Origin of the sequence: Bradyrhizobium sp. AUGA SZCCT0431 (assembly GCF_018131065.1) — a bacterium.
Taxonomy (GTDB): Bacteria; Pseudomonadota; Alphaproteobacteria; order Rhizobiales; family Xanthobacteraceae; genus Bradyrhizobium.
Genome location: NZ_JAFCLR010000005.1, coordinates 1 through 55,853, shown reverse-complemented (window position 1 = coordinate 55,853; position 55,853 = coordinate 1). Strand labels below are relative to the sequence as shown.

The window sequence follows — 55,853 nt, the reverse complement described above, 5'->3', positions numbered from 1 at the left end:
CCGTCGGCTTCGTGATTCCCGATCGCTTTCAGCTGGTCTATCTCGAGTTCGCCCGCGCCGCGAATGCGCTCGGCCTGCACGAGACCACCGGTAGCCGTATTGCGATGGCTAGCACGGCGGCGGGGCACGCCTACACCGCGGCGCTCGACGACGATGTCGGCGATGCGCTGATCGTGGAAATGGAGCGCGAGATGCCGGATAGCGCGCGGATGCTGAAGTCGCGCATCGAGGACAATCGCCGTCATCTGCGCGAACACGGCTATGTCGTGGCCTGCGGCACCTGGAGCCCGCACATCAACGGTTGCGCCGTGCCGCTGTGGTCGCCGCAATACCAAACCTACGTCGTCGCGACGATCGGTCTGCTGTCCGCGATGTTCGATGAAAAGCGGGTGCACCGCGACGTGGCGCCGGTGATGGTCGAACTGGGGGCTGCGCTCGGCGGTCTGCTCGAAGGCGCCGACGGCGACATCTTCACCAACCGGCTGGAAAGAAAAGCGCTTCCGGTGTCATTGCATAACAATAATAAAATCATCAAGGCGGAGGATACGAATGAACTGGAAGCCGGAACTCGACGACCTCGCCCGGCGCGAAGCGTTCGCGCGCGAGATGGGAGGCGTTGACAAGGTCAAGCGTCAGCACGACCAGGGCCGGCTCACCGTTCGGGAGCGCATCGACAGGATCGTTGACCAGAAGTCCTTCCACGAAATCGGCGCCATCTCCGGCATCGCCGAATATGACGAGAACAGCGAACTCAAGCACCTGACGCCCGCGAACTGCGTGTTCGGCCGGGCCAAGGTCGAAGGCCGTTCGGTGGTCGTCGTTGGCGACGATTTCACCGTGCGCGGAGGCTCGGCCGACGCCTCGATCTCCGCCAAGCCGTTGATGGCCGAAGAGATGGCGCATGATTTCCGGCTGCCGATCATCCGCGTGATCGAAGGCTCGGGCGGCGGCGGCTCGGTGAAGACGATCGAGACGCGAGGGGCCGCCAATCTGCCGGGCGGCGTCGGCGGCACGCGCTGGTACTGGTTCACGACGGCGAACATGGCGCGCGTGCCGGTGGTGGCGCTCGGCCTCGGCTCGGTTGCAGGCCTCGGCGCGGCGCGGCTGGCGGCGAGCCATTATTCTGTCATGACCAGGAATTCGGCGATGTTCGTCGCGGGTCCGCCGGTCGTGAAGCGTCTCGGTCAGGACCTGACCAAACAGGAACTGGGCGGCGCCGACATCCAGACCCGCGCGGGCGGTGTGGACGATGCCGTCGATACCGAGGAAGAGGCGTTCGAGCGCGCCCGGCGCTTCCTGTCCTATTTGCCGTCATCGGTCTACGAACTGCCGCCGGCCACGCCCTGCACCGACGATCCGGAGCGCGCCGAGGAAGCACTGATGAAGGCGGTGCCGCGCAATCGTCGTCAGGTCTACAAGATGCGCCCGATCATCGACGCTGTCGTCGACAAGGGCTCGTTTTTCGAGGTCAACGCCAATTTCGGCCGCCCGATCATCACCGGCCTCGCGCGCCTCGAAGGCCGCGCGGTGCTGCTGCTCGCAAGCGATCCCTTCCACTACGGTGGATCGTGGACCGCGGAAGCCTGCCAGAAGGTGGTGCGCTGGGTCGACTTCGCCGAAACCTTCCATCTGCCGGTGGTCTATCTGATGGATTGCCCGGGCTTCATGATCGGGCTCGAGGCCGAGAAGTCGGCGACCATCCGTCACGGCGTGCGCGCGATGGCCGCCGTCAACCAGAGCACCGTGCCCTGGTGCACCATCATCGTGCGCAACGCATTTGGTGTCGCCGGCGTCGTGCACCAGCCGGCCAACCGCTATTCGATGCGTTACGCCTGGCCGTCGGCCTATTGGGGCTCGCTGCCGCTCGAGGGAGGCATCGAAGCCGCCTATCGCGCCGACATCGATGCCGCGGAAGACCCGGCCGCGAAACTGAAAGAGATCGAGGACCGCCTCAACAAGCTTCGCTCGCCGTTCCGCTCGGCCGAAAAATTCTGGGTCGAGGAAGTGATCGATCCCCGCAAGACGCGCTCGCTACTGTGCGAATTCGCGCGGCTGGCTGAACGGGTCCTCACGACGGGGCCGGCGACGAACATGGCGATCAGGCCGTAGTTTCTCGTCATTGCGAGGAGCAAAGCGGACGAAGCAATCCATGGTTCCTCCGCGGCGCGATGGATTGCTTCGCTTCGCTCGCAATGACGGCTGAGTGAGACGCCGCCTACGTCTCGTTCTCCCGATGCACATCATGGATCACGATGCCCATGCCTTCGTCGGGCATCCGGATCCAGTCGCGGCGCTTGAGCGTGCGCTTGGTGTCCTCGTGGCCGCTCATCCAGTGCTCGCGCATCGAGGTGCCCGAGAATTCGTGGTCCTTGGCGTCGCCCTCATAGGCCTTCTGCTGGTAGATCAGTTGCAGGATGGCGATCTCGGGCAGATTGCCGATGCTCGACTTGATCTGACGCTCTTCGTCGGACAGCTGATCGTCGGGAATTCGTGACAGCGCCTTGTGCAGACGCGCTTTCAGGTTGTGCGTCTTGCGGTAGACGTCGGTGTTGTGGCGCGTGCGCGAGGAATACATGATGTCCTTGTGCCGGGCCATCACGTCCTGGATGTCGCGCGGCAAGGCTCCGCGCGCGCTGAACAGGTCGACCTGGAACACCAGCGAATTGAGGCTGTCTTCCTGGTCCAGGAGATGCTGCAGCGGCGTGTTCGAGACAATGCCGCCATCCCAGAAATGGTCGGTGCCGACCTTGACCATCGGCAGGGCAGGCGGCAGCGCGCCGCTCGCCATGATGTGCTCGGGAATGATCTCGTCGTCGGCGTTGTCGAAATAGATGAAATTGCCTGACAGCACGTTGACCGCGCCGACCGCAAACCGGATTCGCTTGTCGTTGATCATGTCGAAATCGACGAGCTCGAGCAGCGTCTGGCGCAGCGGCTCGGTGTCGTAATAGCTCGTCGCCGTCCGAGCGCCGGTGGCGCTGAGCCACGGATTGGTCATATGCGGCGTGAAGAAGCCGGGCTGGCCCAGCGTCGTCGTCATGAACGAGCTCGCGAAATTCCGCGCCTTGCGATAGATGTCGCCGTCCGGCGTGTAGTGCCAGATCTTGCGGCTGGTGATGCGGTCCCAGAAAATCTGCAGGCGTTCGAGCCGGCGCTCGGGCGGGTTGCCGGCGATGATCGCCGAATTGATCGCGCCGATCGACACGCCGCAGACCCAGTCCGGCTCGATATGGGCCTCGTGCAGGGCCTGATAGACGCCAGCCTGATAGGCGCCGAGCGCACCGCCGCCCTGCAGCACCAGCGCAACGCGGTCGCAGCGCTTCGGCCGCCAGCCGCGCGCATGAATGGTCTGTTCGAGATGTGGGGTTCGCGCGTCCATATTCATTACTCCAAAACTGCCCCGACAATTCCGCGCACTGGTGACGCGATGATGACAAATGCAACGATCGGCTTTTGCCGCCTCGCGCTTTTGCCCGCGCCTGAAACATTGGCGTGTTCGAAAAATGGAGATCGAAATTTGCGGTCATGACGCTGAAGGAAATCCCTCACATCCCTGTCAATTTCGGCCGCTAGCAATCGGCAGGACGATTTTCAGCAGGGGATTGCAATGCGCAGGGAAGACTTGCTCAAGTTTCCGTCGATGCCGGCCGCAGGGCCAAGCTATCCCGCCGGTCCGTATCGTTTCGTCAACCGCGAATTTCTCGTCATCACCTATGAGACCGATCCCGAACTGATCCGCGCCGGCCTGCCCGAGCCGCTGGAGCCGGTCGATCAGCCGATCGTGCACTATGAATGGATCAAGATGCCGGACAGTTCCGGGTTCGGCAGCTACACCGAATCCGGGCTTGTGATCCCGGCGTGCCTGCATGGCGAGGAAGTCAATTTCGTCTCGCAGATGTATCTCGACGACGATCCGCCAATCGCAGCGGGGCGCGAAATCTGGGGCTTTCCGAAGAAGTACGCCCACCCCAAGCTCGAAATCGTCAAGGACACCTTCACCGGCACGCTGGAATATGCCGGTCAGCTCGTGGCGATGGGCACCATGGGCTACAAGCACGAAAGCATGGCCGGCAACGGCGAAATCACGCGCGCCACGCTGTCGAAGACGCAGATCAATCTCAAGATGATCCCGGGCGTCGATGGCCGGCTCGAAATCTGCCAGCTTGTTGCGATCAACCTCACCGACATCGTCGTCAAGGGCTCATGGATCGGGCCGGGGCGGTTGCATCTGGTGCCGCACGTCAACGCGCCGGTGGCGGATTTTCCGGTGCGCCGGGTGGTCGGCGCCCATCATTTCCTCGCCGATCTGACGTTGCCGTTCGGCCGCGTGGTTCACGACTACAACAAGGAAGCCGACCAGGCGGCGGTAACCGGTCTCGCCGCGGAGTAGGCGGCGAGAGCGCTCTCTTCGGTGACATCAAACTGTAACAAAAACGCACTTGAATCGCCTGGCATGCATGAGGGCCGCTGCGGCTGAGTTCTCCTATGGCCGCTGCGCAGGGTTTGGCGGGGGCTGCTGATGTCTTCGATGGATACTTTGGCCGAGCCTGCAATAGGTGTGGGCATGCCGATAGCCGATGCCGCTTCGGCGATCCCGGGACTGGTGTGGGCGTTTCGTCTGCACAGCGATGGCAGCGCCGAGCCGCTGCCGATCAACGTGCCGATCGAATTCAGCCATGATGGCCGGCTGTGGCTGCACTTCAATCTGACTGACGCGCGGGCGCGGTCATGGCTGGCGGGTGCGGACGTGCCCCTACCGGCACGCGAGCTGTTGCTGTCGAAAGACAATTATCAGCAACTCCACATCTCGGACCATTGCGTCTACGGGGTGTTCTCCGATCTCGTTCGCGCCATCGACACCGCGACCGAAGAAACCGGATTTCTTCGCTTCGCGATGACCGAACGGCTCCTGATCAGTGGCCGGCATCAGGCGCTTTGCGCCGTCGATGCCACCCGCCGCGTGCTGGAGAGTGGTCATCGCGTCGATACCGTCGCCGCATTGCTGGAGAAGATCGTCGACGAGGTCGCCGATACCATGGACCGCATGGCCGACAAGATCGGCACCGCAATCGACAATATCGAGGAACGGATTCTCGCAGGCGAGACAAGATCGGAAATGCGCGCAGCGCTCGGCCGGTCGCGGCGAACCTGCGTGCGGTTGCACCGGCAGCTGGCGGGCTTGCGCGTGCTGTTCCACCGGCTCGAGCAGAAGAGCGTTGAACACCTCAGCCCGGCGCTGCGGCTTCAGGCCGGAAAACTGGCGCAGCGGCTCGATGGTCTCGACCACGACATCGTCGAACTGCGCGAGCGCAGCCGCCTCCTGGAGGAAGAAATTCATTTCAAGATGGAGGAGGAAAGCAACCGGCACCTCCATACGCTGTCCATCGTCACGACGATGCTGCTGCCGCCGACACTGGTGACAGGTATCTTCGGCATGAACACCAAGGGCCTGCCGCTCACCGACACCGAAACCGGATTTTTGTGGGCGGCGGCGATCATGGTTGGCGTCGCCGGTGCGGCCTATCTCGCCATGCGCCGCTCAGGCTTCTTCAAATAAAGCAGTCGGCGACGGTATCGATACCATGTACAGCGTTCTTTCCCGCGCCGTTACCTTGCTTGCGACGGCGGCCTGTCTTGTGCTCGCACCGCTCGCGTATGCCGACACGACTCCAGCAGCGAAAAAAGACACACGGGAATTATTGGCCGATGCCGGCTATCAGTTCAGCCTGGTCTATATCGGGGAAGGGCTCGCCAATATTTCCGGCGGCATGCGGACGGGGGCGATCTACACCGGCCGTCTCGATTTGGGCACCACGATCGATTTGGAAAAGGTGGCGGGTTGGACCGGTGCCAGCTTCCACGCCAACATGTTCCAGATCCACGGCGACGGGCTGTCGCGCAGCTATATCGGCAATCTGATGCTAGTGAGCGGCATCGAGGCGTTGCCGGCCACGCGGCTTTACGAATTCTGGGTCGAGCAGAAGCTGCTCGGCGGCAAGCTCGCCGTCCGTGTCGGACAGCAGGCGTCCGACATCGAATTCATCGACAGTTCCTATGACGACATCTTCGTCAATTCGGCGCTGGGCTGGCCGGGCCATGCCGGCATCAATTTGCCGAGCGGCGGGCCGTCGCCACCACTCTCGGTGATGGGCATCAGGGTGAAAGCCGAACTCTCGGACCGGCTCACGGCGTACTTCGCGCTGTTTAACGGCGACTCGGCTCCACCAGGGCCGGAAGACCCGCAGATCAAGAATCCGCACGGGCTGTTGTTTCGCGTCAGCGATCCGCCGTGGTGGATCGCGCAGCTCAAATACAGGGTTCAGCTTGGTGAAAGCCGGCTGCCCGGGACGATCACCGGCGGCGGCTGGTATCACATGAAGTCGTTCCCCGATCAGCGGTTCTCCGCCGACGGCCTGTCGCTGGCCGATCCCAACAGCAACGGCGAGACCGCATGGCGGCGGCGAAATCCCGGCGTGTTCATGGTCTACGAGCAGTTGTTGATGCGCGCAGCGCCGGGCTCCGACAAGGGCATCGCCTTCTTCATGCGCGCCTCGATGAGCCCGTCGGACCGCAACCTCGTCAGTGCCTATATCGATGGCGGCTTTCTGTTCACAGGCTTCAGCGCGCAGCGCCCGAACGACAGGTTCGGGATCGCAGGGACCTTTGCGCGGATTTCCGATCGCGCCCGCGCGCTCGACCGTGACATGCAGATATTTACCGGCACGCCATATCCGGTCCGCAATTATGAGGCGATCCTGGAGATCACCTACCAGCACGAAGTGCGGCCAGGCTTTTTGTTGCAGCCGGTGGTGCAGTACATCGCCCATCCCGGCGGCGGCGCGCCCGATCCGAACGATGCGACGCAGACAAAGCGCATCAGGGACGGGGTGATGGTGGGTGTTCGCACCACCATCACTTACTAAGTTGAGCTAGGCCGCGGCCACCGCCACCGCCGGCTTCGGTGCCGGCCTCGCGATAGCCAGCGTGATCAGCGCCGCGACGATGCAGAGCGCGCCGGCGACGAAGAAGGCGGGCACATAGGTCGCATAGATCGTCCGCGACAGACCCGCGCCGAAGGCGGCAATGCCGGCGCCCAATTGGTGGCCGGCGAAAATCCAGCCGAACACCAGGTTGGCGCGTTCCGGGCCGAACCGTTGCGCGGTTAGCCGCACCGTCGGCGGCACGGTGGCGATCCAGTCCAGCCCGTAGAACATCGCAAACACCGACAGGCCGTAGAACGAGAAATCCGTAAACGGCAAGAACAGCAGCGACAGTCCGCGCAGGCCGTAATACCAGAACAGCAGCCAGCGATTGTCGTAGCGGTCCGACAGCCAGCCGGACACGATGGTGCCGACGAAGTCGAAGATGCCCATCGCGGCAAGCAGGCTCGCGGCCTGGACCTGCGGGATGCCGTAATCGAAGCACATCGGAATCAGATGCACCTGGATCAGGCCGTTGGTGCTGGCGCCGCAGACGAAGAAGGTACCGAACAGGATCCAGAACACTTTCGTCTTCGAGGCGTCGCGCAAGGTGCCGAGTGCCGCGGCCATGATCGGTGCATTGCTCGGCGGCGGCGCTACGATCGGCTCGGTGCCCCCATCGCCGTAGGGCCGGAGGCCAAGGTCGCTCGGACGGTCGCGCATGATCATCGCCACGGCAAAGGCCGCGACCCCCAGCATCACGCAGATCAGCGCCAGCGCGTTCCGCCAGCCATAATGCTCCGTCAGCGTTGCCAATAGAGGCAGGAAGACGAGCTGGCCTGTCGCCACGCTCGCGGTGAGGATACCGACGACGAGGCCGCGCCGCGCCACGAACCAGCGTGCCGAAATCGTGGCGCCCAGCACCAGCGCGGTCATGCCGGTGCCGAGGCCGATCACGACGCCCCACAGCACCATCAGGTGCCAGACCTGCGTCATGAACAACGATGCAATGAGCGCGGAGCCCACGATCAGCAGCGACAACAGCGACATGTTGCGCAGCCCGTACCGGTTCAGCAGTGCCGCCGCGAACGGCGCCATCAGCCCGAACAGGATGAAGCGGATCGACAGCGCCGAGGAGATCTCGGCGGCGCTCCAGCCGAATTCCTTCTGCAGCGGCACGATGAAGACGCCGGGCGCGCCGACGGTGCCGGCCGAGATCAGCGCGGTTAAGAAGGTCACGCCGACCATCGCCCAGGCATAATGGATGTTGCGGCGGGCGAGGGCGGCGGACAGCCAGTTCGAAATCATTGAGCCTCTGAAAAATTCAATTGGAGGATTTGCAGGATGTGTCGGTGCGGCACCTCCTGCCACAATCGCCTCGTGACATAAATGCTAAACTTCCCTCGTTTTCGGACATCGCGCTAATGCACGATGCGCTCGACCGCGATCGCAGTGGCTTCACCGCCGCCGATGCAAAGCGCTGCGACGCCGCGCTTCAGGTTCTGCGCTTCCAGCGCGTGCAGCAGCGTGACGATCAGGCGCGCGCCGGTGGCGCCGATCGGATGACCGAGCGCGCAGGCGCCGCCGTTGACGTTCAGCTTCTCGCGGGGAATCCCGAGGTCGCGCTGCGCCGCCATCGCCACCACCGCAAATGCCTCGTTGATCTCGAACAGATCGACATCGCCGACGCTCCACCCGACCTTGTCGAGCAGTTTCCGGATCGCCGGGATCGGCGCCGTGGTGAAGCATTGCGGCTCCTGGCTGTGGGTGGCGTGGCCCTTGATCTCGGCGAACGCCCGCAGGCCTTCGCGATCGGCGAGCGAGCGCCGCGCCAGGATCAGGGCTGCGGCGCCGTCGGCATTGGCGGAGGAGGCGGCGGGCGTAATCGTGCCGTTGGCGCGGAATGCCGCTTTCAGCCCGGGGATCTTGGCGGGATCGACCTTGAGCGGATGCTCGTCATTGGCGATCACGCGCGGACCGGTCTTCTCGCTGACGGTAATCGGCACAATCTCGGCTTTGAACGCGCCGCCTTCCACCGCCTTGCGGGCGCGCGTCAGCGTCTCGATCGCGTAAGCGTCCTGATCGGCGCGGGTGAACTGATAGGCTTCCGCGGTGGCCTCGCCGAAATCGCCCATCGAGCGGCCGGACTCATAGGCGTCCTCAAGCCCGTCCATCATCATGTGGTCGATGATCCGGTCATGGCCGCCGCGATAGCCCGCGCGCGCCTTGCTCAGCAGATAGGGCGCGTTCGACATGCTCTCCATGCCGCCCGACAGCACGATCTCGGCCGAGCCGGCCTTGATGATGTCATGGGCCAGCATGGTGGCCTTCATGCCGGAGCCGCACACCTTGTTGATGGTGGTGGCGCCGGTGGCATCCGGCAGCTTGGCGCCGCGTGCGGCCTGACGCGCCGGGGCCTGGCCCTGGCCGGCCGGCAGCACGTTGCCCATGAACACTTCGTCGATCCGCTCCGGCGCCAGTTTTGCGCGTTCCAGCGCCGCGCCGATCACATGCGAGCCGAGCTTGTGGGCGCTGAAGGGCGACAACTCGCCCATGAAGCGGCCCAGCGGGGTGCGGGCGGCGGACAGGATGACGACGGGATCGGAGGCGGCCATGGCGGAACTCCCAGGGATGTTCAGATAATAAGATTATGAATATCATATGATGCGCTGCAAGAATTGCAACGGATGATCTCACGGAAATGAGTGGATCATTCCATGAGAAAATCTTGGCCTTCGGATGAGATGAATTGATCCGTTGATCGGGGCAGGACGTGTGGAGCGGCGTCGCGCTATTCCAGCCCGTCGAGCGCTGTCTTGATGGCATTCTGGAACACGGCGATGTCACCGAGTTCATGGCCGAGCACCAGCGCCAGCCGGGTCAGGAACAGCGCCTCGCGCTCGGGCCCGGCCGAATCGATGGCCGTTGCGAGCGTCTCATAGGCGGTTTCGAAATCCGCTGATGGCATCGTGCTCATGCTCTGGCCCTCCCGAGGCACAAGGCGGCGGTCCGCAGCACCTCATTTGCGGCGATCGTTTTCCATCGCCCGGCGACATGCAGGTCGGGACGCAGCAGATAAAGCGTGCCGGGAGCCGCCGCGTACAGGCGAGCAATCTCGCCGTCGGCGTCGCTGACGTGACTGGTTCCGATCAAGAGTGCGGCAAGGCGCTTGTCCGTGTTGCGAAGCCGGTCGAGGAGCATGATGTCGTCGGTGGACGGCGCGCCCCGGCAGAACAGGATGGCAGTCAGGCCAATGCCGGCCTGATCCAGCAAATGACTACCGTCGGGAAGCTTCGCGTTCGGCGCAACGCTGCCGCAGACGGGGCCGCCGGCAAAATCGGCATCACGGGCAGCATAGGGCGTCAGCGGGCTCTCGGAATAGGTGTAGGGCTGCATCTGCCTGGGATTGGCGAGGCCGCGCGGAAATTCGTGTTTCAGGCTCAGCGAGAGCGCCGCCTCACGCGCGAGCCGCCAGCCACGGGTCGGCGGCGTCATGAAACGCGTGCTCTTGGTGGCATTGGCGAACACATCGAGCGTGGCGCCGCGGCGCTCCGGCGAATAGCTGTCGAGCAGGGCTTCATCCGCCTCGCCGTTGAGGACGAGCGCCAGCTTCCAGCCGAGATTTTCGGAATCCGCGAGGCCGTTGTTGAGGCCGCGCACGCCAAAAATCGGCACGATATGCGCGGCGTCGCCGATGAAGAACACCCGGCCGTGCCGGTAGTCGTCGAGGCAGAGCGTGTTGGCGGAATAGACGCTCCACCATTCCAGCTCCCACGGTCGGTCGTGGCCGATGTCACCAAGGATGGCGCCGACGCGCGCGCGGATGTTGTCCTCGCGCATCGCTTCCTGTTCGCTTTCGCCTTCGCGAAGCTGGTAGTCGACGCGCCAGATCCTTTCCGGCTGCTTGTGGATCAGCACCGTGCCGCCGGGATTGCCGCTCGGTTCGAAGAAGGCGCGGCGTTCGGTCGGAAAATCGTGATCCATGCGGATATCAGCAATCACGTAGCGGCCTTCGTAATTGTCGCCCTTCATCCGCAGCCCAAGCTGGGAGCGGATCGGCGAACGCGCGCCGTCGGCGGCCAGCACATACCCGGCATCGAGGCGGTAGTTGCCGACGGGCGAGGTGATACCGATCGAAATGCCATCCGCGTCCGGCTTGATCTCGGAAAGCTCGCTCTGCCAGCGCATGTCGATGAGGTCGCAGGCCGCGACCGCGTCATGCAGATATTGCTCGATGTACTGCTGCTGCAGATTGTACATCGGCAGATATTTTTCATTCGGCGGATGCGGCATCTCGAGCCGGAAGATTTGTTCGCCGCGGTAGTAGCTGCGGCCGTAGCGCCATCCCAGTGATTTCTGGAGGAAGGGCGCCACCGCGCCGATCCGCTCCAGGATATGCATGCTCGGCCGCGCGATGCAGAGCGCCCGGCTGCCGTCATTAAAAGTGTCCTTGCGATCGATCAGCACGCTGCGGATGCCGTATCGCGCCAGCACCAAAGCGGCCGTCATGCCGATCGGGCCGGCGCCGACGATCGCAACGGGATGGCGAACGGCCACGCCATCCAGTTCGGGCACGCGCCGCGCCGGAAAAATCGGATAGTTGAAATAGAGCGAATCCAGCGGCCCCTTGCCGGCAGGTCTCATGCGTTTCCCGCTTTGTTCATCCGGTTCCTTGTTCACGTCGACTACAGCTTGAAAGACGCGGGATGGCAAGGCAGCATGTGTCGAACGCGAACAACCTTCACGATTGAAAGAAGGCCGTACGATGAATCAACCCGTCCGCAGCGAGCAGTCCGAATCCAACGAAGTTCTCTACGAGGTCGACGAGGGCATTGCGGTCATCACGCTCAATGCGCCTGAGCGCATGAACACCATCTCCGGGCCGATGCTGAACGACCTGACGCGCCTCCTGATCAGGGCCAATGAAGACAAGGCCGTGCGCTGCGTGATCCTGACCGGCAATGGACGCGCCTTTTGCGCGGGGTTGGATTTGCGCAAGGAGCGCAGCGGGGATGGGCTCAGCTCGGCTTCCTCGAGCACCTCGCTCGACCTGCGCAACACGCCGCCGACGGTGATGCAGGCGATGGACAAGCCGACGATCTGCGCGGTCAACGGCGGCGCGGCGGGCTACGGCATGGATACCGCGCTCGGTTGCGATATCCGCATCATGGCGGAATCGGCGAAATTGGCCGCCGCGTTCGTCAAGCGCGGGGTGGTACCGGAGTCCGGCGGCACCTGGTTCCTGCCGCGCATGATTGGTTGGGCCAAGGCCTCCGAATTGATCTTTACCGGGCGCACGCTCAGCGCGCGCGAATGCCTCGAATGGGGGCTCGCCAACGAGGTGGTTCCGGATGCGGATTTGATGGGACGGGCGCGTGCGGTGGCGCGGGAGATTGCGGCCAATGCGCCTTTGGCGGTGCAGGCCGCCAAGCGGATGATGCGGATGGGACTGAACGAGACGTTCCCGGACCACGTGCACCACGTCTACCTGCAGCTCCTGCCGCTGTTCAAGACGCAGGACATGCAGGAAGGCATCAAGGCCTTCATGGAGAAGCGCGAGCCGAAGTTCGAAGGCCGCTGAAGCGTCGGCGGCCGCCTTTTTGCGGCGGCGCGCCGGGATCTCAGATAACGCCTGAAAACGAGAACTTGCTTACGTCCAGATGTGATTGGCCAAGCGCCATCTGCGCAAGGGTTTCTCCGACAGCGGCGGAATGTTTGAACCCGTGCCCCGAGCACGGCGACGCTATGATGACGTTCTTCATATCGGGGTGACGATCGATGATAAACCGGGCGTTCTTCACGCAGGTGTAAAGGCACACCTTCGTCTTCACGCACGTCTCGTCGAGGCCAGGGAAGAACGGCCCGACATAGGTTCTGAACATCCTGGTGATCTCGTCTGGAAAAACGCTCCGGCGAACCGTGTCGGGCGTCGTCGCATCGACATACTGCTCGGTGGCGATCTTTACCCCCTGTTCGGGGTGGCCAATCAATGGAAAGCCGTAGATGCTCTGGGGTGCCGGAAGTTGCCAGATGTATACCGGAAGTCGCTCTGGAAGAAATTCCGGGTATTGGTGCTGGTTTTTCAGGCCAAACCAATAAAGCACCTGCCGTGTTATGCTGAATTGTCGATCCAGGCCTAACACCTGGTTGATCCATGGGCCGGCGGTGATGATGAGTTTCTTGGCGCGATAGGTGCTGACGCCTGTCGTCACCTGCACGCCGTCGCCATCGGGTTCGAATTTCAGCACCTTCTCGTAAAAGCGCAGCATGGCGCCCGAGGTTGCCGCGAGCTGAAGCTGTGCCTCCACGCATGATTCAGGTCGCACAAAGCCGCTGACCTTGTCGAAATAGGCTTCGTCGTCGTCGTTGACATTGAAGACGGGAAAACGCTCCCTGATCGTTTTGCCATCCAGAATTTCGTAGCGGATCTTGGCCTGGTCGGCCGCTGCCACCGTGGTCCTAAGGAATTCCGGATTTTCGTGTCCGGCGGCACGCTGACCCTTGCCGGAGATCACCAGCAGTCCATTTTGCGTCAAAAGATCCCGACCGGTCCGGCTCTCGATGTCGCGCCATATCTCGTGCGACCGCTTGGCAAATGGCGAGTACTCGGGACCCTCGCCGCAGGCGATGCGCGTAATTCGGGTATCGCCGTGCGTCGAACCCAACTCATGAGGCGGCTTGAGCTGATCAATCCCGAGAACCGAGGCGCCTCGACTGGCCAGCTGGTAAGTCGCGGCGGAACCCATTGCTCCCAAACCGAGTACGATTGCGTCGAACGACCTTTCCATTTCTTCTTTCTTCTCCTGCGGCATGCGATTGCCAACCATGCAATCCAGGATGGCGAATGTCCATAATCGGCAGGCCGCGTTCCGGAAGACAGTGACGTCGCCGGGGTTGTGGCCGGGCGCCAGCGCCAGCCGATAGAAACAGCGCTTCGCGTCGCTGCTTCTATCGCTTGCGGTCGAGAAAGCCCTGCATCATCCGCTGCGGCTCTCCGGTCAGGAAGGATTGCCCGAACACGCCGACGCTAAGATTGACGGACTCCTTGAGCGGCAGTTCTTCCCATTGCCGCAGCAGCGCCTTCTGCGAGCGCAGCGCCTCGGGGCCGCATTCGAGCAGCGCCTTGACCGTGTGCTCGACCGCGTCATCGAGGCCGCCGGCCGGCGCGACTTTGTCGACCAGCCCCCACGCCAGCGCCGTCGGCGCGTCGATGTTTTCGGCCGTCATGACAAGCCAGCGGGCGCGGCCCCAGCCGATCAGGCGCGGCAACAGCGCGGCGTGGATCACCGAGGGAATGCCGACCTTGACCTCGGGCATGCCGAAATGGGCGTCGTGCGCGGCAATCCGGAAATCGCAGGCAGCCGCGACTTCCAGTCCGCCGCCAAGGCACCAGCCGGGCAGCCGCGCGATCACGGGCGCCGGGAATTGGCGCACGGCTTCGCAGAGGTCGCGGAGCCGCGTGATGAAGGCTTCGGCGGATTTCTGGTCGAGTTTTGCCATTTCCTTGATGTCGGCGCCGCCGATCATGCTCTTCTCGCTCTGGCCGGCCAGGATCACCACGCGAATGGTCCGATCGGTGGCGAGTTTCTCAAAGCCCTCGCGCACGCCGTTGGTGACGGCCGAACTCAGGATGTTGAGCGAGCCGGCATTGCAGATCGACAGCCGCACCACGCCGCGGGAATCGCGGTCGATACCGCAATGGGGATTGAGCATTTCCATCTGATTTTCTCTGATTGGTTTTGGTTTTGGGTTCAGCGGCACGGTTCGCGCCACTTCCCGGACAATGCGCTGAATTGTCAAGGGCAGGCGAGGGACCGTTGCGCGGCGAGGCCTATTTAGGTAATATGACGAGCGTCATTCAAATGGAGCCGCCATGAGCGCGATTGATACCGCCGACCTGTTTTCTTCAGCCATGCGCCGGGAGCGCGTGGTCGACTGGCAGGCGCCGGGGCCAGCCGCGAAGGCCGCCGCCGGACTGACGGGCATGGAGGCGATGTGCGCGATCCGCGACGGCATCCTGCCGGAACCGCCGATGGCCCGCCTGATCGATTTCCGACTTCGTACTGCCGAACCGGGGCGGATCGTGATGGAACTCGAACCGCACGAAAGCCTGGAAAATACCATCGGTCTGTTGCACGGCGCGACCGCGGCGGCCCTGCTCGACACCGCCATGGGCTGCGCGATCTCGACCATGTTGCCGGCCGGGCAGGGCGCGGTGACGCTCGATCTCAAGCTGACCTATTTGCGGCCGCTCTCGGTCAAATCGGGCAAGATCTCGGCCGAAGGCAAGATCATAAAACTCGGCCGCCAGACCAGCTATACCGAAGGCTTTGTCCGCGACGGCGCCGGCAATCTTGCAGTGCACGCGACCGCCACCTTCTCGATGATCGGCGGCGAGGCTAAAACGAAATAGTTGCAGCTATTTTTACGCGCAACTGCTATTATATGACCGGAAACATCTAATGGTTACGGGATTACGATGCGTTATTCCAAGGAGCACAAGCAGGAAACCCACGCGCGGATCGTGAAGAAGGCGTCCGTGCGGCTTCGCGAAAAGGGCGCCCATGGCATCGGCGTCGCCGACCTGATGAAGGAGGCCGGCCTGACCCATGGCGGCTTCTACGCCCATTTCGATTCCCGCGAGGCGCTGGTGATCGAAGCCTTTGCCTATGCGATGGACCGCTCGACCGAGCGCTGGCGCAAGGTCGCCGACGAGACCCCGCCGGACAAGCGCCTCGCAACCATCGTCGAGAATTATCTGACGCCTGTTCATCGCGACGATCCCGGCCATGGCTGCGCGATTCCGACGCTGGGCGCCGAGATCGCGCGTGAGAGCGCGAAGACGCGGAAGGCTTTTGCGGCCAAGCTTGAAGCGATGATCGACATGATGGCCGATCAGATTCTCGACGTCCCGCGCAAGGTCGCGCGCAAGCAGGCCGTCGCGGCGCTCGCGACCATGATGGGCACGCTGGTGCTGTCGCGGATCGCCGGCAATGGCGAGTTTTCGGATGAAATCCTGGCTGCGGGCCGCGAGGCCGTGGTCGGCCGCGCCGCGGCGGCGAAACCGGCCGCGAAGAAGGCCGCGGCGAAGTCGAAGCCGAATTAGAGCCACCACCGTCGTCCCGGCGAAGGCCGGGACCCATATTCCGTGACGGCCGTGTTGGAAAAGAAAGCAATTAACAACGATCTCGGCAGGCGATGGCGGCCGGTGGTTATGGGTCCCGGCCTTCGCCGGGACGACACGTGGCTTCACCGCCCGCTGAACAGCGCGCGTTCGCCTTCCACCGTCTCATAGATGTAATCCGCGACCGCCCGGATGCGCGCCAAGTCCTTGCTGTCGGCGTGCATCAGCAGCCAGAACGTCCGCGAGATCGTGACTTCGCCTGGCAGCACCGGACGCAGTTCCGGATGCGCCGTCGCCATGAAATGCGGCAGCACGGCGATGCCGAAGCCGGCGATGGTGGCGTTGAGCTGGGCGATCAGATTGGCGCTGCGGAATTTTGCGGAGATCCTTGGGCTAACCTGCGGCAGATAATCCAGTTCCGGCGTGAACAGCAGTTCCTCGATGTAACCGACGAAGCGATGCGCGGCGAGGTCGCTGCGCCCGGTAATCCCGGGCGCGCGGTCGAGATAGGCGGGGGCGGCATAAAGTCCGAGGCTGTAGTCGAGCAGCTTGCGCCCGACGATCCGGCCTTCCTTCGGCATCGTCAGGCTGATCGCAATGTCGGCCTCGCGCTTGGACAGGCTGAACAGCCGCGCGGTGGCGACCAGCTGCAGGTCGAGATCCGGGTAGCGCTCGACGAATTTTACGAGGCGCGAGGCCAGGAAGTGGCTGCCAAAGCCGTCGGGCGCCCCGATCCGCACCGTACCGGTCAGATGCGCGCGCGAGCCGCCGACCGCCTCCTGGTTGGCGACGATGGTCGATTCCATCGCCTCCGCGCTGTCGGCGACGCGCTGGCCGGCCTCGGTCAGCAAATAGCCGGTTTTGCGCCGATCAAACAGTTTTGCGGACAGATGCCGTTCCAGCCGGTCGACACGCCGGATCACTGTGGCATGATCGACCCCAAGCTGTTTTGCGGCAGCGGATACCGTTCCGCCGCGCGCAATCGCCAGCAGAAAACGGAAGTCATCCCAATCGATCGTACCGCCGCCTTGATCCAGCATTTCCGCACATCTATGGTGCAATTTATCAGACTTGTATCCTAGGAAATGCGGGTCAAAAAGGTCTCAAAGCGATCCAACCGGGTCTAGGGAGAAGATTCATGCGTTCAATCGGACATTTCATCGGCGGCAAAGAGGTCAAGGGCAATTCGGGCCGGACGGCCGACGTTTTCGAGCCGATGACCGGCGACGTCCAGGCCAAGGTGGCGCTGGCTTCCAAGGCCGAGGTTCGCGCCGCCGTCGAGAACGCCAAGGCGGCCCAGGTCGAGTGGGCCAACACCAACCCGCAGCGCCGCGCGCGCGTGATGATGAAATTCGTCGAACTGGTACAGCGTGATTACGACAAACTCGCTGATTGCCTTGCGCGTGAGCATGGCAAAACCGTTCCCGACGCCAAGGGCGATATCCAGCGCGGACTCGAAGTCGCCGAATTTGCTTGCGGCATTCCGCATCTGATGAAGGGCGAATACACCGAGGGCGCCGGCCCCGGCATCGACATCTATTCGATGCGGCAACCATTGGGAGTGGTCGCCGGCATCACGCCGTTCAATTTCCCGGCGATGATCCCGATGTGGAAATTCGCGCCCGCGATCGCCTGCGGCAACGCGTTCATCCTGAAGCCTTCCGAGCGTGATCCCGGCGTGCCGATGATGCTGGCGGCGCTGATGATCGAGGCGGGACTTCCGCCCGGCGTGCTCAACGTCGTCAACGGCGACAAGGAAGCGGTCGACGCCATCCTGGACGATCCCGATATCAAGGCGATCGGCTTTGTCGGCTCGACGCCGATTGCGCAATACATCTACGAGCGCGCCGCGCAGACCGGCAAGCGGTGCCAGTGTTTCGGCGGCGCCAAGAACCACGCCATCGTCATGCCCGATGCCGACATGGACCAGGCCGTCGATGCCCTGATCGGCGCCGGCTACGGCTCGGCGGGCGAGCGCTGCATGGCGATCTCGGTCGTGGTGCCGGTCGGCAAGACCGCCGCCGACCGTCTGATGGAAAAGCTGATCCCGCGCGTGGAGTCGCTCAAGATCGGCACCTCGGTCGATCCGTCCGCCGATTACGGCCCGCTGGTGACGCGCGAAGCGGTCGAGAAGGTGAAGAGCTACATCGATATCGGCGTCAAGGAAGGCGCGACGCTCGCCGTCGATGGCCGTGGTTTCAAGATGCAGGGCTACGAGAACGGATTCTATCTCGGCGGTTCGCTGTTCGACAACGTCACCAAGGACATGCGGATCTACAAGGAAGAGATCTTTGGCCCCGTGCTGTCGGTGGTGCGCGCGCATGATTACAAGGAAGCGCTGGCGCTGCCGTCGGACCATGATTACGGCAATGGCGTCGCGATCTTCACCCGCGACGGCGACGCCGCGCGCGATTTCGCCGCCAAGGTCGAAGTCGGCATGGTCGGCATCAACGTGCCGATCCCGGTGCCGATCGCCTATTACACGTTTGGTGGCTGGAAGAAGTCCGGCTTCGGCGATCTCAACCAGCACGGCCCGGATTCGATCCGCTTCTACACCAAGACCAAGACCGTCACCTCGCGCTGGCCGTCGGGTGTGAAGGAAGGCGCGGAGTTCTCGATCCCGACGATGAATTGACGGTATAGCCCAGGCCGTCATTGCGAGCGCTGCGAAGCAATCCATATTGCCGCGAAAAGGAAGAATGGATTGCGTCGTCGCTTCGCTCCTCGCAATGACGACAGAAGTGAGCAGCCCAGAATGCATTTCGCACTCAACGAGGACCAGATTGCGGTTCGCGATATGGCGCGGGAATTCGCCGCGGAGAAAATCGCGCCGCATGCGATCCGCTGGGACGAGGAAAAGCATTTCCCGGTCGACGTGATGCGCGAGGCGGCAACGCTCGGCATCGGCGGGGTCTATATCCGCGACGACGTCGGCGGCTCGGCATTGACGCGGTTCGACGCCGCGCTGATCTTCGAGGCCCTGGCGCAGGGCTGCCCGACGGTGTCGGCGTTCATCTCGATCCACAACATGGCGTCCTGGATGATCGATGCCTATGGCAACGACACCCAGCGCCAGAAGTGGTTGCCGAAACTCTGCACCATGGAGCTGCTGGCGAGCTATTGCCTGACCGAGCCGGGCTCCGGATCGGACGCGGCTGCCTTGCGCACCCGCGCGGTGCGCGACGGCGATCATTATGTGCTCAACGGCCAGAAGCAGTTCATTTCCGGCGCCGGCAAGGGCGATCTGTATGTGGTGATGGTGCGCACCAGAGCCGACGGTCCCGGCGGCATCTCGACGCTGGTGATCGAGGGCGATACGCCCGGCCTCTCGTTCGGCGCCAATGAACGCAAGATGGGCTGGAACGCGCAGCCGACGCGTGCGGTGATTTTCGAGAATGCGCGCGTGCCCGTTGAAAATCGTCTCGGCGACGAGGGCATCGGCTTCAAGATCGCGATGGCCGGGCTCGACGGCGGCCGCATCAACATCGCGGCGTGCTCGCTCGGCGGCGCGCAAAATGCGCTCGACAAATCGCTTAGCTACATGAAGGAGCGCAAAGCCTTCGGCAAGCGCCTCGACGAATTCCAGGCGCTGCAGTTCCGCCTTGCCGACATGGCGACCGAGCTGGAGGCGGCGCGGACGTTTGTGTGGCGGGCCGCCGCCGCACTCGACCGCAAGGATGCTGATGCGACCATGCTGTGCGCGATGGCCAAGCGTTTTGGCACCGACGTCGGTTTCGAGGTCGCCAACCAGGCGCTGCAACTGCACGGCGGCTACGGTTACCTCAGCGAATACGGCATCGAGAAGATCGTGCGCGATTTGCGCGTACACCAGATCCTGGAAGGGACCAACGAGATCATGCGGCTGATCGTGTCGCGGAAACTGATCGAGGGCGCGCGATGACATCGGCTACCGAGGCGCCGGAGGGCGACCTGATCGCCCGGCGCGAGGGTTCTTGCGGCGTGATCCGGCTCAATCGGCCGAAGGCGATCAATGCCGTGACGCTGGAGATGTTTCGCGACGTCGACAAGGCGCTCGATCAGTTCGAGGCCGATCCCGCGGTCGCGGTGATCCTGCTGGAAGGGGCAGGCGAGCGCGGCCTGTGCGCCGGCGGCGATATCCGCGCGCTCTGGGAGAGTTCAAAAGTCGCCGGCGATCTCGGCAAGATCCTGTGGCGCGAGGAATACATCCTCAACGCCCGCATCAAGAAGTTCCCAAAACCCTATGTCGCCTTCATGGACGGCATCGTAATGGGCGGCGGCGTCGGGCTATCCGCCCATAGCAGCCATCGCGTGGTGACGGAGCGGACGAAACTGGCGATGCCCGAAGTCGGCCTCGGCTTTTTCCCAGATGTCGGCGGCACCTGGCTACTCTCGCATTCACCGGGCGAGATCGGAACCTATTTTGGCCTGACCGGCCAAACGATGAATGGTCCAGACGCGGTTAATGCGCGCTTTGCCGACGCGGTGGTGCCGTCGGCCAAATTGGCTGCGTTGCGCGAGGCGCTCACCAAAGTCCGGCCCGGAGCAACATCAGCCGAAATCAAGACCCTTATTGATGGTTTTGCGACCGGCGAGACCGCCGGTCCGGTGGCCGCGATGCAGGCAAAAATCGACAACTGGTTCGCCCATGACCGGATGGAAGATATCGTCGCCGCCCTGCAGCGCGACGGGTCGGAATTGGCGCTTTCAACGCTGAAGACGCTCGGCGAAAAATCGCCGCGCGGCATGGTGGTCACGCTGAAACTGCTTCGGCTGGCGCGGGCGTCGTCCTCGCTGGAAGAATGCCTGGTGCGGGAGTATCGCGCCGCGCTGGAAGTCTTTGCCAGCGACGATTTCCGCGAGGGCGTGCGCGCCGCCGTGATCGACAAGGACCGCAGTCCAAAGTGGTCGCCGCCGCGGATCGAGGACGTGACGCCAGCGATGCAGGCGCCTTATTTCGCCGAGATCGGCGCCGACGAACTCAGGTTCAACTGAAACAACAAGAACAGCTCACGCGGAGGATTCGAGATGGCAAATATCGCATTCATTGGCCTCGGCAATATGGGTGGGCCGATGGCGGCCAATCTGGTCAAGGCCGGCCACAAGGTCATCGCCTTCGATCTGGTCGAAGCGTCGAAGAACCAGGCCAAGAGCGACGGCGCCACCATCGCGGACAGCGCCGCGGCCGCGGTGAAGGGTGCGGATACCGTCATCACCATGCTGCCCGCGGGCAAGCACGTGGTCTCGGTCTGGACCGACGTGGTTCCGGCGATGGCCAAGGGTGCGCTGATCATCGATTGCTCGACCATCGACGTCGAGAGTGCCAAACAGGCGCATGCGCTGGCCGCCAAGCACGGCATGGCTTCGGTCGATGCGCCGGTGTCGGGCGGCACCGGCGGCGCCAAGGGCGCGACGCTCACGTTCATGTGCGGCGGCGAGGACAAGGCGTTCGGCGCCGCCAAGCCGGTGCTGGAAAACATGGGCAAGAAGATCGTGCATTGCGGCGGCGCCGGCGCGGGGCAGGCGGCCAAGATCTGCAACAACATGATTCTGGGCATTTCCATGATCGCGGTCGGCGAGGCCTTCGCGCTCGCCGAGAAACTGGGCCTGTCGCATCAGGCGTTGTTCGACGTCGCCTCGACCTCATCGGGGCAATGCTGGTCGTTGACGACCTATTGCCCGGTGCCGGGCCCGGTTCCGACCTCGCCGGCCAACAACGGCTACAAACCCGGTTTCGCCTCCAATCTGATGGTGAAGGATTTGACGCTGGCGCAGGACGCCGCCAACGCCGCGGGCGCCGCGACCCCTCTGGGCAAGCACGCGCAGGAGATCTACAAGGCGTTCGACGCCGCCGGCCATGGCGGGGTGGATTTTTCCGGGATTATCCAGCACGTTCGGAGTCTCGCCGGGAAGTGATGGTTGCCCCCGTAGCCCGGATGGAGCGCAGCGCAATCCGGGACAGCTTCATCAACTTGCGACCGGCCCCGGATTACGCTTTGCTCCATCCGGGCTACGAGACTCATCCGTTGATGACGGCGGGGAGCGTGGTGAAATCAGCCGGGACCTAACATGACGAGTTTCCAGGAAGCGCGCGCCTTTCTGCTCAAGCACCGCACCGACTACGACACCGCGGTAAAGGGGTTCCGCTGGCCGGACCCGGTTCCGTTCAACTGGGCGCTGGACTGGTTCGACGCCGAGCTGGCCTGCAATGCCGACAGCAAAGACCGTGCGGCGCTGTGGATCGTCGATGCCGGCAGCGACAAGGAGACAAAACTTTCCTTTGCCGCGCTGTCGCGTCGCTCCAACCAGGTCGCCAATTTCCTGCGCGCGCAAGGCCTGAAGCGCGGCGACCATTTGCTGCTGCTGCTCGGCAATGTGGTGCCGCTGTGGGAGACCATGCTGGCGGCGATGAAGCTCGGCGTCGTCGTGATTCCCGCGACCACGCTTCTGACCCCCGATGAATTGCGCGACCGCCTCGACCGCGGCCGGGCCAAGGTGGTGGTGGCCTCGCAGGATCAGGTCGCGAAATTCGCATCCCTCGGCAGCGAGGACCTGGTGCGCATCGTGGTCGGCGCGACATCGAAGCACGAAGGTTGGTTGCCGTTCGAAGAGGCCGCCAACGCCTCAGAAACTTTCGCCGCCGATGGCCCGACCAACGCCGACGACCCGATGCTGCTCTATTTCACCTCGGGCACCACGGCAAAGCCAAAGCTGGTGCGGCACAGCCAGCGCAGCTATCCCGTCGGCGCGTTGTCGACGATGTTCTGGCTCGGGCTGCAGCCGGGCGATGTGCATCTCAACATTTCCTCGCCGGGCTGGGCCAAGCATGCCTGGAGCTGCTTGTTCGCGCCCTGGAATGCCGGGGCCACTGTGTTCGTGGTCAATCAGCCGCGCTTCGATGCCAAGGCATTGCTTGCCACCATCGGCCGCTGCGGCGTCACAACGCTGTGCGCGCCGCCGACGGTGTGGCGGCTGTTCATCCAGGAGAAGCTTGCGGCCTTCAAAGTCTCCTTGCGCGAAGTCTGCGGCGCGGGCGAGCCGCTCAATCCTGAAGTGATCGATCAGGTCCGCACCGCCTGGGGCCTGACCATACGCGACGGCTATGGCCAGACCGAAACCACGGCGCTCGCCGGCAATTCGCCGGGCCAGACCGTCAAGGTCGGATCGATGGGCCGGCCGTTGCCAGGCTATCGCGTGCAGATCACCGACAATGATGGCCACGCCACCAAGGAGGGCGAGGTCACGCTGGTGCTCGGCGCGGATCGTCCGGCCGGCCTGATGCAGGGCTATCAGGGCGAGGACGGCAAGCTGAGCGGCGCCGATGGCGACCTCTATCGCAGCGGCGACGTGGTGTTCGCCGATGACGAGGGCTATCTGACCTTCGTCGGCCGTTCCGACGACGTGTTCAAATCCTCCGACTACCGCATCAGCCCGTTCGAACTGGAGAGCGTGCTGCTGGAGCATGAATCGGTCGCGGAGGCCGCCGTCGTGCCCAGCCCCGATCCGATCAGGCTGGCGATCCCGAAGGCCTATGTGCTGCTGGTCGCGGGCGTCGAGCGCACGCCGGAGACCGCGCTGTCGATCTTCAACCACCTGCACACGCGGCTCGCGCCGTTCAAGCGCATCCGCCGCATTGAGCTGGTGACCGAGCTGCCGAAGACGATTTCGGGAAAAATCCGCCGCGTGCAGTTGCGCCGGCTGGAGCATGACAACAACCGCAGCGATGCGCTGCGCGGAACGGAATTCCGCGAAGAACAGTTCCCGGAACTGCAGAAGGTGCGGACCGCCGGATCGGAGAGTTAGCGAATGAACGAAGTGTGGAAGAAGCCGCCAGTGTCTTTCGAAGCCTACCAGGCCATGGTCGGCAAGGAGATCGGCGTGTCGTCATGGCACCTGGTCGATCAGGCCAGGATCAATGTTTATGCCGATGTGATCGAGGACCACCAGTTCATCCATGTCGATCCCGAGCGCGCCAAAAAGGAAACCGCATTCGGCACCACCGTGGCGCACGGCTTTCTGACGATGTCGCTGCTGTCGATCATGTCCTATGAGGTGATGCCGGTCATCGAAGGCACCACGATGGGGGTCAACTACGGGTTCGATCGGCTGCGCTTCATGTCGCCGGTGCGTGCGGGTTCCCGCGTCCGCGGCCGTTTCACGCTGCTGGAGGCAATTTTGCGCAAGCCGAAGGAGCTGCAGTCGCGCACCAATGTCACCGTCGAGATCGAGGGTGAAGCAAAGCCCGCCTTGGTCGCCAACTGGCTTGGCTTGATCTATTTCGCTTAGTGCCTCCATCGTCATGGCCGGGCTTGTCCCGGCCATGACGAGAAAACCCACATCCAGGAATCTTACTCATGACAATCAGGTTTGACGGACGCGTCGCAATCGTCACCGGCGCGGGCAATGGTCTGGGACGGGCGCATGCGCTGGGGCTGGCCAGCCGCGGCGCCAAGGTGGTGGTCAACGACTTCGGCGGCGCGCGCGACGGCACCGGCGGCTCGCTGAGCGCGGCCGAGACCGTGGTCGAGGAAATCCGCAAGGCCGGCGGCACCGCGATGGCCGACGGTGCCGACGTCTCCAAGTTCGGACAAGTCACGGCGATGGTCGAGCGGGCCACGAAGGAGTGGGGCAGCGTTGATCTGTTGTGCGCCAACGCCGGCATCCTGCGCGACAAGTCGTTCGCAAAAATGGACATAGCCGACTTTGCCAAGGTACTCGATGTTCATCTCGTCGGTACGTTTTACTGCTGCAAGGCGGTGTGGGATGGCATGCGCGATCGCAATTACGGCCGCATCGTGCTGACGACCTCGTCATCGGGCCTGTTCGGTAATTTCGGCCAGGCCAATTACGGCGCCGCCAAAGCCGGCATGATCGGCCTGATGAACGTGCTGGCCGAGGAAGGCCGCAAGAACAACATCCGCGTCAACACCATCTCGCCGACCGCGGCGACGCGGATGACCGAGGAACTGTTGCCGCCGCAGGCACTGGCGCTGATGCGTCCCGAGGCGATTACGCCGGCGGTGGAATTCCTGCTCAGCGAGGACGCGCCGACCCGCACCATCATGGGCGCGGGTGCCGGCTCGTTCGCGGTGATCAAGGTCGTCGAAACCGAAGGCATCAACCTGGCCCAGTCCGACTGGACGCCGGACGCGATCGCGGCGAACTTTGCCGCGATCGGCGACATGTCCACGGCGAAGGCGCTGCAGGGTGCGTTCGAGCAGACGCAGAAGTATGTGGGGCAGGCCGCGGCGAGAGCGGGGATCAAGCTGTAACACTCGCCGTCATTCCGGGGCGACGCGAAGCGTCGAACCCGGAATCTCGAGATTCCGGGTCTGGTCCTTCGGACCATCCCGGAATGACGTTCTTTTTTGCGGTAGGCGAATCCGGCTTACACTCACGCCATGTCATCTCTACCCGCCAATAACATTGCCATCATCGGCGCCGGCCCCGCCGGCCTGATGGCCGCCGAAGTGCTCGCGCAGGGTGGTGCCGCTGTCACCGTCCATGACGCAATGCCGTCCGCGGGCCGCAAGTTGCTGATGGCCGGGCGGGGCGGGCTCAATCTCACGCACAGCGAACCGTTGCCCGCGTTCCTCGCGCGATACGCCGAAGCAATGCCGAACCTGAAGGCGGCCATCGACGCCTTTCCGCCACAGGCGCTGCGCGACTGGAGCGAGGCGCTGGGGCAACCGACCTTCGTCGGCTCCAGCGGGCGGGTTTTCCCAAAGGCGTTCAAGGCCTCACCGCTGCTGCGGGCGTGGCTGCGGCGGCTCGACTCGCAGGGTGTGAAACTCGCGCTGCGCCATCGCTGGACCGGTTGGAGCGAAGACGGCCGCCTCCAGTTTCAAACACCTGACGGACAGCGCGAGGTCGAAGCCAATGCGACGGTGCTGGCGCTCGGTGGTGCCAGCTGGCCGCGGCTTGGCTCTGATAGGACTTGGGTGGAAACGCTCGCCGCCAGAGGCGTCACGATATCGCCGCTGCGTCCAGCCAATTCCGGTTTTACCGTTGCATGGTCCGACATTTTTCGCGATCGTTTCGAGGGCCAGCCGCTCAAGGGCGTGGCACTGACGTTCGGAACGCGCACCGTTCGCGGTGAGGCCATTATCACCCGCACGGGCATCGAAGGTGGCGCGATCTATGCGCTCTCGGCGGATTTGCGCGAGGCCATCCTCAGCGCAGGGCAGGCGACGCTGCACATCGCGCTGCGCCCCGATCTGACGATCGATGAATTGACCGCGCGGCTCTCCGTGCCAAAGGGCAAGCAGTCCCAGTCGAACTTCCTGCGCAAGGCCGCGCATCTTTCGCCTGTTGCGATCGGATTGCTGCAGGAGGCGGCGAAGACATCCGGCGTCTCGTTGTCGTCGTTATTACTGGCTGATCTTGCACGGCTGATCAATGCCGTGCCGATCGAGCTCTCCGGCACAGCACCAATTGTGCGCGCTATCTCAACCGCAGGCGGTATTGCCTTCGACGAACTCGATGCCGACTTCATGATCCGCCGCTTGCCCGGCATATTCGCGGCCGGCGAAATGCTCGACTGGGAAGCGCCGACCGGCGGCTACCTGTTGCAGGCGTCGTTCGCAACGGGCGCGGCGGCGGGCAGGGGCGTGTTGAAGTGGCTCAGTCGGCGTTCGTAGGGTGGGCAAAGCGAAGCGTGCCCACCATCTTTGGATATCCATTTGATAGATGGTGGGCACGGCGCGAAGAACGCGCCTTTGCCCACCCTACGCGCGTATCACCGCAGCTTCCCCCGCGCGGCGACCGGCAGCGTCCCAAGAATCTCCTCGCCGCGGACCATCACCACCTCGTCCATCATGTTGACGACGACGCAGACGTGGTTGGGCACGATGCGCACGACGTCGCCGACGTTCGGGCGTGTATTGCTGCGGGTGAGGTCGAGGAAACCATGCTCCTCGGCGAAGCGCGCGATTTTCGCCTCGGGATGTTCGAGGATCAGGCCGTGGCCTTCCAGCCCGCCGCCGGTGTCCGACGTTAGTGTCTTGGAGCCGGCATCGAGGATGCCGCGATCCGGGCCGGCGCGGCTGACGACCGTCGAATAGATGCTGAGCGCGCAATCGTCCCAGCTGGCGACGCCGGCGGCGACCTGCATGCGGTCGTTGTAGATGTAGGTGCCGGGCCGATGCTCGGTGGCGCCCTTGAGCTTGCCGACGTTCTTCATGTTCGGCGAGCCGCCGGTCGACACCATCGTGGCGTCGAGGCCGTGGGCGCGGATACCTGCGAGGGCCTCATCGAAAAACTTCTGCGCCTCCGCCCAGCCGGTTTCGGTCGGGTACAGCATGAAGCCGGCGAATTTCAGTCCCTTGGAGCCCGCGATCTCGCGCGCCAGCGCAATGGCTTCAGCCGGGGTCTCGACACCCGCGCGTTTGCGCCCGGTGTCGCATTCGACCACCACCGACAGCGGCCGGCCGGATGCAGCGGCCGCTTGCGGCAGGCCCGCCACCACGACGGAATTGTCGCAGGCGACCGTCATGTTGGCCTTGCCCTGCAGCGCGCCGAGCCGGGCCATCTTTTCCTCGCCGATCAGATTGTAGCTGATCAGGATGTCGTCGATCCCGGCGTCTGCCATCACTTCGGCCTCGCCCAGTTTCTGGCAGGTGACGCCCTTGGCGCCGGCCTTGATCTGCATCGTCGCCAGCAAGGGGCTCTTGTGGGTCTTGATATGCGGCCGGTTGGCGACGCCAGCGGCATCGCAGGCCGCCTGGATCCGCGCGATGTTGCGCTCGACCCGGTCCATGTCGATCACGGCGGCGGGGGTGCCGTATTCACGGGCGATCTTGGCGGCGAGGGGTGTGGTCATTGTTTTACTCCAGTTCATCTCCGTCATTGCGAGCGAAGCGAAGCAATCCATGGTGCAGCAAAGCAAGTGTGGATTGCTTCGTCGCTTCGCTCCCTTGCGCAAACGCTTCGCGTTTGTCGCAGGCAATGACGGAAGGAAACATTAGCCTTAAGCCTGTTCAATCTCTTCACGCAGCACTTCAAGCTCCAGCCACTTGTCCTCGGCTTCCTGCAATTCCTTCTGCGCCTTTGTAAGCGCATCGGAGGCGGAATCAAACTTCTTGCGGTTCTTCTTGTAGAGATCGGTATCGTCAAGGATGCGCCGCTGCTTGGCGATCTCGGCTTGCAGCTTTGCCATGGTCTTGGGCAGCGTTTCCAGCGCGTGCTTCTCGTTGAAGTTCAGGCGCCGTTTCGGTCCGGTCGAAGGCGATCCAGCGGCAACCCTGGCTTCCCGTTTCTCCTCGGCGACCTTGACCGCCTCACGCTTCAAATCCGCGCCGCGCTGCGCCAGCATGTCGGTATAGCCGCCGGCATATTCGATCCAGCTTCCGTCGCCTTCCGGCGCGATCACCGAGGTCACCACGCGGTCGAGGAAGTCGCGGTCATGGCTGATCAGGATCACGGTGCCTTCGTAGTCGCCGAGCATTTCCTCGAGCACGTCGAGGGTTTCGAGGTCGAGATCGTTGGTCGGCTCGTCCAGCACCAGCAAGTTGGATGCCTTGGCCAATGAGCGCGCCAGCATCAACCGCCCGCGTTCGCCGCCGGACAATACTTCCAGCGGCGTGCGCATCTGCTCCTGCGCGAACAAAAAGTCTTTCATGTAGCTGACGACATGCTTCGGCTTGCCGCCGATCATGACGTGGTCGCTGCCGCCCCCGGTCAGGGCATCGGCCAGCGTCGATTTGGGGTCGAGGCTTTCGCGGTGCTGGTCCAGCGTCGCCATTTCGATATTGGCGCCGAGCCGGATCGTGCCGCTATCGGGCGGGCTGCCGCCGGTGAGCATGTCAATGAGCGTGGTCTTGCCGGCGCCGTTCGGCCCGACGATGCCGATGCGGTCGCCGCGCTGCACCCGGATCGAAAACCCTTCGACGATCTTGCGATCGCCAAACGACTTTCCGATATTCTTGGCCTCGATCACCAGCTTGCCCGACTTGTCCGCTTCGGCGGCGGCGAGGCTGGCATTCCCGGTCGCGCCGCGATAGGTCCGCCGCTGGTCGCGCAGGGCATGCAGATTGCCGAGCCGCTTGACGTTGCGCTTGCGGCGACCGGAGACGCCGTAGCGCAGCCAGTGCTCTTCGTTGACGATCTTGCGGTCGAGCTTGTGCTGGTCGCGCTCTTCCTCGGCCAGCACCTCGTCGCGCCAGGCCTCGAATGCGGAAAAGCCGCGGTCGATCTGCTTGATCTGGCCGCGGTCGAGCCAGGCGGTAGAGCGCGACAGGTTGGAGAGGAAGCGGCGGTCATGGCTGATGATGACCAGCGCACAGCGCCGGCTCTCCAGCTCGCCTTCCAGCCATTCGATGGTGGTGAGGTCGAGATGGTTGGTCGGCTCGTCCAGCAGCAAAATGTCGGGGGCGGGCGCCAGCACCCGTGCCAGCGCCGCGCGGCGCGCTTCACCGCCCGAGACATGGGCGGGATCTTCATCGCCGCTCAAGCCCAGCTGCTCGATGAGATAGCGCGCCTGATAATGGTCGTCGCCTGGATTGAGTCCGGCCTCGACATAGGCCAGCGTCGTCTTGTGCGCGCCGAAATCAGGCTCCTGCGGCAGATAGCGGATAGTGGCGCCGGGCTGCACGAAGCGGCTGCCGCTGTCGGGTTCGACGAGCCCGGCGGCGATCTTCAGCAGCGTCGATTTGCCGGAGCCGTTGCGGCCGATCAGGCACACGCGCTCCGCCGTCGACACGGACAACTCGACGCCTGACAACAGCGGCGTGCCGCCAAAGGTCAGCGCGATATCTTTCAACTGGATCAGCGGCGGCGCCATCGTTCAGCTCAATTCTGGTTCGGCGCAGGCGCTTGCGCCCGCTGACGCTGGATGCGCCGGATGGTCTGGTCGAGGGCGGAGAGGAACGTCGAGCGGTCGCGCGGCGCAAAGGATCTTGGGCCGCCCGTCACTTCACCGGACGAGCGCAGATCGGTCATCAGGTTGCGTACCGCCAAGGTCATGCCGATCGATTGCTCGGTGAACGGCTTGCCGTTCGGTGCCAGCACCTCGGCGCCGGCTTTCACGCAACGGCTCGCCAGCGGAATATCGGAGGTGATGACGATATCGCCTCTGCCGGCGCGTTCCGCAATCCAGTCGTCGGCGGCGTCCATCCCGGCGCCGGCGGCGATCCGCTCGATCAGCGGATCCTGCGGCACGCGGATGAAATTGCCCGCGACCACGCTGACGGGCAGGCCGTGCCGGCTCGCGACCTTATAGATCTCGTCCTTGACCGGGCAGGCGTCGGCGTCGACATAGATGCGGGGTGGGTTCAAGTCAGGCACTTCAGGTCAGTTCATCGGGGTGGATTCGGTCAGTTCGTCTCGTCCGCGCGTGGTACTCCATGGGGCGGAAAAATGCGAGGAAAACAGGCCGGGGAACACGCTTGCCACGACACTTTCTTTGCGTACGATAACGCCCGGAAACAACAAGAAAATAGAGGAAACGGGCATGACAAGCCGCATTGGGCCGTATCGCGTCTCGGCCTATAACACTTCCAAGCATTCCGAGAACAAGATGCACGATGACACGGTGGCGAAGCGCTATGGTTTTAGCGGCGGTCTGGTGCCCGGTGTCGATGTCATGGCCTACATGATGCACCTGCCGGTCGCAAAATGGGGCCGGGCCTTTCTCGAGCGTGGCCTGATCGAGGCGCGCTTCGTCAAGCCGGTCTATGACGGCGAGCAGGCCGATGTCATGGGCGAAGAAAGCAACGGCGTGCTTGAGCTCCAGGTCGAGAGCCGGGGAGACATTTGCGCCACCGGAACTGCATCGCTGCCGGCGGCAGCGCCGTCATTCTCCCTTTCCGCCTTTGTCGAGGTCGCAGCCGCAGACGAGCGCAAGCCGGTCGAGGCGACGTCCTATGCACTGGGTAAGTGGCTGGGCGCGGCGCCGCGCACCTGGGCGACGGACGCGGCAAAACAATATCTGGCGGATATTCGCGAAACCGAAGCGATCTACGCGCAGGAAGGACTCGGCCACCCCGGCCTGTTGCCGCGGGTGATGAACATGGTGCTTGTCGACAACGCCATCATGGGCCCATGGATTCATGTCGGCACGAGGATGCAGCTCTTGTCAGCGGCCCGCATCGGCGATGAATTGACCGCGCGTGCCAAAGTGATCGGCAATTACGACAAGAAGGGGCACCGTTTCGTCGAACTCGACGCGCTGGTGGTCGCCAACGGCAAGACGCCGCTGGCGCATTGCCACCACACCGCGATCTACCAGCCGCGCGAACAGGTGGCGGCGTAACCATGGCCATCACCATCGACTACTATCTGTCGCTGAACTCGCCCTGGACCTACATGGGCAGCGGCCCGTTCGCCGAGATCGCGCGGCGCTATGGCGCTGAAGTCAACGTCAAGCCCGCCAAGTTCGGCCCGATTTTCGAGCAGACCGGCGGGCTGCCGCTGCCAAAGCGCTCGCCGCAGCGGCAGGCTTACCGGCTGATGGAACTCCGGCGCTGGCGCGAGGTGCGAGGGCTTCCGCTCAATGTCGAGCCTAAATTCTTCCCCAGCGATGATGCGGCGGCGACGCGCCTGGTGATCGCAGCCAAGCTGCAGGGCAAGGACGCTCATAAATTGTCGCTGGAGCTGGCGCGCGCCATCTGGGAGCGCGAGGAATCGTTTGCGGACCCCGCGGTGATGGCATCATCAGCGCAACGCGCTGGACTCGACGCCGCCGCGCTGCGGGCCGGCGGCCCATCGGACGCGGAACTCGATGCGCTGTACGAGCAGTACACGCAGGACGCCCTCAAGGCCGGCGTGTTCGGCGCGCCAAGCTACGTATTGCCTTCGGGCGAGATCTTCTGGGGGCAGGACCGGCTGGAACTGCTCGATCGCGCCCTGAAGCTCGCCGCGTGAGCGCTACATTTTCAATTGTCATCCCCGCGAAGGCGGGGATCCAGTACGCCGCGGCTTCTCGACTCAAGCACTGCGGTCTCTGGAATACTGGGTCGCCCGGGCGTAGGCGAGCGGAAGCGACGCCGTCCTTCGGACGGCTAAGCCGGGCGATGACAGTTGCATATTATAGCGAATGGCTTTGCTTGTAGCGAAGCGTGGCTCACATCTCGAAGACGCGACCGGGATTGAGGATGTGATGCGGATCAAGCGCGCGCTTCAGCGTGCGCATGGTCTCGATCTCCTCCGCGGTGCGGCTGAGCTTGAGATAGGGCCGCCTGGAGATGCCGATGCCGTGCTCGGCCGAGATCGAACCGCCGAAGTCGCTGGTGAGGCCGAAGACCAGCTTCTTCATCGCCTCATGCTTGTCGGCCGGAGGCGAGTATTTTGTGTTGACGTGCAGATTGCCGTCGCCGACATGCCCGAGCACGATGGTGTAGGCGTCCTTGTCGACCGCCTTGATCGCCTTTGCGACGGCTTCCGTGAACGGTTCCATCTGGTCGATGGCGAGGCTGATGTCAAAGCCGACGGTGGGCGCGGTCGCGCGGCTGAGTTCGACGCTGGAATCGCGAACCCGCCAGATCGCGGCTGTAGAAGCACCTGAATTGGCAATGATTGCATCGAGGATGATGCCTTCACCCAGCGCCTCTTCGAGCAGACTTTCAACGTCGGAGCGGAGTCGCTCGGCATTGCTGCCCGAAGATTCCATCAGCAGGTAGAAGGGATGGGTGGCCGGAAGCGGCGCGGCGACGCCTCGCACCAGCTGGGTCACAAGGCGGTAATAGCTGTTCCACATCACCTCGAAGGCGGTCAGTTCGCCGCCAAGCCGCTTGCGCGCCAGGTCGAGCATCGCCCGCACCTTGTCGAAACTCGGCAGCGCGCACAGCACCACCTGCTGCTCGGCCGGCGCCGGGAAAATTCGCAATGCCGCGCGCGTCACCACGCCGAGCGTGCCTTCGGTGCCGATGAACAATTGCTTGAGGTCGGTGCCGGTGTTGTTCTTGATGTATTTGCGCACGCCCTTGAGCACGGTGCCGTCAGCGAGCACCGCTTCGAGCCCGAGCACGAGATCGCGCGTCATGCCATAGCGGATCACCCGATTGCCGCCGGCATTGGTCGAGATATTGCCGCCGATCGTGCAGCTGCCGCGGGCGCCAAGATCGAGCGGGTACATGAAGCCGTCCTGCGCCACGCGCTCGTGCACGCGCTGCAGCGGCACGGCGGCCTGGGCAATGACGACCCCGCCACCGGTATCGACCTCTTCGATCGCGTTCATGCGCTCCATCGACAGCACGATTTCGCCGGCCATCGGCATGGTGGCGCCGACGAGTCCGGTCATGCCGCCCTGGGTCGTGACCGCGACGCGCGCCCGGTGGCAGATCGCCAGGAATCGCGAGACGTCCTCGGTTGAGCGCGGCCGCATCACCGCGAGCGGCGGCGCGACGGCAATGCCGGCCATGTCGGTGTAATAGCGCGCATCGATATCGGCGCCGGTCAGGACCGTTGTCGCGTCGAACGCTGCGCGGAGTTCACCGATGATGGCTGGTTGCATCCTATGCCGCCTTCCTCGCCTTGGCCTCCTGGATCGCACGCCAGACGCGTTCCGATGTCAATGGCATATCGATCTGCGAAATGCCGTACTCCGACAGCGCATCGATGACAGCATTGACGATGCAGGCGAGGCTGCCGGCGCAGCCGGCTTCGCCGCAGCCCTTGGTGCCCAGCGGATTGGACTTGGCCGGCGAGGGGTGATCGGCGGTTGCCATCAGCGGAATGTCGCCGGCGCGCGGCATCGCGTAATCCATGAACGAGCCGGTGATCGGCTGGCCGCTGGAATCGTAACTGACTTCCTCCATCAGCGCCTGGCCGATGCCTTGCGCGACGCCGCCATGCAGCTGGCCGTCGACGATCATCGGGTTGACGATGGTGCCGAAGTCGCTGATCCCGGTGTAGCGCACGATTTTCGTAACCCCGGTGTCGGGATCGATCTCGACTTCGGCAACGTGGCAGCCATTGGGGAAGGTCGACGGCGTGTCCTTGGTGGCGTGGTCGACGTCGAGCGTATCGGGCACGCCCTCCGGCACCTTGCCGTCGCGCAGCCGCTGCGCCAGTTCCATGATGCCGATCGAGCGGTCGGTGCCGGCGATGGTGAAGCGGCCATTGCCGAATTCGATGTCGCCCTCGCTGGCTTCCATCAAATGCGCCGCCGCCTGCTTGCCCTTGGCGACCACGAGCGCCGCAGCTTCGACGATCGCCTGGCCGGTTGCGGTGATCGAGCGCGATCCGCCGGTGCCGTTGCCGAAACGCACGAGATCGCTGTCGCCCTGTTCGAGCGTGATCTTCTCGAAGGGTACGCCGAGTTCTGCGGACAGTACCTGCGCAAACGGCGTGGCGTGGCCCTGGCCGTAATCGAGCGTGCCGGTGGTCAGCTTCACCGATCCGTCCGGCTCGAAATTGATCTTGCCGAGTTCGCCGCTCGGCGGTGCGGTGACTTCGAGGTAGGAGCCGACTGCGATGCCGCGCAGTTTGCGCTGCTTCTTGCTTTCCTTCTTACGCTTGGCAAAATTGGCGTGGTCGGACAATTCCAGCGCTTTCGCAAACACGCCCTGGAAATCGCCGCTGTCATACGTGACGCCGGATGCCGCCGGGAACGGCAGTTGCGCCGGCTTGATGAAATTGCGCTTGCGCAAGGTGAGCCGGTTGATGCCCATTTCGTCGGCGGCGCGGTCGATCAGCCGCTCCATGTAGTAATTGGCCTCGGGCCGGCCTGCGCCGCGATAGGCGCCCATCAGCGTGGTGTTGGTCAGCACCGTCTTGATGTCGACGCCGAGCAGCGGCGTACGATAGACGCTTGCAAGGTTCTTGGCGGTGTTGAGCGACAGCGGCCCGGGCGCCACGCCGGTGATGTAGGCGCCGAGATTGCCGTAGCCTTTCAGACGCACGGCGAGGAATTTGCCCTCGGCATCCAGCGCCAGTTCGCAATGCATGGTCTGCGCGCGGCCGTGGCTGTCGGACAGGAAGCTGGTCGAGCGCTCGTCGGTCCACTTCACCGGACGGCCCAGCACCTTCGAGGCATGCGCGATGCAGGTGTATTCCGGATAGTTCATGTTCTTCATGCCGAACGAGCCGCCGACATTGGCGGTCAGGATACGAACCTTGTCGTTCGGCACGTTCAGGATTTTTGCAAACGTAACCTTGTTGCCGGAAACGCCCTGGGTCGGCACCTGGATCGTGAAGCGCTCGCTGGCCTTGTCGTAGGAAGCCAGCGCCACGCGTGGCTCCATCGACACCACGGCGACGCGGGTGTTGACGACGTCAAGCTTGGTCACATGCGCGGCGCCGGCGAACGCCGCATCGATCTTCGCGGCATCGCCATAGTGATAGTCGAGCGCTGTGTTGTTGGGGATGTGATCGTAGAGCTGCGGCGCGCCGGGTTGGGCTGCTTCCTCGGCATTGGTCACCGCGGGCAGCGGCTCGATGTCGAGCTCGACGGCTTCCGCCGCATCGCGCGCCTGCGACAGCGTTTCGGCGACGACATAGGCCACGGGATCGCCGACGAAGCGCACCTTGTCGGTCGCCAATGCCATGCGGTTGGTCTGCAACAGCGGTGAGCCGTCGCGGCTCTTCAGCGGCAGGCCGCAGGTGAAGGGGTTATAGCCGGCGGCCACGAGGTCCTGGCCGGTCCAGACGCCGAGCACGCCCGGCATGGTCCGCGCCGCCTTGATATCGATGCCGCGGATGATTCCATGGGCGTGGCTGGAGCGCACGATCCAGGCGTAGGCCTGGCCCGGCAGGCTGAAATCATCGGTGTATTTGCCCTTGCCGCGGACCAGCGTGTCGTCTTCCTTGCGCCGGACCGGCTGTCCGACCCCGTATTTTTGCACTGCGATAGCGTTTTCCAGCGACGACGGAGACGTATGATCTTGCATCGAAAAATACCTGAAATGCTTGGATTTCCGCGACTTTCGCGGGCTCGGAACCAAATAACGCACCGATCCCCCAGCGACAACGCCTGTTTGGGCATGGTCCTATGTGATGGGATGTTGCGTAGGCCCTTGGCGCTGCTAAAGTTTCCGTGAACGCTCATTCTTCGGCGGCAGCAAAGCCGCGGAAAGACAGTTTTGATGAACGAGGATACGCGGCTTGCCGATGGCCTTGCGGCCCGCGCAAGCCCGTCAGGGTCTGCTGTGGCAGGGGCGGAAAGCGGCGTCTACGCCGCGCTCGACCTTGGCACCAACAACTGCCGGCTCCTGATCGCCTGTCCGGCCGGCGACGGCTTCCGCGTGGTCGATTCGTTCTCGCGGATCATCCGGCTGGGCGAGGGCATCTCCTCGACCGGTTCCATCAGCGAGGCGGCGATCGACCGTGCGATTGCGGCCTTAAGTATCTGCAGCGACAAGATCCGCTACCGCAGGGCGAGACGTCTGCGGTTGATCGCAACCGAAGCCTGCCGCGCCGCGGCCAATGCCGAGAGCTTCCGCGAGAGGGTGGCAAAAGACACCGGCATCCGGCTCGAGGTGATCGATCGCGAGACCGAGGCGACGCTCGCGGTGATCGGCTGCTCGCCGCTGCTCGATCCCAAGGGGCGGGGCGCCATCCTGTTCGATATCGGCGGCGGATCGACGGAACTGGTCCGGATCGAGCGCGATCCAGGGGAAGAAAACGCCGTACCGCGGATCAAGGCCTGGATGTCGATCCCGCTCGGCGTCGTCACCATCGCCGAGCATTTCGGCGGCAAGGACGTCACGGCCGAATCCTATGCGCGGATGATCGCCGAGGTCGCGCAATATGTGGCACCGTTTGCGGCCGAGCATGGCGGCGATCTGCGTGACATGCATCTGCTCGGCACGTCAGGCACCGTGACGACGCTGGCCGGCGTGTTTCTCAATTTGCAGCGCTACGACCGGCGCCGCATCGACGGCATCTGGATGAACAATTCCGACGTCACCTCGGTGATCCAGCGCCTGCTCGGCATGAGCTATCAGGAGCGCGCCAACAACAATTGCATCAGCATCGAGCGCGCCGATCTGGTGCTGGCCGGGTGCGCCATTCTCGACGCGATCCGCGACGCGTTCCCGTTGCCGCGGTTGCGCGTCGCCGACCGCGGCCTGCGCGAGGGCATGCTGGTCGAAATGATGCGGGAGGACGGCGCGCTGCGGTCGTGCTAAGGCGCGGCAGCGTGTGCTAGATCACATCCGGCTCCTCAAGGCGAATATCGATATGGCTAAAGACACCACCGGCCGGTTGCACGTCACGGTCAAGTCTGGTGGCAAGCGCAAGCTGTCATCAAAGCTCTGGCTGGAACGGCAGCTCAACGATCCCTATGTGGCGCAGGCCAAAAAGGACGGCTGGCGCTCGCGCGCGGCCTACAAGCTGATCGAGATCGACGACAAGCACCGTTTCCTCAAGCAAGGCATCTCCGTGGTCGATCTCGGCGCGGCCCCCGGCGGCTGGAGCCAGGTCGCGGCCAAACGCATCGGGGCGGCCAACGGCAAGGGCAGGGTGGTCGCGATCGATCTGTTGGAAATGCCGGAAGTGCCGGGCGTCACCTTCGCGCAGCTCGATTTCCTTAGCCACGACGCGCCGGAAAAACTGCTGGCGATGATGGGCGGCCGCGCCGACGTGGTGCTGTCCGATATGGCCGCCAACACGACGGGCCATCGCAAGACCGATCAGCTCCGCATCATCGGGCTGGTCGAAACCGCGGCGGCGTTCGCCACCGAGGTGCTCAATCCCGGCGGCACCTTCGTCGCAAAGGTGTTTCAGAGCGGCGCCGAAGGCGAACTGCTGGCGCAGCTGAAGCGCGATTTTGCCACCGTCAAACACGTCAAGCCGGCCTCGAGCCGCCAGGACTCGTCGGAGCGCTACGTGCTGGCGATGGGCTTTCGCGGGCAGCCGAAGGCGTAACTGATAATTCTCGTCATTGCGAGCGAAGCGAAGCAATCCATCTTTTCTGCAACAGGAAAGCATGGATTGCTTCGTCGCTTGCGCTCCTCGCAATGACGCAAATAAAAGAGGCCGCCCGACTGGGCGGCCTCTTGCCGGTCTGATGCCGCGAATGATCAGAAACGGAACGGACCAAGCGGAATAAACGGAATCGGGAACGGAAACGGGTCGGTCGGAAAGGTCGGGCCGGTCCCGGTCGGAAGCCGCGGTCCGGTCTGCTTGATCATGCCGCCGGCAACCTTGTTCAGTTCATCGAGGCTCAGTTCATTCTTGTTCATGTCAGTCTCCTGTTGGTTTGGGATTGATAGTTAGCCGATGGTCCAACGCGCGAAGACGTCCTTGAACGTCCAGTCGCCGGTCGGGTACGGCGGCTTGGGCACCGGGCGTCCCGGAATGCAGCCGCCATCCTTGACGCCGCCTGCGACGGTTTCCAGCGCCGCGTCGTCGAGCAGACGAACCGACTGATCTGAATTCCTAGAGTTCACCATTGTCGTCTCCCGTGTGTCCTTGGAGCGAGACCATTCCCGCCATCCGTGATCACAGGGATACGGCATGGGCCGGCCCCTTGCCGTGACCGACGTCACACAGCAAACCGGGCCATCACGATTTCGAATGAGAGCCGCCAACGCAGCGGCCGGGCAAAAAGAAAGCCGCCATGAGGCGGCTTTCCGTATTCCGACGTTGCGGTGCCGTAACTACCGTCCGCCCTGAGGACCCACCGGCGATCCGCTGGGGGAGGTATTGATAGCGGGGTTTCCTGATGGATTCCGCGTGCTGTTGGCGCCGGCGGCGGCGCTGCCGGCATCGTTGCTCAAGCCGGTGGTGGAACTGCCTGTCGTCATGCTGTTGACCGACGGTGCCGTGGTGGTGGTGCCGCTTGTGGTCGATCCGCCGGTCGCGGTGCTGCCACCGGTGGAACCGGTGCCGGTCTGTGCGAGCGCGAAGCTGCTTGCAAGTGCAAGTACCGCGGCCAATCCAAGCGTTCCAAGTTTCGAGCTTCCGAGTTTCATGGTGTCTTTCCTCTCCAGGTACGAAAGGAAAACGGTTGCGCCGGGATATGTTTCCGGCGTTGGGATCAACTGGGTGTGACGGATCTATCCCAGCCGCTGATCGCGCGCGTCTTCGGTGCCTTCGCTGGCGGCTTTGGTCGCGGCCTTTTCTGCGCCCTTGCGGCTGGAAATCTCGACCGCCTTGCGGCCCGAAATTTCGTGGCCGGCGTCATCGGGCATCTGCCAGAAGAACCAGGCCGACACCGCCGAGATGATCGCGACCACGATAAAGGCCGGGCCGAACATGGTTGCATCCAGTTCGGTGGCGTGATGCCACAGCATGGTCGTTTCCACCGAGAACGCGCCGACCGCGACGCCGGCCGAGGTGGCCAGCTGCTGGTTGACGCTCACAAGTGTGGTGGCGCGGCTCATCTGCGCCGGTTCGACCTCTGCATAAGCGACGGTGTTGATCGCGGTGAATTGCAGCGAGCGGAAGAAGCCGCCGACCACGAGGATGAGGAAGATCAGCGTCAGCGGCGTCGACACCGTGAACAGGGCGCAGGCGGCGAGAAACACCGAGCTGATGATGGCGTTGACCGCCATCATGTTGCGAAAGCCGAAGGTGCGGATGATGCGCGCGGCCAGCGTCTTCATGCCCATGGCGCCGACCGCGGAGGAGAACGTCACGAGGCCGGACTGGAACGGCGTCAGCCCAAAACCTTCCTGCATCAGCAGCGGCAGCAGGAACGGCAGCGCGCCGATCCCGAGCCGGAACAGGAAGCCGCCGTAGATGCTGGCGCGCAGCGTCTGCAGCCGCAGCATGGAAAAATCCAGCACCGGCGATTTCGTCTTCCGCGCATGCACCACGTAAAGAGTCATCGAGATCGATCCGACGGCAATGAGGCCGACGACGACAGTCCAGGGCAGCAGATTGAGCCCGGCGACCGAGAGGCCGAAGGCGATGCCGGCAAGGCCAATGCCCGCCAGCACCAGGCCGTAAAGATCGAACCGTTCCGGATCTTCGCTGCGGATCGGGTCGATGTATTTCATCGCCATGAAGATGCCGAGCAGCCCGATCGGAATGTTGATCAGGAAGATCCAGTGCCAGGAGAAATAGGTGGTGATGAAGCCGCCGAGCGGCGGCCCGATCACCGGGCCGATCAGCGCCGGCACCGTCACCCAGGTCATCGCCTGCACCAGTCCGCTCTTGTCGATCGAGCGCAGCAGCACCAGCCGACCGACCGGCGTCATCATCGCGCCGCCGAGACCCTGCAAGATGCGCGCGATCACAAAATGCGTGACTGACGTCGACATCGCGCAGCCGATCGATCCCAGCATGAAGACGCCGATGGCGATGGAAAATACCATCCGCGCGCCGAAGCGGTCGGCGGTCCAGCCGCTGGCGGGAATGAACACCGCGAGCGAGAGCAGATACGACGTGATCGCAAGTTTCAGGGTCAGCGGGCTGGTGCCGATATCAGCCGCAATCGCCGGCAGCGACGTCGCAATGACCGTCGCGTCCATGTTTTCCATGAACAAAGCGGTGGCCACGATGAGCGGGATCAGGCGCTGTTTGTCCATGGGAATCAGGGTGCGGGAAAGCGGGCGGGGCGCTCTGGCGCTGTATCATCCCGCTGCCGGGCAAGCCATTGCGGAACCGGCCAAACCACCTAAATCCTGCGTGACGCCGCTGCCTGGCGCCACCGGAGACCAACGATGATCTACCTGCTTGCCGCGCTGTTGCCGCCGCTTGGGCTGCTCCTGAACGGACAGCCATTTTCGGCGATCTTCAACCTCGTTTTGCTGGTGTTTTGCCTGGTTTTCGGCCTGTTTTTCCACGTCCTGCTGCTGGTGCCGTCGGCGCATGCGCTTGTCGTGGTTCACATGAAGCGGGAGGACCGCCGGCACCGGGAGGTGGTGGAGGCGATCCGCCAGCATGGCCCGCCGCCGGGATATCAACGTTAAAGCCCTTTACCTAAGGGCTTTTCGGGAAAAGCCCTGTGCATAGCGGCCAAACCCTTTGATTCGGCCGTCTGCCATGCTATCGACCACCGTCAACCCCACCGATGGGCTTCGATTCGACGGCAGCGCCGCTAGCGCAGCCGAAGGCGACGTTCATCCCAAATAATATCGCGGCGGAAGGCCGCCGAAAGGAGTTGGCAAATGGCGCAGGGACTTCAGGCTATCCGCGAAGCCTACACGTTCGACGACGTGCTGCTCAAACCCGGTCTTTCCGACATCCTGCCCTCGGAGGCGGATATCCGCTCCCGCGTGACCCGCGCGATCCCGCTCAACATCCCGATCATTGCATCCGCGATGGATACGGTGACCGAGGCGCGGATGGCGATCGCGATGGCGCAGGCGGGCGGGGTCGGCGTCATCCACCGCAACTTCGATCCCGAAGGCCAGGCCGCCCAGGTACGGCAGGTCAAGAAGTACGAATCCGGCATGGTGGTCAATCCGCTGACCATCGGCCCCGACGCCATGCTGTCGGACGCGATGACGCTGATGACCGATCACGGCTTCTCCGGCATTCCGGTGGTCACCGGCGCCAGCAAGGGCGTTCCGGGCAAGCTGGTCGGCATCCTCACCAACCGCGACGTGCGTTTTGCCACCGACCCCAAGCAAAAAATCTCCGAGCTGATGACGCATGAAGGCCTCGTCACGGTGCGCGAAGGCGTTAGCCAGGACGAGGCGAAGCGGATGCTGCACAAGCATCGCATCGAAAAGCTGCTGGTGGTCGACGAGCAATATCGCTGCGTCGGCCTGATTACCGTGAAAGACATGGAAAAGGCGGTCGCGCATCCGCTCGCCTGCAAGGACGCGCAGGGGCGGCTTCGCGTCGCGGCGGCGACCACGGTCGGCGAGGGCGGCTTTGAGCGTACCGAGCTGCTGATCGACGCCGGTGTCGATCTCATCGTGGTGGACACCGCACACGGCCACTCCTCGCGGGTGCTGGAAGCCGTCAATCGCATCAAGCGGCTTTCCAACGCCGTGCAAGTCATCGCCGGCAACATCGCCACCAAGGAAGGCGCGCAGGCGCTGATCGATGCCGGCGCGGATGCGATCAAGGTCGGCATCGGGCCGGGCTCGATCTGCACCACGCGCATCGTCGCCGGTGTCGGCGTTCCCCAGCTCACGGCGATCATGGATGCGGTCGAAGCCGCCAAGAAATCCAACATCCCCGTGATCGCCGACGGCGGCATCAAATATTCCGGCGATCTCGCCAAGGCGCTCGCCGCCGGCGCCGACATCGCCATGGTTGGCTCCTTGCTCGCCGGCACCGACGAGACCCCGGGCGAAGTGTTCTTGTGGCAGGGCCGTTCCTACAAGGCCTATCGCGGCATGGGCTCGGTCGGCGCGATGGCGCGCGGCTCGGCGGACCGCTACTTCCAGCAGGACATCAAGGACACGCTCAAGCTGGTGCCCGAGGGCATCGAGGGCCAGGTGCCGTATAAGGGCCCGGTCGGCAACGTCATGCACCAGCTCGCCGGCGGTCTTCGCGCGGCAATGGGCTATGTCGGCGCGCGCAACCTCGCCGAATTCCACGAGAAGGCGCAGTTCGTGCGCATCACCGGCGCGGGCCTGCGCGAAAGCCACGTCCACGACGTCACCATCACCCGCGAAAGCCCGAACTATCCGGGCGGGGTGTAATTTAAGGCCGTCATTCCGGGGCGATGCGCAGCATCGAACCCGGAATCTCGAGATTCCGCGTCTGGTCCTGCGGACCATCCCGGAATGACGGCATCGCAGTTGAAAGAAATTGAACATCATGGTCGATTGGTCAGACGACAGGATTGCCGCGCTTTCAAATCAGGATTTGAAGAATCTGCTCGTCAACGCCGAGCGGAAAGCCGCGGCCGATATCATCGCGCGGTGCAACGCCGAGCTGCAAAAGCGCAACGCGGCCAGGCCAGGCAAGGCATCGAAGCCGCGCACCGAGGCAAAAGAGTTCGAGCACGCGATGTCGGAGCAGCTCGCCGAGATCGGCAAGGCGATGGCCGCCAAATTCGATCTGTCGGAAGAGACCGCGAAAGCGAAGTCGGTGGGCGTCAAGGGCTTCAAGGCCCACAAGCTGCTCGACTCCAAGGGTTTTGCAAAACTCGGCGGCATGCAGCGCGACGGTTCGGTGGCGGTCGACCGCTACATTTCCTATCGGCGTGGTACCGACATCGTCTCGCTCAGCGTCTTCCTGCTGAAGGATCAGCCCGTCGAAACCCATGAGTTTCACGTGATCGCGCCGGCGGCCTTGCTTGATGGGGCAAAGCCGATTGCGGAGGTTCGTCCCACCGCGACGGAAGCCCAGAAGCAGACCGCGGATAGCGGGCTGGCGTTTCCAGATCTGCCAAGCGCTGCGGCGGCGTTTGAGGCCGCGCTGGCAAAAATCGCGGCCTGATATTTGTTATAAGCCGTCATTGCGAGGAGCGTCAGCGACGAAGCAATCCATCTTTCCTTTGGCAAGAATGGATTGCTTCGCTACGCTCGCAATGACGAAGAATAACAATCGGAGGAACCAACCATGTCCCAATCCGCAAAACGCATCGTTCTCGCGTCCCGTCCCGTGGGCGAACCCAAGCCATCCGACTTCCGCCTCGAGGAATATACCGCGCCGACGCCCGGCGAGGGCCAGGTCCTGCTGCGCACCATCTGGCTGTCGCTCGATCCCTATATGCGCGGGCGGATGAGCGACGGCCCGTCCTATGCGGCGCCGGTGCCGATCGACGGCGTGATGGAAGGCGGCACGGTCAGTGAGGTGATCGCCTCGAACAATCCCGGTTTTGCGAAAGGCGACATCGTGCTGTCGCGCGCCGGCTGGCAGACGCATGCGATTTCCGATGGCGAGGGTTTGGCAAAGATCGATCCGAAGATCGCGCCGATCTCGACCGCGGTCGGCGTGCTCGGCATGCCCGGCATGACCGCCTATACCGGCCTGCTCGACATCGGCAAGCCGCAGCCGGGCGAGACCGTGGTGGTGGCGGCGGCCTCCGGCGCCGTCGGTTCAGCCGTCGGCCAGATCGCCAGGATCAAGGGTGCGCGGGCGATCGGCATCGCCGGCGGCAAGGACAAGTGCGACTACGTCAAAAAGGAACTCGGCTTCGATGATTGCCTCGATCACCGCGATCCCGATCTCGCGGCGAAGCTGAAGGACGCCTGCCCGAAGGGGATCGACGTCTATTTTGAAAACGTCGGCGGCGCGGTGTTCGAGGCGGTGTTCCCGCAGCTCAATGCGTTCGCGCGCATGCCGGTCTGCGGCTTGATCGCCGAGTACAACAATTTCGGCGAGACCTCGCCGAAATGGGCCGGCAAGATGATGCGCGCGGTGCTGACCAAGCGCCTCACCATCCGCGGCTTCATCGTCAGCGATTTTGCCGCGCGCCACGGCGACTTCCTGCGCGACATGTCGGGGTGGTTCCGTGAAGGCAAGATCAAGCACAAGGAATTCGTCACCGAAGGCCTCGACAGCGCGCCCGCTGCGTTCATGGGCCTGCTCAAGGGCGCCAATTTCGGCAAGCAGCTGGTGCGCGTCGGGCCGGACAAGGCTTAAGCGCTCTCCGCCTTTCGATCCGGGTAAAGCAACTCGTCCAGGTCGACATCGACCTGGCCGGGCGCGCGGGCGTGGCGGACTTCAAAACTGTCCGGCGTAAAACGATACTCCACCAGCCCGGTTTCCTTGATCGCGATCCGCTCCTGCCGCGCATCCGAGATGATGAAACCGGCCGATGGCGCCCAGACATGACGGACGCGGCGATAGGTGAAATCGCGGCGCTGGTGGACATGGCCGGAGGCGATCAGGCGCAGATCGACCGTGCCGAACATCTCGATCAGCCGCGCCCGCGCCGGCTGCGGCACGTAGCGGATCGCCGATGATTCCAGTTCGGGGTCATCGGGCAGATTGAGATAAAGCGGCTTGTGCACGAACAGCGCGACCGGCTTGCCGTTCGTGCGCGCCAGTTCCGACGCAAGCCAGTCGAACTGCTCGGCCTCGCTGGCAAGGCCGGTGTTCATGATCAGCGAGTTCAATCCGACAAAACACCAGCCGGCTTCGTCGAACCGCCAGCGGTCTTCGCCGATCACAGCGCGAAAGGTTTGCAGGTGCTGTTCGTTCGCGGGATGTGATGGCACCGGTCCGACCGCGGTCGGGTTGTCGCCGATGTCGTGATTGCCGGGCAGATAGCGACAGGCGACCGGCAGCTCGGCGTGCAGCGATTTGGCGAAGGCGAGATCGTCCGGGCTGGTCGGCGCATCGAAAGCAAGATCGCCGCTGTTGATCACAAGATCTGGCCGCGTCGCGTCGATATGTTCAGCTGCGCGATGAAAATTGTCGGTGAGCTTTGCGAGGCGGCGGGCGAGGTGGGTGTCGGAAATCTGGGTAAGGCGGAATTGGCTCATGCGATATTCCTTTCGTCGCCGATTATAGATTTGTCGGCGACGGAATGATGAAATTTGAGTCGTGATCGTCCGCACGTTCAACGGCGCGCGCAAGGTTGTTTGATGGCTTGTTTGAAAAATTGTTTGAATTGAGAAGCAGCATCTTCCTTCCCTCTCCCCTTGTGGGAGAGGGTGGCTTCGCGAAGCGAAGACGGGTGAGGGGTTCTCTCCTCACGGCAAGATTTCCAGATGCGGATAGAGACCCCTCATCCGGCGCTTCGCGCCACCTTCTCCCACAAGGGGAGAAGGAAGAAAGTAGCGCTCACAGCACGCGGTAGCGGATCGCGAAGGCGTTATGCGTCTCTGGTGTCACGGTGTCGCCCTTCGCAAGCGTGATGCCGTCGGCCAGATGCCACGGCCCGAACTTGTCGGAATGCGTGGGGCTGGCCGGCAGCCGCAGCTTGAACTGGGTTTGCGCTCTCCCGGGCAGATTGAGCACCACCATGCGCTCGGTGGTGCGGTAGTCGAGCGTGACGGTTCCCCTGAGCACGCTGCGGCCGTCTGACGTGGCGGCCAGCGCGTCCTGCACTTTGGCCAGCTTCTGGTTCCGGTCGGTCAGCAGTTCCACCTGCGTATCCGATATCGCGGTCAGCGCCGCCTTCGGCAGGCGGATTTCGAATTCCACCGCGGGTTTTGCCGGATTGATGCCGAGATAGGCCAGCGCAGCATGCCTGACGTCGTAGACCACGAAGGCGACGAGGGCGATCACGACAACAGCGGCGAGGCCGTGCTTGAAAAGGTCGCGCGGGCTGCGGGTGCCGCTGCGGAAATAGACCGACAGCACGATCGCCACCGCCAGCGCGGCGGCGACACCGGCCAGCGTCGACATCACAATGCCAAGCCCGCCATCGACGCTGTCGTCGAACCAGCCGGTTCCGGCGCCAACCGTCCGGAGCAGGGAGGTCACGGAATCGCCGGGCACTTCGGCCACGCGGGCCGCGCCGGTCCAGAGCGGTGAGGTGATGTTCATGGCGGCATCTCGAAGGGGCGGAGCCATCAGGACCGGAATGACCCGAGCGCTCCAGCAGTTGGTCACGCGGGGGCCGATTGTGGTTCAGCCCGAACGGCGATTTGTCAGGCGGCGGTACCCCCGCTATTGGTTCACCCGAGGCAGATGCCTCCGGGGAGATTCCCATGGGCGTCCTGATGTCGATTCAACTGGTTCTGCTGCCTGTCTTTGCCCAGGTCGGGCTGACCTTTGCGCTGCTGCTGTGGATGGCCACGGCGCGGACCAGTGCCCTGAAAGCGAAGGAAACCAGCCTGAAGGACATCGCCCTGCGGCAGCCGAACTGGCCCGAAAAAGCCACCAAGATCGGCAATTGTTACAGCAACCAGTTCGAAATCCCGGTCCTGTTCTACATCCTGATCGCGCTGGCGCTGCCGCTGCGCAAGGCCGATTTCTTCATCCTGCTGATGTCCTGGGTGTTTGTCGTGACGCGCTTTGCCCATGCCGGGATCTTCGTGACCTCCAACGACGTCCGGACCCGCTCGCTGGCCTGGTTCGCCGGCGTCCTTGTGCTGCTGGCGATGTGGATCTACTTCGCGCTGAAGATGCTGTTGCTCATCTGAGCGCGACCTTCTCGAACCGAAAGCTTTGAATGACCCCCGCCGCCCGGCTGTCCGCAGCCATCGAACTGATCGACACCATCGACGCCCAGCGTGTTCCCGCCGCCAAGGCGCTGAAGGAATGGGGCACCGCGCACCGTTATGCCGGTTCCGGCGACCGTGCCGCGATTTCGGGCCTGATCTGGGACGTGCTGCGCCGCCGCGCCTCCAGCGCCTGGCTGATGGAGGCCGACACGTCACGGGCCCGCGTGCTCGGCATGCTCCGGCTCGAGCGCAAGCTCGATACGGACGCCATCGCCGCGCTCTGCGACGGCGGCCGCTTTGCCCCGGAACCGCTCAGCGACGGCGAGCGCTCCGCACTGACCTCGCGTTCCCTCGACGGTGCGCCGCCGCACATCGCCGGCGATTACCCGGAATGGCTGGATGCGCATCTGATGGAAGTGTTCGGCGACGACCGCGTCGCCGAGGCCACGGCCATGGCCAGCCGGGCGCCGCTCGACCTTCGCATTAACACCCTAAAAGCCAACCGCGAGAAGATGTTGCCGCGGCTTTCTCATCTCGGCGCGCAGCCGACGCCGTGGTCCGCGATCGGCCTGCGCATCGAACTCGGCGCCGACGCCCGCAACCCCGGCATCCATGCCGAGGAGGACTTTATCAAGGGCGCCGTTGAAGTGCAGGATGAAGGCTCGCAGCTGGCGGCGTTGCTGTCGGCGGCAAAACCCGGCGAGCAGGTGATCGACCTCTGCGCCGGCGCCGGCGGCAAGACACTAGCGTTAGCGGCAATGATGCAGGGCAAGGGCCGTTTGATTGCCACCGACCATGACAAGCGCCAGCTCGCACCGATCCACGAGCGGCTGTCGCGCGCCGGCATCCACAACGCCGATGTCCGCACGCCGAAGGGCGACGCCGACCCGCTGGCCGACATCCACGCCTCAGCCGATCTGGTGGTGATCGACGCGCCGTGCACCGGCACCGGCACCTGGCGCCGCAACCCCGACGCCAAATGGCGGATGCGCCCCGGCGCGCTCGACGTGCGCTTGAAGGACCAGGCCGAAGTGCTTGATCGCGCGGCCGCTCTGGTAAAGCCGGGCGGCCGGATCGCCTACATCACGTGCTCCGTGCTGCCACCGGAAAACGGCGCGCAGGTTCGCAGTTTTGTCGCGCGCCATCCGGAGTTTGCGGTGGTACCGCCGGAACAGACGGCGAGCGTGCTGTGGGACAAGGCGGAAGATTTTGCCAACGCTGCGCTGCAGTCGCCGGAGGGTTGGCTGATGACCCCGCGGCGCACGGGAACGGACGGGTTTTTTGTGTCGGTGTTGAAGAAGGCGTAAGTCGTAGGGTGGGCAAAGGCGCACTTGCGCCGTGCCCACCATCTTTCAACGCGTGGACCGGATGGTGGGCACGCTTCGCTTTGCCCACCCTACGATTCCACCGTCGTCATTGCGAGGAGCGAAGCGACGAAGCAATCCATCCATCCGTTATGCCGAGAGGTGAATTGCTTCGCTTCGCTCGCAATGACGGCGGGAACTCTCTCAATCCACAATAAACAGCTTCGCCCCGGTCTTCGTCGACGACCGGTGCGCCGCGTCACCGAAATCCGACACCTGGTAGCTCATGCCCGGCGTCAGCTTGAATTTGCGCCCATCCCGCAGCTCGCTTTCGAGCTCACCCTCCAGCACGTAGAGCACATGCCCGCGGTCGCACCAGTGATCGGCGAGGTAGCCCGGCGTGTACTCGACCATCCGCACCCGCAAGTCGCCGATATCAAGCGTCCGCCACGTCGCCTGTCCGGTCTCACCCATGTGCGTCGTCGGCTCGACCTTGCTCCAGTCGGTGACGGTGAAGGGCAGGGTTGGGATTTTCATGTGGGGGTCCTGTGCTCTGGCGATCGTCTGATGCATCCACGGCGGCGGTGCACTCCCTCTCCCGCTTGCGGGGGAGGGCGGGGTGGGGGTGTCTCCACGAGTCGGACTGCCCAAGTGGAGAGAGCCCCCACCCGCCGCGCTTCGCGCGTCGACCTCCCCCGCAAGCGGGAGAGGTGCAGCGAGCTCGCGGCTGCACCGCGAACTAATAAACCAGATGCTTAGCCGAACACGCCAAACCCGGCAAATTACGTCAATAATACTGTCCTAATCCCATTTGTCCACGCCCACATAAGAATGTGAGTCCCCCGTTTGTGCGGTTGCGAGCGCGGCCCCCGTCGCGTAATTCCTGTCCATGACAGCAGCACAGCCCGCAGCAGAGTCGACGCCTTCAGTGGCCTCGGCGCACGACAAGATTCTGATCGTCGATTTCGGCAGTCAGGTGACGCAACTGATCGCCCGCCGCGTCCGCGAGGAGGGCGTTTATTCCGAGATCGTGCCGTTCCAGAAGGCGGAAGCCGCCTTCAAGGAGATGAAGCCGAAAGCGGTGATCCTCTCCGGCGGCCCGGAATCGGTGCATGAGGCCGGCTCGCCCCGCGCGCCGCAGCTGATCTTCGATTCCGGCGTTCCCGTGCTCGGCATCTGCTACGGCCAGATGACCATGGCCGCCCAGCTCGGCGGCGAGGTCGAGGGCGGCCATCACCGCGAGTTCGGCCGCGCCGATGTCGAGGTCAAGGCGGCGAGCCAGCTGTTCGAATCCACCTGGGGCATGGGCGAGAAACACCAGGTCTGGATGAGCCATGGCGACCGCATCACCAAGATGCCGCCGGGCTTTTCGGTCGCCGGCGTCAGCGCCAACGCGCCGTTCGCGGTCATCCAGGACGAGAAGCGCAAATATTACGGCCTGATGTTCCACCCCGAAGTGGTGCACACGCCGGATGGTGCAAAACTGATCCGCAATTTCGTCAGAAAAGTTTCCGGCCTCACCGGCGACTGGACCATGCGCGCGTTCCGCGAGGAGGCAATTGAAAAAATCCGCGCCCAGGTCGGCAAGGGCAGGGTGATCTGCGGCCTCTCCGGCGGCGTCGACTCGGCGGTCGCCGCGGTGCTGATCCACGAGGCGGTCGGCGACCAGCTCACCTGCGTGTTCGTCGATCACGGCATGCTGCGGCTCGATGAAGCCAAGACCGTCGTCGACCTGTTCCGCCACCACTACAACATTCCGCTGGTGCACGTGGATGCCTCCAAGCAATTCTTGGGCGAACTCGCTGGGGTCACCGACCCCGAAGTGAAGCGCAAGACCATCGGCCGTCTGTTCATCGACGTGTTCGATGCTGAAGCCAAGAAGATCGGCGGCGCGGATTTCCTGGCGCAGGGCACGCTCTACCCCGACGTGATCGAGAGCGTCTCCTTCACCGGCGGCCCGTCGGTGACGATCAAGAGCCACCACAATGTCGGCGGCCTTCCTGATCGTATGAACATGAAGCTGGTCGAACCCTTGCGCGAATTGTTCAAGGACGAGGTCCGCGTGCTCGGCCGCGAACTCGGCCTCCCCGAAATCTTCGTCGGCCGCCACCCGTTCCCCGGGCCGGGCCTCGCCATCCGCTGCCCCGGCGACATCACCAAGGAAAAGCTCGACATCCTCCGCAATGCGGATGCCGTCTATATCGATCAAATCAGGAAACACGGCCTCTACGATGCGATCTGGCAGGCCTTTGCGGTGCTGCTGCCGGTGAAGACCGTCGGCGTCATGGGCGACGGCCGCACCTACGAATACGTCGTCGGCCTCCGCGCCGTCACCTCCACCGACGGCATGACCGCGGACTTCTATCCCTTCGAGATGAAGTTCCTGGGCGAGACCGCGACGCGGATCATCAACGAGGTGAAGGGGGTGAATAGGGTGGTGTATGACGTGACGAGCAAGCCGCCGGGGACGATTGAGTGGGAGTAGGGGGCTCCGATAGTTCGGGATGTGCTTGGCACTTGACACAACCGCGCTACCGTCGGACTGAGAGGAAGTGGCCGCGCAGCGGCGCCCGGGGACACGATTGATGCATCGGCGGGACTTGTTGCGATGGCTTCTTGCCGGAGCGCTTGCTGCTGGAGTGCGAGGATCGAGCGCGATGACGCCAGATGAATTCCGACAGAAGGCTCTGGCGAACTTTCCACTCAAGCTGATTGAGACGACCGGCGATCACGCACTGGCGAAGTGGCAGGAGCTGAAATCATCCGGCGCAGGTTGCCCGGTGATTCTCGGAGGTGATGCTTTTGACAATCTGCTCACACCGTTCGGTCCGGACATGCCAAATGTCCAGCCGCGCCTCTCCGTCGAAGCAATACTCAAGTTGGCTGCGGACATTAGTTTTCCGGAGGATATCGCCAAGCGCGGGAAAGAAAAAAGGGACGCAGCTCTAGAGCGGCTGAAGGCCGCTCTCGCGGCCAATCCCAACATGCCGCTTCCGCAAATCACCGAGACGAACAATGGAAGCACGCGGACCCTATCGCGGGAGGAAACGACTGCCGCGATGCTGCGAGCGCACCGCGATCCTCCGGTTGGAGACTGGCCGGCCTCACCAGAACCATCCATCGGGCTTTCAGTTGCAAGAGATCTATCAGGCCGGCCGTTTTCGAAGGTCTTCATTGGCGTTGCACCGACCGACGATTGGACCACCATTCCAGCGTACCTTCGTTGGGGCAATTGGAATGCTTGTCCGGCGGCCGAGTATCATGTTGCAGCGATGAGGACTTGGCGCGACCGCTACGGCGCGGAACTGATCGGCATGAGCTCCGACACGCTGAATGTGCGGGTGGCTACCAAGCCAGCAACGCGGGAGGAGGCACTTGCGCTGGCTCGCGATCAATACATCTACTGCGCGGACATAGTCGATCAAGGCGCTCAGACCTACAGCGCGCTCGCTGCCTATCTGATGGCGAACGACTGGTGGTACTTTTGGTGGGATTGAAGAAGCAAAAACTGAAAGAAGCTCTTAAAGTGGATTAGCCGCAGGCGTAATGCACCGCATTGTTTTACCGTGACGCACTAGTGGTGCGGCGGGTTACGCTTCGCTAACCCGCCCACAGACGCCTTTTAGCGATCGACACCCGCGAGGTGCGGAGCCGGTTCGCAATACTCGATCAGCAATTCGGTGAGGACGCGTATCTTCCGTGCGGGATGCTGGCCTGGCGGGCGGATGACATATGCACCCGCCGGAGGTGGGGGATAACGTGTCAGGACCGGCACAAGCGCTCCGGAGGCTACATATTCATCGGTGAGGCCGTCGGGGAGGTAGGCAATCCCGAGTCCTGCTGTTGCGGCGGCGACTAGAGCTGTGCCGTTGTCTGCCTTGAAGCGCCCCTGCGGACGAATCGTGATGATCTTGTCGCCATCCATGAGTTGCCAGGCTTCGGTGCCCTGCATCAGAGCCTCATGAGCGACGAGTTCCTCCGGCGTCTCGGGCGACCCATGCGCCTTGATGTAGTCCGGGCTCGCGACGAACTTCCCATGGATTGGTCCGACCCGTCTTGCGATCAAGTTGGAATCCTGAAGATAGCCAACCCGTATCGCACAATCATAACCCTCTGTGATGAGATCGACGAAGCGATCACTGTAGCAGGTGTGGATTTGGAGCTTGGGATGGCGACGCGCCATTTCCGCGAGGATGGGAGCGAAGTGAGTCGGGCCGAAAGAAACCGGCACAGCAATCCGCAAGCGGCCGCGAAGGTCACCGGCGGGTAGGATCGTTTCTCTGGCCACGTCGATCTCGGCGCAGACTCTGGCCGCATAATCTCGGAACGTGGCCCCTGCTTCCGTGAGAGCGGCGCCCCGGGTGGTCCGTGCAAGAAGCTGGACACCAAGTTCCGCTTCAAGCCGGAAGAGCCGCCGACTGACGATTGACTTGGAGACGCCGAGCCGGAGCGCAGCAGGCGAAACTCCCCCAGCATCAGCCACCTCTACGAAGGTCTGCAGCTCTTCGATGTCCATTTAGCGTTCCCCTTTCCGCGACACAGCTTTCCACAATGGGGTGCTACCGCATCTCGAATAGGAACGGCAAATACTGGCTCCAGGCAACGTCCCCCTGGCGCATGTCCCGCAAAACCAATGCCGCTCACAACGGCAGCAAAGGATGTAATAATGACTTTTCGTAACGGCCTTGCTTCGCTTCTTCGTCCCGACGACTCGGTACTCGTTCTTATCGACCACCAGCCCTACCAGCTCGCGAACCTGAACAGTCACGATCCGCATGCGGTGGTCAACAATTCGACGGCCTTGGCAAAGGTGGCTAAGGCATTCGGCGTCCCCACCATCCTGACGAGCGTCATCGCCGAGCGCGGCGGCCTGATCTTCCCCCACATCACCGACGTGTTTCCCGGCCAGGAGGTCATCGACCGGACGTTCATCAATACCTGGGAAGACAGGAAGGTCGTGGACGCAGTCAAGGCGACGGGTCGCAAGCAACTGATTATCGCTGGCTTGTGGACCGAGATCTGCGTCGCCATGCCGGTTATTCAGGCGCTGGGCGAAGGCTGGGATGTCACGGTCATCACCGACGCTTCGGGCGGCACGTCAGTCGAGGCGCACGAGGTGGCCATCCAGCGCATGATCGCGGCCGGTGCGAACATGATGACCTGGCTGGCCCTGGCATCGGAATGGCAGCGCGACTGGGCGCGCACCGAGCACGCCGGCGAGCTGACGGAGGTGCTTAAGCAACACGTCGCTGGCAGCGGCATCGCGTTCCTCTGGGAGCAGCAGCTGCTCAACACGCCGGTGCCGAGCAGCGCAGGCTGATCTGAGCGGGGTGACGAAATCTTGATTGATAGGTTGCGATAAAAAGCCGACTGTTTATCAAGCCTCGTCATCCCGCACTTCAGCTCATAGGGTGGATTAGCCGACCTGTCCGCCGTAGCTCGCAGAGCGAAGGCGGAAGGCGTAATCCACCACATCGATTCATCCATCGGATTACGCTGCGCTAATCCTCGCACAAAGGGGGTCTCAGGCCATGCCCCGTGTGCTCTACATGCCGATCGGCTCAGCGGCGGGCGTTGCTGGCAATAATGCTAGCGCTCCTGCAGAGCCAGGCGGACGCCCAGAGCGCAATAAATTCCGCCCACGATCTTGCCTTGCCACTTCAGCACCGTCGGATTGCGGCGGAGAAAGTTGCCCAGGCGCCCGGCCGAAACCGCAAATATCACGGTGCTCAGCAAGCCCAACAGGACAAAGATTGTCCCGAAGATCGCCAGTTGCAGCGCCACCGAGCCATTCCCGGAGTCGACGAACTGAGGCAGGAAGGCCAGGAAGAAAAGCGCGGTCTTTGGGTTTAGCACTTCGGCCACGATGGCCTGCCGAAACGCCGTCTGCGGCGTGATCAGAACTGATCGGGCGGCAGTTGGATCCGACGGTGATTTTGCGATGATCGCCTGTACTCCGAGAAAGACCAAATAGGCGGCGCCGAGATACTTGACGATACTAAAAAGCGTTGCCGACGCGGCGATGATGGCGGAAATGCCGACGATCGCCGTGAAGGTATGAATAACATCGCCCGCCGCGATTCCAGCTCCGGTCGCGATGCCGACCCGGGTACCCGAGCTTGTTGCCCGGGCGACGGTGAGGAGTGTGGCAGGACCAGGTATGAAAACGAATCCAAGAACGATTGAGACGTAAGCTATCAAGGTCGTCCAGTCGATCATGTACCAGTCCTCGCAACCAATATTCGGGAAAGGGGCCTTACCCCGGACCATGAACCGCGGACGACTTAGCACGTAGCACGGATTAGCCGACCTGTCCGCCGTAGCTCGCAGAGCGAAGGCGGAAGGCGTAATCCGCCGCCTTTGTAACAGACCGAGCGGCGGATTACGCTTACGCCAATCCGCCTACGGGCTGCCATCCGAAGTTTCCAATTCCTCCGTATATGCTAGAAGCCTCCGCATAGGGGACGCCATGTTTCGTACCGCAAATGATGCGCAGTTCTGGGACCGCATCGCGCGCAAATATGCCGCCGATCCGATTGCCGATATGCCGGGCTATGAGCGCACGCTGGAGCGAACGCGACATTATCTCAACGGCAATGAGGCGGCTTTCGAGTTCGGATGCGGGACGGGAACGACGGCGCTTAGACTTGCGCCATCGGTCGGGCGCATCATGGCGACCGACCTGTCCGGCGAAATGATCGCGATCGCGCGTGAGAAGGCTCATGCCGAAGGCTGCGGCAATATCACGTTCGAGGTGGCGCGGCCCGAGGCGGCGCAGTGGCCCGACGGAAGTTTTGACGTCGCGTTCGGCTTCAATGTCCTGCATCTGGTGGCCGACCGCGCAGCGGTCTTGCGAGGCATCCATCGGCTGCTGCGGCCTGGCGGGCTGTTCCTTTCGAAGACGCCATGCCTGAAGGAAATGAATCCGCTGCTGCGGATCGCGGTGCCCTTGGCGCAGCTCATCGGCAAGGCGCCCCATGTAACGTTCCTGTCCGCGGAGGATCTGGAGCGCGAGATCGCGTCGGCGGGATTTGAAATCATCGAACTTGCGCGCCACGCCTCGCGCGGTAAGGACGCGCGGCCGTTCGTTGTGGCGCGAAAGGCGATGATTTGAGCACCCGATGAGCTCGTGATGTCGGGGTTACGCTTCGCTAACCCGCCCTACGAACTGCGTCGCTTCGCACGCAACAACGAAGTTGTGTCTTCGCCTGTGACAAAACAACCCGACGGGCAAATCACTTCGGGTTACCGGAAATCATGTCAAGTCGAAAAATTCCGAAAATCAAAAAGATTTTTCTTTCCACGCACCCCAAATCACCGGCACATATTTGCCCATCCCGTCCTGCCATGAGGGGCGTCGGCCATCGTCACGAACGTTGGGCGGGTCGCGATGGACGCCGATGTTGCGCTTGACGGGCGCGGCAGAGGCGTACGGCAAAAGCGTGTGGTCCTGACGCCCGTAACGGCGTCAAGCTTTTGGGAGGCTAACGCTGACCAGAGGCGACGGTGGCAATAGAGGCCGTCTCACCGGGGAGAGCGCGTCATAAGCCGTAAAGCCATTGCGCAGGGAAGGCTGGGTGTTCCCCGCTGCCCTGTATGCTCGTGTGCACCATCTTGTTGCACAATCGCACACGAGACCGCGGGTGCAGCGCGCACCCGGCCTTCCCTGCGCCCT

Annotated in this window: 52 protein-coding genes (1 of these 52 running past the window's edge); 31 read left to right on the top strand and 21 right to left on the bottom strand. The window is 63.4% G+C overall.

Features of this window, described 5'->3' with window-relative positions; genetic code table 11:
* Together JQ567_RS06090 and JQ567_RS06085 are read left to right on the top strand one after the other, a co-directional pair.
* Window positions 1-620, top strand: the 3' portion of a protein-coding gene (locus tag JQ567_RS06090; RefSeq protein ID WP_212437972.1) for an IclR family transcriptional regulator. It extends 358 nt beyond the left edge of the window; the window shows 620 of its 978 coding nt (coding positions 359-978); its start codon lies off the left edge, out of view; it ends in the stop codon at window positions 618-620.
* A complete protein-coding gene (locus tag JQ567_RS06085) occupies window positions 550-2,109 on the top strand; it encodes an acyl-CoA carboxylase subunit beta (protein ID WP_212437971.1) in 1,560 nt (519 codons plus the stop codon). The genes JQ567_RS06090 and JQ567_RS06085 overlap by 71 nt, the downstream gene beginning before the upstream one ends.
* 106 nt (window positions 2,110-2,215) lie before the next feature.
* Here JQ567_RS06085 and JQ567_RS06080 read toward each other — a convergent pair whose 3' ends face one another.
* Window positions 2,216-3,379 carry a patatin-like phospholipase family protein gene (locus JQ567_RS06080; RefSeq protein WP_212437970.1) on the bottom strand — a complete coding sequence of 388 codons (1,164 nt, stop codon included), beginning with the start codon at window positions 3,377-3,379 and terminating at the stop codon, window positions 2,216-2,218.
* A 228-nt stretch (window positions 3,380-3,607) separates the two neighbouring features.
* Here JQ567_RS06080 and JQ567_RS06075 point away from each other — a divergent pair, with 228 nt between their 5' ends.
* The 3 genes from JQ567_RS06075 (at window position 3,608) to JQ567_RS06065 (ending at window position 6,923) form a co-directional block, all read left to right on the top strand.
* The gene (locus tag JQ567_RS06075) at window positions 3,608-4,390 is read left to right on the top strand and encodes an acetoacetate decarboxylase (RefSeq protein WP_212437969.1); all 783 of its coding nucleotides are present in this window, start codon (window positions 3,608-3,610) and stop codon (window positions 4,388-4,390) included.
* Window positions 4,391-4,537: 147 nt separating this feature from the next.
* On the top strand, window positions 4,538-5,557 hold the full coding sequence (locus JQ567_RS06070; protein ID WP_212438127.1) for a transporter: 1,020 nt from the start codon (window positions 4,538-4,540) through the stop codon (window positions 5,555-5,557).
* A gap of 25 nt (window positions 5,558-5,582) precedes the next feature.
* The gene (locus JQ567_RS06065) at window positions 5,583-6,923 is read left to right on the top strand and encodes a carbohydrate porin (RefSeq protein ID WP_212437968.1); all 1,341 of its coding nucleotides are present in this window, start codon (window positions 5,583-5,585) and stop codon (window positions 6,921-6,923) included.
* 6 nt (window positions 6,924-6,929) lie between these two features.
* On the opposite strand, the gene JQ567_RS06060 is transcribed toward JQ567_RS06065, so the two are convergent.
* From JQ567_RS06060 to JQ567_RS06045, 4 genes are all read right to left on the bottom strand, one after another.
* A complete protein-coding gene (locus tag JQ567_RS06060; protein WP_212437967.1) occupies window positions 6,930-8,228 on the bottom strand; it encodes an MFS transporter in 1,299 nt (432 codons plus the stop codon).
* 113 nt (window positions 8,229-8,341) lie between these two features.
* The gene (locus JQ567_RS06055) at window positions 8,342-9,535 is read right to left on the bottom strand and encodes an acetyl-CoA C-acyltransferase (protein WP_212437966.1); all 1,194 of its coding nucleotides are present in this window, start codon (window positions 9,533-9,535) and stop codon (window positions 8,342-8,344) included.
* A gap of 176 nt (window positions 9,536-9,711) precedes the next feature.
* Complete coding sequence (locus tag JQ567_RS06050; RefSeq protein ID WP_212437965.1) at window positions 9,712-9,897, bottom strand: hypothetical protein; 186 nt, start codon at window positions 9,895-9,897, stop codon at window positions 9,712-9,714.
* Complete coding sequence (locus JQ567_RS06045) at window positions 9,894-11,564, bottom strand: FAD-dependent monooxygenase (protein ID WP_212437964.1); 1,671 nt, start codon at window positions 11,562-11,564, stop codon at window positions 9,894-9,896. The genes JQ567_RS06050 and JQ567_RS06045 overlap by 4 nt, the downstream gene beginning before the upstream one ends.
* A 121-nt stretch (window positions 11,565-11,685) precedes the next feature.
* Between JQ567_RS06045 and JQ567_RS06040 the strand changes: the two genes are divergently transcribed.
* A complete protein-coding gene (locus tag JQ567_RS06040; protein ID WP_212437963.1) occupies window positions 11,686-12,501 on the top strand; it encodes an enoyl-CoA hydratase/isomerase family protein in 816 nt (271 codons plus the stop codon).
* A 40-nt stretch (window positions 12,502-12,541) separates the two neighbouring features.
* Here JQ567_RS06040 and solA read toward each other — a convergent pair whose 3' ends face one another.
* Both solA and JQ567_RS06030 read right to left on the bottom strand, forming a co-directional pair.
* Window positions 12,542-13,732: an N-methyl-L-tryptophan oxidase gene (gene solA / locus JQ567_RS06035; RefSeq protein WP_212437962.1), complete on the bottom strand. Its 1,191-nt coding sequence runs from the start codon at window positions 13,730-13,732 to the stop codon at window positions 12,542-12,544.
* A 136-nt stretch (window positions 13,733-13,868) separates the two neighbouring features.
* Window positions 13,869-14,639: an enoyl-CoA hydratase gene (locus JQ567_RS06030; RefSeq protein WP_212437961.1), complete on the bottom strand. Its 771-nt coding sequence runs from the start codon at window positions 14,637-14,639 to the stop codon at window positions 13,869-13,871.
* Window positions 14,640-14,793: 154 nt separating this feature from the next.
* Here JQ567_RS06030 and JQ567_RS06025 point away from each other — a divergent pair, with 154 nt between their 5' ends.
* Together JQ567_RS06025 and JQ567_RS06020 are read left to right on the top strand one after the other, a co-directional pair.
* Window positions 14,794-15,333, top strand: coding sequence for a PaaI family thioesterase (locus JQ567_RS06025; RefSeq protein ID WP_212437960.1), 540 nt, complete (start codon window positions 14,794-14,796; stop codon window positions 15,331-15,333).
* A 66-nt stretch (window positions 15,334-15,399) separates the two neighbouring features.
* Window positions 15,400-16,026 (top strand): TetR/AcrR family transcriptional regulator, encoded by a 627-nt coding sequence (locus JQ567_RS06020; RefSeq protein WP_212437959.1) that lies wholly within the window; start codon window positions 15,400-15,402, stop codon window positions 16,024-16,026.
* Between the two features lie 143 nt (window positions 16,027-16,169).
* On the opposite strand, the gene JQ567_RS06015 is transcribed toward JQ567_RS06020, so the two are convergent.
* A complete protein-coding gene (locus JQ567_RS06015; protein ID WP_212437958.1) occupies window positions 16,170-17,084 on the bottom strand; it encodes a LysR family transcriptional regulator in 915 nt (304 codons plus the stop codon).
* A gap of 98 nt (window positions 17,085-17,182) precedes the next feature.
* Between JQ567_RS06015 and JQ567_RS06010 the strand changes: the two genes are divergently transcribed.
* The 8 genes from JQ567_RS06010 to JQ567_RS05975 all read left to right on the top strand — a co-directional run bounded on the left by JQ567_RS06010 (window position 17,183) and on the right by JQ567_RS05975 (window position 26,663).
* Window positions 17,183-18,679, top strand: coding sequence for a CoA-acylating methylmalonate-semialdehyde dehydrogenase (locus JQ567_RS06010; RefSeq protein WP_212437957.1), 1,497 nt, complete (start codon window positions 17,183-17,185; stop codon window positions 18,677-18,679).
* Between the two features lie 120 nt (window positions 18,680-18,799).
* Complete coding sequence (locus JQ567_RS06005) at window positions 18,800-19,945, top strand: isobutyryl-CoA dehydrogenase (RefSeq protein WP_212437956.1); 1,146 nt, start codon at window positions 18,800-18,802, stop codon at window positions 19,943-19,945.
* Window positions 19,942-21,018, top strand: a complete 1,077-nt coding sequence (locus JQ567_RS06000) for an enoyl-CoA hydratase/isomerase family protein (RefSeq protein ID WP_212437955.1) — start codon at window positions 19,942-19,944, stop codon at window positions 21,016-21,018. The genes JQ567_RS06005 and JQ567_RS06000 overlap by 4 nt, the downstream gene beginning before the upstream one ends.
* Window positions 21,019-21,051: 33 nt before the next feature.
* Complete coding sequence (gene mmsB, locus JQ567_RS05995) at window positions 21,052-21,939, top strand: 3-hydroxyisobutyrate dehydrogenase (RefSeq protein WP_212437954.1); 888 nt, start codon at window positions 21,052-21,054, stop codon at window positions 21,937-21,939.
* Window positions 21,940-22,092: 153 nt separating this feature from the next.
* Window positions 22,093-23,826 (top strand): AMP-binding protein, encoded by a 1,734-nt coding sequence (locus JQ567_RS05990; RefSeq protein ID WP_212437953.1) that lies wholly within the window; start codon window positions 22,093-22,095, stop codon window positions 23,824-23,826.
* A gap of 3 nt (window positions 23,827-23,829) precedes the next feature.
* The gene (locus JQ567_RS05985; protein ID WP_212412870.1) at window positions 23,830-24,309 is read left to right on the top strand and encodes a MaoC family dehydratase; all 480 of its coding nucleotides are present in this window, start codon (window positions 23,830-23,832) and stop codon (window positions 24,307-24,309) included.
* A gap of 68 nt (window positions 24,310-24,377) precedes the next feature.
* Window positions 24,378-25,295, top strand: coding sequence for an SDR family NAD(P)-dependent oxidoreductase (locus JQ567_RS05980; protein WP_212437952.1), 918 nt, complete (start codon window positions 24,378-24,380; stop codon window positions 25,293-25,295).
* A gap of 129 nt (window positions 25,296-25,424) precedes the next feature.
* Complete coding sequence (locus JQ567_RS05975) at window positions 25,425-26,663, top strand: TIGR03862 family flavoprotein (protein WP_212437951.1); 1,239 nt, start codon at window positions 25,425-25,427, stop codon at window positions 26,661-26,663.
* Between the two features lie 98 nt (window positions 26,664-26,761).
* On the opposite strand, the gene JQ567_RS05970 is transcribed toward JQ567_RS05975, so the two are convergent.
* The 3 genes from JQ567_RS05970 to JQ567_RS05960 form a co-directional block, all read right to left on the bottom strand.
* Entirely contained in the window at window positions 26,762-27,844 is a 1,083-nt protein-coding gene (locus JQ567_RS05970; protein ID WP_212437950.1) for a D-TA family PLP-dependent enzyme, read from the bottom strand.
* Window positions 27,845-27,991: 147 nt separating this feature from the next.
* Window positions 27,992-29,803 (bottom strand): ABC-F family ATP-binding cassette domain-containing protein, encoded by a 1,812-nt coding sequence (locus JQ567_RS05965; RefSeq protein WP_212437949.1) that lies wholly within the window; start codon window positions 29,801-29,803, stop codon window positions 27,992-27,994.
* An 8-nt stretch (window positions 29,804-29,811) separates the two neighbouring features.
* Complete coding sequence (locus tag JQ567_RS05960; protein ID WP_212437948.1) at window positions 29,812-30,297, bottom strand: YaiI/YqxD family protein; 486 nt, start codon at window positions 30,295-30,297, stop codon at window positions 29,812-29,814.
* Window positions 30,298-30,472: 175 nt separating this feature from the next.
* On the opposite strand from JQ567_RS05960, the gene JQ567_RS05955 reads away from it, so the two are divergent.
* Complete coding sequence (locus JQ567_RS05955; RefSeq protein ID WP_212437947.1) at window positions 30,473-31,273, top strand: hypothetical protein; 801 nt, start codon at window positions 30,473-30,475, stop codon at window positions 31,271-31,273.
* Between the two features lie 2 nt (window positions 31,274-31,275).
* The gene (locus JQ567_RS05950) at window positions 31,276-31,884 is read left to right on the top strand and encodes a 2-hydroxychromene-2-carboxylate isomerase (RefSeq protein ID WP_212437946.1); all 609 of its coding nucleotides are present in this window, start codon (window positions 31,276-31,278) and stop codon (window positions 31,882-31,884) included.
* A gap of 199 nt (window positions 31,885-32,083) precedes the next feature.
* On the opposite strand, the gene JQ567_RS05945 is transcribed toward JQ567_RS05950, so the two are convergent.
* Both JQ567_RS05945 and JQ567_RS05940 read right to left on the bottom strand, forming a co-directional pair.
* Window positions 32,084-33,472, bottom strand: a complete 1,389-nt coding sequence (locus tag JQ567_RS05945) for an FAD-binding oxidoreductase (protein ID WP_212437945.1) — start codon at window positions 33,470-33,472, stop codon at window positions 32,084-32,086.
* A gap of 1 nt (window position 33,473) precedes the next feature.
* On the bottom strand, window positions 33,474-35,849 hold the full coding sequence (locus JQ567_RS05940) for a xanthine dehydrogenase family protein molybdopterin-binding subunit (RefSeq protein WP_212437944.1): 2,376 nt from the start codon (window positions 35,847-35,849) through the stop codon (window positions 33,474-33,476).
* Window positions 35,850-36,044: 195 nt separating this feature from the next.
* On the opposite strand from JQ567_RS05940, the gene JQ567_RS05935 reads away from it, so the two are divergent.
* Together JQ567_RS05935 and JQ567_RS05930 are read left to right on the top strand one after the other, a co-directional pair.
* Complete coding sequence (locus tag JQ567_RS05935) at window positions 36,045-37,088, top strand: Ppx/GppA phosphatase family protein (RefSeq protein ID WP_212437943.1); 1,044 nt, start codon at window positions 36,045-36,047, stop codon at window positions 37,086-37,088.
* 52 nt (window positions 37,089-37,140) lie between these two features.
* Entirely contained in the window at window positions 37,141-37,827 is a 687-nt protein-coding gene (locus tag JQ567_RS05930; RefSeq protein WP_212437942.1) for an RlmE family RNA methyltransferase, read from the top strand.
* A 155-nt stretch (window positions 37,828-37,982) separates the two neighbouring features.
* Here the strand turns inward: JQ567_RS05930 and JQ567_RS05925 are convergent, their stop codons facing one another.
* Entirely contained in the window at window positions 37,983-38,144 is a 162-nt protein-coding gene (locus tag JQ567_RS05925; protein ID WP_212437941.1) for a hypothetical protein, read from the bottom strand.
* A gap of 30 nt (window positions 38,145-38,174) precedes the next feature.
* Window positions 38,175-38,354 (bottom strand): hypothetical protein, encoded by a 180-nt coding sequence (locus JQ567_RS05920; RefSeq protein ID WP_212437940.1) that lies wholly within the window; start codon window positions 38,352-38,354, stop codon window positions 38,175-38,177.
* A gap of 283 nt (window positions 38,355-38,637) precedes the next feature.
* On the opposite strand from JQ567_RS05920, the gene JQ567_RS05915 reads away from it, so the two are divergent.
* Entirely contained in the window at window positions 38,638-38,955 is a 318-nt protein-coding gene (locus JQ567_RS05915; protein WP_212437939.1) for a hypothetical protein, read from the top strand.
* Window positions 38,956-38,960: 5 nt separating this feature from the next.
* Here the strand turns inward: JQ567_RS05915 and JQ567_RS05910 are convergent, their stop codons facing one another.
* Entirely contained in the window at window positions 38,961-40,436 is a 1,476-nt protein-coding gene (locus JQ567_RS05910) for a DHA2 family efflux MFS transporter permease subunit (RefSeq protein WP_212437938.1), read from the bottom strand.
* Between the two features lie 135 nt (window positions 40,437-40,571).
* Between JQ567_RS05910 and JQ567_RS05905 the strand changes: the two genes are divergently transcribed.
* From JQ567_RS05905 to JQ567_RS05890, 4 genes are all read left to right on the top strand, one after another.
* Window positions 40,572-40,820, top strand: a complete 249-nt coding sequence (locus JQ567_RS05905) for a hypothetical protein (RefSeq protein ID WP_212437937.1) — start codon at window positions 40,572-40,574, stop codon at window positions 40,818-40,820.
* Between the two features lie 198 nt (window positions 40,821-41,018).
* Window positions 41,019-42,509 (top strand): IMP dehydrogenase, encoded by a 1,491-nt coding sequence (gene guaB, locus JQ567_RS05900; protein WP_212437936.1) that lies wholly within the window; start codon window positions 41,019-41,021, stop codon window positions 42,507-42,509.
* Window positions 42,510-42,627: 118 nt separating this feature from the next.
* Complete coding sequence (locus JQ567_RS05895; RefSeq protein ID WP_212437935.1) at window positions 42,628-43,251, top strand: hypothetical protein; 624 nt, start codon at window positions 42,628-42,630, stop codon at window positions 43,249-43,251.
* Window positions 43,252-43,374: 123 nt separating this feature from the next.
* Window positions 43,375-44,400, top strand: a complete 1,026-nt coding sequence (locus JQ567_RS05890; protein WP_212437934.1) for an NADP-dependent oxidoreductase — start codon at window positions 43,375-43,377, stop codon at window positions 44,398-44,400.
* On the opposite strand, the gene JQ567_RS05885 is transcribed toward JQ567_RS05890, so the two are convergent.
* Together JQ567_RS05885 and JQ567_RS05880 are read right to left on the bottom strand one after the other, a co-directional pair.
* A complete protein-coding gene (locus tag JQ567_RS05885) occupies window positions 44,397-45,245 on the bottom strand; it encodes a metallophosphoesterase (protein WP_212437933.1) in 849 nt (282 codons plus the stop codon). The two genes, JQ567_RS05890 and JQ567_RS05885, sit on opposite strands and share 4 nt — an antisense overlap.
* Window positions 45,246-45,546: 301 nt before the next feature.
* Window positions 45,547-46,254 (bottom strand): acriflavin resistance protein, encoded by a 708-nt coding sequence (locus JQ567_RS05880; protein ID WP_312017356.1) that lies wholly within the window; start codon window positions 46,252-46,254, stop codon window positions 45,547-45,549.
* Between the two features lie 176 nt (window positions 46,255-46,430).
* On the opposite strand from JQ567_RS05880, the gene JQ567_RS05875 reads away from it, so the two are divergent.
* Together JQ567_RS05875 and JQ567_RS05870 are read left to right on the top strand one after the other, a co-directional pair.
* A complete protein-coding gene (locus tag JQ567_RS05875; protein WP_212438125.1) occupies window positions 46,431-46,853 on the top strand; it encodes an MAPEG family protein in 423 nt (140 codons plus the stop codon).
* 29 nt (window positions 46,854-46,882) lie between these two features.
* A complete protein-coding gene (locus tag JQ567_RS05870; RefSeq protein ID WP_212437932.1) occupies window positions 46,883-48,181 on the top strand; it encodes an RsmB/NOP family class I SAM-dependent RNA methyltransferase in 1,299 nt (432 codons plus the stop codon).
* A gap of 201 nt (window positions 48,182-48,382) precedes the next feature.
* Here the strand turns inward: JQ567_RS05870 and JQ567_RS05865 are convergent, their stop codons facing one another.
* Window positions 48,383-48,715, bottom strand: a complete 333-nt coding sequence (locus tag JQ567_RS05865) for a DHCW motif cupin fold protein (protein ID WP_212437931.1) — start codon at window positions 48,713-48,715, stop codon at window positions 48,383-48,385.
* A gap of 352 nt (window positions 48,716-49,067) precedes the next feature.
* Here JQ567_RS05865 and guaA point away from each other — a divergent pair, with 352 nt between their 5' ends.
* Window positions 49,068-50,663 carry a glutamine-hydrolyzing GMP synthase gene (gene guaA, locus JQ567_RS05860; protein ID WP_212437930.1) on the top strand — a complete coding sequence of 532 codons (1,596 nt, stop codon included), beginning with the start codon at window positions 49,068-49,070 and terminating at the stop codon, window positions 50,661-50,663.
* Between the two features lie 172 nt (window positions 50,664-50,835).
* On the top strand, window positions 50,836-51,675 hold the full coding sequence (locus tag JQ567_RS05855; protein WP_249165281.1) for a DUF4253 domain-containing protein: 840 nt from the start codon (window positions 50,836-50,838) through the stop codon (window positions 51,673-51,675).
* A gap of 125 nt (window positions 51,676-51,800) precedes the next feature.
* Here the strand turns inward: JQ567_RS05855 and JQ567_RS05850 are convergent, their stop codons facing one another.
* Entirely contained in the window at window positions 51,801-52,694 is an 894-nt protein-coding gene (locus JQ567_RS05850; RefSeq protein ID WP_212437928.1) for a LysR family transcriptional regulator, read from the bottom strand.
* Window positions 52,695-52,844: 150 nt separating this feature from the next.
* Between JQ567_RS05850 and JQ567_RS05845 the strand changes: the two genes are divergently transcribed.
* Window positions 52,845-53,498 carry a hydrolase gene (locus JQ567_RS05845; protein WP_212437927.1) on the top strand — a complete coding sequence of 218 codons (654 nt, stop codon included), beginning with the start codon at window positions 52,845-52,847 and terminating at the stop codon, window positions 53,496-53,498.
* Window positions 53,499-53,767: 269 nt separating this feature from the next.
* Here JQ567_RS05845 and JQ567_RS05840 read toward each other — a convergent pair whose 3' ends face one another.
* Entirely contained in the window at window positions 53,768-54,397 is a 630-nt protein-coding gene (locus tag JQ567_RS05840; RefSeq protein WP_212437926.1) for a LysE family translocator, read from the bottom strand.
* 250 nt (window positions 54,398-54,647) lie between these two features.
* On the opposite strand from JQ567_RS05840, the gene JQ567_RS05835 reads away from it, so the two are divergent.
* Window positions 54,648-55,292 (top strand): class I SAM-dependent methyltransferase, encoded by a 645-nt coding sequence (locus JQ567_RS05835; RefSeq protein WP_211994506.1) that lies wholly within the window; start codon window positions 54,648-54,650, stop codon window positions 55,290-55,292.
* The last annotated feature ends 561 nt before the right edge of the window (window positions 55,293-55,853 follow it).

What these genes read in the sequence shown, in the direction of transcription:
- JQ567_RS05910 (WP_212437938.1), bottom strand. Translation starts at nt 40,436, where the DNA reads ATGGACAAACAGCGCCTGATCCCGCTCATCGTGGCCACCGCTTTGTTC.
- JQ567_RS05955 (WP_212437947.1), top strand. Translation starts at nt 30,473, where the DNA reads ATGACAAGCCGCATTGGGCCGTATCGCGTCTCGGCCTATAACACTTCC.
- JQ567_RS05965 (WP_212437949.1), bottom strand. Translation starts at nt 29,803, where the DNA reads ATGGCGCCGCCGCTGATCCAGTTGAAAGATATCGCGCTGACCTTTGGC.
- JQ567_RS05990 (WP_212437953.1), top strand. Translation starts at nt 22,093, where the DNA reads ATGACGAGTTTCCAGGAAGCGCGCGCCTTTCTGCTCAAGCACCGCACC.
- guaA (WP_212437930.1), top strand. Translation starts at nt 49,068, where the DNA reads ATGACAGCAGCACAGCCCGCAGCAGAGTCGACGCCTTCAGTGGCCTCG.
- JQ567_RS06080 (WP_212437970.1), bottom strand. Translation starts at nt 3,379, where the DNA reads ATGGACGCGCGAACCCCACATCTCGAACAGACCATTCATGCGCGCGGC.
- JQ567_RS06075 (WP_212437969.1), top strand. Translation starts at nt 3,608, where the DNA reads ATGCGCAGGGAAGACTTGCTCAAGTTTCCGTCGATGCCGGCCGCAGGG.
- JQ567_RS05905 (WP_212437937.1), top strand. Translation starts at nt 40,572, where the DNA reads ATGATCTACCTGCTTGCCGCGCTGTTGCCGCCGCTTGGGCTGCTCCTG.
- JQ567_RS06030 (WP_212437961.1), bottom strand. Translation starts at nt 14,639, where the DNA reads ATGGAAATGCTCAATCCCCATTGCGGTATCGACCGCGATTCCCGCGGC.
- JQ567_RS06015 (WP_212437958.1), bottom strand. Translation starts at nt 17,084, where the DNA reads ATGCTGGATCAAGGCGGCGGTACGATCGATTGGGATGACTTCCGTTTT.
- JQ567_RS05920 (WP_212437940.1), bottom strand. Translation starts at nt 38,354, where the DNA reads ATGGTGAACTCTAGGAATTCAGATCAGTCGGTTCGTCTGCTCGACGAC.
- JQ567_RS06040 (WP_212437963.1), top strand. Translation starts at nt 11,686, where the DNA reads ATGAATCAACCCGTCCGCAGCGAGCAGTCCGAATCCAACGAAGTTCTC.
- JQ567_RS06045 (WP_212437964.1), bottom strand. Translation starts at nt 11,564, where the DNA reads ATGAGACCTGCCGGCAAGGGGCCGCTGGATTCGCTCTATTTCAACTAT.
- JQ567_RS06085 (WP_212437971.1), top strand. Translation starts at nt 550, where the DNA reads ATGAACTGGAAGCCGGAACTCGACGACCTCGCCCGGCGCGAAGCGTTC.
- JQ567_RS05895 (WP_212437935.1), top strand. Translation starts at nt 42,628, where the DNA reads ATGGTCGATTGGTCAGACGACAGGATTGCCGCGCTTTCAAATCAGGAT.
- JQ567_RS06060 (WP_212437967.1), bottom strand. Translation starts at nt 8,228, where the DNA reads ATGATTTCGAACTGGCTGTCCGCCGCCCTCGCCCGCCGCAACATCCAT.
- JQ567_RS06050 (WP_212437965.1), bottom strand. Translation starts at nt 9,897, where the DNA reads ATGAGCACGATGCCATCAGCGGATTTCGAAACCGCCTATGAGACGCTC.
- JQ567_RS05985 (WP_212412870.1), top strand. Translation starts at nt 23,830, where the DNA reads ATGAACGAAGTGTGGAAGAAGCCGCCAGTGTCTTTCGAAGCCTACCAG.
- JQ567_RS05935 (WP_212437943.1), top strand. Translation starts at nt 36,045, where the DNA reads ATGAACGAGGATACGCGGCTTGCCGATGGCCTTGCGGCCCGCGCAAGC.
- solA (WP_212437962.1), bottom strand. Translation starts at nt 13,732, where the DNA reads ATGCCGCAGGAGAAGAAAGAAGAAATGGAAAGGTCGTTCGACGCAATC.
- JQ567_RS05855 (WP_249165281.1), top strand. Translation starts at nt 50,836, where the DNA reads ATGACGCCAGATGAATTCCGACAGAAGGCTCTGGCGAACTTTCCACTC.
- guaB (WP_212437936.1), top strand. Translation starts at nt 41,019, where the DNA reads ATGGCGCAGGGACTTCAGGCTATCCGCGAAGCCTACACGTTCGACGAC.
- mmsB (WP_212437954.1), top strand. Translation starts at nt 21,052, where the DNA reads ATGGCAAATATCGCATTCATTGGCCTCGGCAATATGGGTGGGCCGATG.
- JQ567_RS05975 (WP_212437951.1), top strand. Translation starts at nt 25,425, where the DNA reads ATGTCATCTCTACCCGCCAATAACATTGCCATCATCGGCGCCGGCCCC.
- JQ567_RS06055 (WP_212437966.1), bottom strand. Translation starts at nt 9,535, where the DNA reads ATGGCCGCCTCCGATCCCGTCGTCATCCTGTCCGCCGCCCGCACCCCG.
- JQ567_RS05980 (WP_212437952.1), top strand. Translation starts at nt 24,378, where the DNA reads ATGACAATCAGGTTTGACGGACGCGTCGCAATCGTCACCGGCGCGGGC.
- JQ567_RS05850 (WP_212437928.1), bottom strand. Translation starts at nt 52,694, where the DNA reads ATGGACATCGAAGAGCTGCAGACCTTCGTAGAGGTGGCTGATGCTGGG.
- JQ567_RS05970 (WP_212437950.1), bottom strand. Translation starts at nt 27,844, where the DNA reads ATGACCACACCCCTCGCCGCCAAGATCGCCCGTGAATACGGCACCCCC.
- JQ567_RS05890 (WP_212437934.1), top strand. Translation starts at nt 43,375, where the DNA reads ATGTCCCAATCCGCAAAACGCATCGTTCTCGCGTCCCGTCCCGTGGGC.
- JQ567_RS05925 (WP_212437941.1), bottom strand. Translation starts at nt 38,144, where the DNA reads ATGAACAAGAATGAACTGAGCCTCGATGAACTGAACAAGGTTGCCGGC.
- JQ567_RS05930 (WP_212437942.1), top strand. Translation starts at nt 37,141, where the DNA reads ATGGCTAAAGACACCACCGGCCGGTTGCACGTCACGGTCAAGTCTGGT.
- JQ567_RS05880 (WP_312017356.1), bottom strand. Translation starts at nt 46,254, where the DNA reads ATGAACATCACCTCACCGCTCTGGACCGGCGCGGCCCGCGTGGCCGAA.
- JQ567_RS06020 (WP_212437959.1), top strand. Translation starts at nt 15,400, where the DNA reads ATGCGTTATTCCAAGGAGCACAAGCAGGAAACCCACGCGCGGATCGTG.
- JQ567_RS05835 (WP_211994506.1), top strand. Translation starts at nt 54,648, where the DNA reads ATGTTTCGTACCGCAAATGATGCGCAGTTCTGGGACCGCATCGCGCGC.
- JQ567_RS05945 (WP_212437945.1), bottom strand. Translation starts at nt 33,472, where the DNA reads ATGCAACCAGCCATCATCGGTGAACTCCGCGCAGCGTTCGACGCGACA.
- JQ567_RS05845 (WP_212437927.1), top strand. Translation starts at nt 52,845, where the DNA reads ATGACTTTTCGTAACGGCCTTGCTTCGCTTCTTCGTCCCGACGACTCG.
- JQ567_RS05840 (WP_212437926.1), bottom strand. Translation starts at nt 54,397, where the DNA reads ATGATCGACTGGACGACCTTGATAGCTTACGTCTCAATCGTTCTTGGA.
- JQ567_RS06005 (WP_212437956.1), top strand. Translation starts at nt 18,800, where the DNA reads ATGCATTTCGCACTCAACGAGGACCAGATTGCGGTTCGCGATATGGCG.
- JQ567_RS06025 (WP_212437960.1), top strand. Translation starts at nt 14,794, where the DNA reads ATGAGCGCGATTGATACCGCCGACCTGTTTTCTTCAGCCATGCGCCGG.
- JQ567_RS05885 (WP_212437933.1), bottom strand. Translation starts at nt 45,245, where the DNA reads ATGAGCCAATTCCGCCTTACCCAGATTTCCGACACCCACCTCGCCCGC.
- JQ567_RS05870 (WP_212437932.1), top strand. Translation starts at nt 46,883, where the DNA reads ATGACCCCCGCCGCCCGGCTGTCCGCAGCCATCGAACTGATCGACACC.
- JQ567_RS05950 (WP_212437946.1), top strand. Translation starts at nt 31,276, where the DNA reads ATGGCCATCACCATCGACTACTATCTGTCGCTGAACTCGCCCTGGACC.
- JQ567_RS06010 (WP_212437957.1), top strand. Translation starts at nt 17,183, where the DNA reads ATGCGTTCAATCGGACATTTCATCGGCGGCAAAGAGGTCAAGGGCAAT.
- JQ567_RS06065 (WP_212437968.1), top strand. Translation starts at nt 5,583, where the DNA reads ATGTACAGCGTTCTTTCCCGCGCCGTTACCTTGCTTGCGACGGCGGCC.
- JQ567_RS05865 (WP_212437931.1), bottom strand. Translation starts at nt 48,715, where the DNA reads ATGAAAATCCCAACCCTGCCCTTCACCGTCACCGACTGGAGCAAGGTC.
- JQ567_RS05875 (WP_212438125.1), top strand. Translation starts at nt 46,431, where the DNA reads ATGTCGATTCAACTGGTTCTGCTGCCTGTCTTTGCCCAGGTCGGGCTG.
- JQ567_RS06000 (WP_212437955.1), top strand. Translation starts at nt 19,942, where the DNA reads ATGACATCGGCTACCGAGGCGCCGGAGGGCGACCTGATCGCCCGGCGC.
- JQ567_RS05940 (WP_212437944.1), bottom strand. Translation starts at nt 35,849, where the DNA reads ATGCAAGATCATACGTCTCCGTCGTCGCTGGAAAACGCTATCGCAGTG.